Origin of the sequence: Micromonospora arida, from assembly GCF_003857035.1 — a bacterium.
Classification (GTDB): Bacteria; Actinomycetota; Actinomycetes; order Mycobacteriales; family Micromonosporaceae; genus Micromonospora; species Micromonospora arida.
Genome location: NZ_QGSY01000170.1, coordinates 1 through 41,011 on the forward strand (window position 1 = coordinate 1; position 41,011 = coordinate 41,011).

40 protein-coding genes and 2 tRNA genes are annotated in these 41,011 nt (G+C 71.1%); 31 read left to right on the plus strand and 11 right to left on the minus strand.

Annotated elements, in window-relative coordinates; all coding sequences use genetic code 11:
* A partial coding sequence (locus tag DLJ58_RS14470; RefSeq protein WP_148097989.1) for an Lrp/AsnC family transcriptional regulator occupies positions 1-405 on the minus strand: 405 nt, incomplete at its 3' end.
* Positions 406-553: 148 nt separating this feature from the next.
* Here DLJ58_RS14470 and DLJ58_RS14475 point away from each other — a divergent pair.
* The 14 genes from DLJ58_RS14475 to DLJ58_RS14540 all read left to right on the plus strand — a co-directional run bounded on the left by DLJ58_RS14475 (position 554) and on the right by DLJ58_RS14540 (position 13,707).
* On the plus strand, positions 554-1,456 hold the full coding sequence (locus DLJ58_RS14475; protein ID WP_124856721.1) for a tryptophan 2,3-dioxygenase: 903 nt from the start codon (positions 554-556) through the stop codon (positions 1,454-1,456).
* A gap of 19 nt (positions 1,457-1,475) precedes the next feature.
* Positions 1,476-2,813: a kynureninase gene (gene kynU, locus DLJ58_RS14480; protein WP_244218938.1), complete on the plus strand. Its 1,338-nt coding sequence runs from the start codon at positions 1,476-1,478 to the stop codon at positions 2,811-2,813.
* Between the two features lie 58 nt (positions 2,814-2,871).
* Positions 2,872-4,209: an FAD-dependent oxidoreductase gene (locus DLJ58_RS14485; protein WP_124856668.1), complete on the plus strand. Its 1,338-nt coding sequence runs from the start codon at positions 2,872-2,874 to the stop codon at positions 4,207-4,209.
* Positions 4,210-4,232: 23 nt separating this feature from the next.
* Positions 4,233-5,714, plus strand: coding sequence for a 2-hydroxymuconic semialdehyde dehydrogenase (locus DLJ58_RS14490; RefSeq protein WP_112737661.1), 1,482 nt, complete (start codon positions 4,233-4,235; stop codon positions 5,712-5,714).
* Positions 5,715-5,734: 20 nt separating this feature from the next.
* Positions 5,735-6,532, plus strand: a complete 798-nt coding sequence (locus DLJ58_RS14495) for a 2-keto-4-pentenoate hydratase (RefSeq protein ID WP_124856670.1) — start codon at positions 5,735-5,737, stop codon at positions 6,530-6,532.
* Positions 6,529-7,464 carry an acetaldehyde dehydrogenase (acetylating) gene (locus DLJ58_RS14500; RefSeq protein ID WP_112584141.1) on the plus strand — a complete coding sequence of 312 codons (936 nt, stop codon included), beginning with the start codon at positions 6,529-6,531 and terminating at the stop codon, positions 7,462-7,464. The genes DLJ58_RS14495 and DLJ58_RS14500 overlap by 4 nt, the downstream gene beginning before the upstream one ends.
* Positions 7,461-8,585, plus strand: a complete 1,125-nt coding sequence (gene dmpG, locus DLJ58_RS14505) for a 4-hydroxy-2-oxovalerate aldolase (RefSeq protein ID WP_167493703.1) — start codon at positions 7,461-7,463, stop codon at positions 8,583-8,585. The genes DLJ58_RS14500 and dmpG overlap by 4 nt, the downstream gene beginning before the upstream one ends.
* Positions 8,582-9,355, plus strand: coding sequence for a 2-keto-4-pentenoate hydratase (locus tag DLJ58_RS14510; protein WP_124856672.1), 774 nt, complete (start codon positions 8,582-8,584; stop codon positions 9,353-9,355). Before dmpG ends, DLJ58_RS14510 begins: the two co-directional genes overlap by 4 nt.
* A complete protein-coding gene (locus DLJ58_RS14515) occupies positions 9,346-9,774 on the plus strand; it encodes a RidA family protein (protein WP_208741095.1) in 429 nt (142 codons plus the stop codon). Before DLJ58_RS14510 ends, DLJ58_RS14515 begins: the two co-directional genes overlap by 10 nt.
* Entirely contained in the window at positions 9,771-10,295 is a 525-nt protein-coding gene (locus DLJ58_RS14520; RefSeq protein WP_124856674.1) for a 3-hydroxyanthranilate 3,4-dioxygenase, read from the plus strand. The genes DLJ58_RS14515 and DLJ58_RS14520 overlap by 4 nt, the downstream gene beginning before the upstream one ends.
* Complete coding sequence (locus DLJ58_RS14525) at positions 10,295-11,296, plus strand: amidohydrolase family protein (protein ID WP_124856676.1); 1,002 nt, start codon at positions 10,295-10,297, stop codon at positions 11,294-11,296. Before DLJ58_RS14520 ends, DLJ58_RS14525 begins: the two co-directional genes overlap by 1 nt.
* Positions 11,297-11,477: 181 nt before the next feature.
* Positions 11,478-12,941, plus strand: a complete 1,464-nt coding sequence (locus DLJ58_RS14530; RefSeq protein ID WP_124856678.1) for an amidase — start codon at positions 11,478-11,480, stop codon at positions 12,939-12,941.
* 57 nt (positions 12,942-12,998) lie between these two features.
* Complete coding sequence (gene ctaJ / locus DLJ58_RS14535; protein WP_428842198.1) at positions 12,999-13,313, plus strand: aa3-type cytochrome oxidase subunit CtaJ; 315 nt, start codon at positions 12,999-13,001, stop codon at positions 13,311-13,313.
* A complete protein-coding gene (locus tag DLJ58_RS14540) occupies positions 13,300-13,707 on the plus strand; it encodes a DUF5130 family protein (RefSeq protein WP_124856680.1) in 408 nt (135 codons plus the stop codon). Before ctaJ ends, DLJ58_RS14540 begins: the two co-directional genes overlap by 14 nt.
* A gap of 56 nt (positions 13,708-13,763) precedes the next feature.
* On the opposite strand, the gene DLJ58_RS14545 is transcribed toward DLJ58_RS14540, so the two are convergent.
* Both DLJ58_RS14545 and pepN read right to left on the minus strand, forming a co-directional pair.
* A complete protein-coding gene (locus DLJ58_RS14545) occupies positions 13,764-14,327 on the minus strand; it encodes a Uma2 family endonuclease (RefSeq protein WP_167493704.1) in 564 nt (187 codons plus the stop codon).
* 84 nt (positions 14,328-14,411) lie between these two features.
* Positions 14,412-16,961, minus strand: coding sequence for an aminopeptidase N (pepN, locus tag DLJ58_RS14550; RefSeq protein WP_124856684.1), 2,550 nt, complete (start codon positions 16,959-16,961; stop codon positions 14,412-14,414).
* Between the two features lie 220 nt (positions 16,962-17,181).
* Between pepN and DLJ58_RS14555 the strand changes: the two genes are divergently transcribed.
* The 4 genes from DLJ58_RS14555 (at position 17,182) to DLJ58_RS14570 (ending at position 20,348) form a co-directional block, all read left to right on the plus strand.
* On the plus strand, positions 17,182-17,808 hold the full coding sequence (locus DLJ58_RS14555; protein WP_091405414.1) for a mycothiol-dependent nitroreductase Rv2466c family protein: 627 nt from the start codon (positions 17,182-17,184) through the stop codon (positions 17,806-17,808).
* A gap of 179 nt (positions 17,809-17,987) precedes the next feature.
* The gene (locus tag DLJ58_RS14560) at positions 17,988-18,503 is read left to right on the plus strand and encodes a hypothetical protein (protein ID WP_124856686.1); all 516 of its coding nucleotides are present in this window, start codon (positions 17,988-17,990) and stop codon (positions 18,501-18,503) included.
* Between the two features lie 90 nt (positions 18,504-18,593).
* Entirely contained in the window at positions 18,594-19,793 is a 1,200-nt protein-coding gene (locus tag DLJ58_RS14565; protein WP_124856688.1) for a DUF1015 family protein, read from the plus strand.
* Positions 19,794-19,880: 87 nt separating this feature from the next.
* Positions 19,881-20,348, plus strand: coding sequence for a ribose-5-phosphate isomerase (locus tag DLJ58_RS14570; RefSeq protein ID WP_124772574.1), 468 nt, complete (start codon positions 19,881-19,883; stop codon positions 20,346-20,348).
* Between the two features lie 11 nt (positions 20,349-20,359).
* On the opposite strand, the gene DLJ58_RS14575 is transcribed toward DLJ58_RS14570, so the two are convergent.
* Positions 20,360-20,704: a hypothetical protein gene (locus DLJ58_RS14575; protein ID WP_124856690.1), complete on the minus strand. Its 345-nt coding sequence runs from the start codon at positions 20,702-20,704 to the stop codon at positions 20,360-20,362.
* Positions 20,705-20,844: 140 nt separating this feature from the next.
* Between DLJ58_RS14575 and DLJ58_RS14580 the strand changes: the two genes are divergently transcribed.
* Positions 20,845-21,390 (plus strand): hypothetical protein, encoded by a 546-nt coding sequence (locus DLJ58_RS14580; RefSeq protein WP_124856692.1) that lies wholly within the window; start codon positions 20,845-20,847, stop codon positions 21,388-21,390.
* 260 nt (positions 21,391-21,650) lie between these two features.
* Here the strand turns inward: DLJ58_RS14580 and DLJ58_RS14585 are convergent, their stop codons facing one another.
* The gene (locus DLJ58_RS14585) at positions 21,651-22,415 is read right to left on the minus strand and encodes a class I SAM-dependent methyltransferase (protein ID WP_124856694.1); all 765 of its coding nucleotides are present in this window, start codon (positions 22,413-22,415) and stop codon (positions 21,651-21,653) included.
* 70 nt (positions 22,416-22,485) lie between these two features.
* Between DLJ58_RS14585 and DLJ58_RS14590 the strand changes: the two genes are divergently transcribed.
* Genes DLJ58_RS14590 through fxsT form a run of 3 tightly spaced genes read left to right on the plus strand, consistent with a single transcriptional unit; the run spans position 22,486 to position 27,152 of the window.
* Positions 22,486-22,923 (plus strand): CU044_2847 family protein, encoded by a 438-nt coding sequence (locus tag DLJ58_RS14590; RefSeq protein WP_124856697.1) that lies wholly within the window; start codon positions 22,486-22,488, stop codon positions 22,921-22,923.
* Between the two features lie 57 nt (positions 22,924-22,980).
* Positions 22,981-23,955: a trypsin-like peptidase domain-containing protein gene (locus DLJ58_RS14595; protein ID WP_124856699.1), complete on the plus strand. Its 975-nt coding sequence runs from the start codon at positions 22,981-22,983 to the stop codon at positions 23,953-23,955.
* Positions 23,952-27,152, plus strand: coding sequence for an FxSxx-COOH system tetratricopeptide repeat protein (fxsT, locus tag DLJ58_RS14600; RefSeq protein ID WP_124856701.1), 3,201 nt, complete (start codon positions 23,952-23,954; stop codon positions 27,150-27,152). Before DLJ58_RS14595 ends, fxsT begins: the two co-directional genes overlap by 4 nt.
* Positions 27,153-27,192: 40 nt before the next feature.
* On the opposite strand, the gene DLJ58_RS14605 is transcribed toward fxsT, so the two are convergent.
* From DLJ58_RS14605 to DLJ58_RS14610, 3 genes are all read right to left on the minus strand, one after another.
* Positions 27,193-28,293, minus strand: a complete 1,101-nt coding sequence (locus tag DLJ58_RS14605) for an aKG-HExxH-type peptide beta-hydroxylase (RefSeq protein ID WP_244218939.1) — start codon at positions 28,291-28,293, stop codon at positions 27,193-27,195.
* Between the two features lie 86 nt (positions 28,294-28,379).
* A complete protein-coding gene (locus DLJ58_RS33840; protein WP_146765853.1) occupies positions 28,380-28,574 on the minus strand; it encodes a hypothetical protein in 195 nt (64 codons plus the stop codon).
* Between the two features lie 145 nt (positions 28,575-28,719).
* Positions 28,720-30,867, minus strand: coding sequence for a M14 family zinc carboxypeptidase (locus tag DLJ58_RS14610; protein WP_124856705.1), 2,148 nt, complete (start codon positions 30,865-30,867; stop codon positions 28,720-28,722).
* A gap of 322 nt (positions 30,868-31,189) precedes the next feature.
* On the opposite strand from DLJ58_RS14610, the gene DLJ58_RS14615 reads away from it, so the two are divergent.
* The 3 genes from DLJ58_RS14615 to DLJ58_RS14625 all read left to right on the plus strand — a co-directional run bounded on the left by DLJ58_RS14615 (position 31,190) and on the right by DLJ58_RS14625 (position 33,473).
* Positions 31,190-31,993 (plus strand): outer membrane protein assembly factor BamB family protein, encoded by an 804-nt coding sequence (locus DLJ58_RS14615; protein WP_158629590.1) that lies wholly within the window; start codon positions 31,190-31,192, stop codon positions 31,991-31,993.
* Positions 31,994-32,124: 131 nt separating this feature from the next.
* On the plus strand, positions 32,125-32,634 hold the full coding sequence (locus tag DLJ58_RS14620) for a SigE family RNA polymerase sigma factor (RefSeq protein WP_124856709.1): 510 nt from the start codon (positions 32,125-32,127) through the stop codon (positions 32,632-32,634).
* Positions 32,631-33,473, plus strand: coding sequence for a hypothetical protein (locus tag DLJ58_RS14625; RefSeq protein WP_124856711.1), 843 nt, complete (start codon positions 32,631-32,633; stop codon positions 33,471-33,473). The genes DLJ58_RS14620 and DLJ58_RS14625 overlap by 4 nt, the downstream gene beginning before the upstream one ends.
* Before the next feature lie 111 nt (positions 33,474-33,584).
* Here DLJ58_RS14625 and DLJ58_RS14630 read toward each other — a convergent pair whose 3' ends face one another.
* Together DLJ58_RS14630 and DLJ58_RS14635 are read right to left on the minus strand one after the other, a co-directional pair.
* Entirely contained in the window at positions 33,585-33,977 is a 393-nt protein-coding gene (locus tag DLJ58_RS14630) for a hypothetical protein (protein WP_124856713.1), read from the minus strand.
* A 229-nt stretch (positions 33,978-34,206) separates the two neighbouring features.
* A tRNA-Gly gene (locus DLJ58_RS14635) sits at positions 34,207-34,280 on the minus strand.
* Positions 34,281-34,599: 319 nt separating this feature from the next.
* On the opposite strand from DLJ58_RS14635, the gene DLJ58_RS14640 reads away from it, so the two are divergent.
* The 6 genes from DLJ58_RS14640 (at position 34,600) to DLJ58_RS14665 (ending at position 40,135) form a co-directional block, all read left to right on the plus strand.
* Positions 34,600-34,673, plus strand: a tRNA-Pro gene (locus tag DLJ58_RS14640).
* A gap of 138 nt (positions 34,674-34,811) precedes the next feature.
* The gene (gene tig / locus DLJ58_RS14645) at positions 34,812-36,158 is read left to right on the plus strand and encodes a trigger factor (protein WP_124856715.1); all 1,347 of its coding nucleotides are present in this window, start codon (positions 34,812-34,814) and stop codon (positions 36,156-36,158) included.
* A 221-nt stretch (positions 36,159-36,379) separates the two neighbouring features.
* Positions 36,380-37,021, plus strand: a complete 642-nt coding sequence (locus DLJ58_RS14650) for an ATP-dependent Clp protease proteolytic subunit (protein WP_007464111.1) — start codon at positions 36,380-36,382, stop codon at positions 37,019-37,021.
* A gap of 10 nt (positions 37,022-37,031) precedes the next feature.
* Complete coding sequence (locus DLJ58_RS14655; protein ID WP_030333536.1) at positions 37,032-37,694, plus strand: ATP-dependent Clp protease proteolytic subunit; 663 nt, start codon at positions 37,032-37,034, stop codon at positions 37,692-37,694.
* A 209-nt stretch (positions 37,695-37,903) separates the two neighbouring features.
* Positions 37,904-39,199, plus strand: coding sequence for an ATP-dependent Clp protease ATP-binding subunit ClpX (gene clpX / locus DLJ58_RS14660; RefSeq protein WP_030333537.1), 1,296 nt, complete (start codon positions 37,904-37,906; stop codon positions 39,197-39,199).
* A 138-nt stretch (positions 39,200-39,337) separates the two neighbouring features.
* On the plus strand, positions 39,338-40,135 hold the full coding sequence (locus tag DLJ58_RS14665; RefSeq protein WP_124856717.1) for a carbon-nitrogen hydrolase family protein: 798 nt from the start codon (positions 39,338-39,340) through the stop codon (positions 40,133-40,135).
* Positions 40,136-40,231: 96 nt separating this feature from the next.
* Here the strand turns inward: DLJ58_RS14665 and DLJ58_RS14670 are convergent, their stop codons facing one another.
* Positions 40,232-40,456 (minus strand): hypothetical protein, encoded by a 225-nt coding sequence (locus DLJ58_RS14670; protein WP_124856719.1) that lies wholly within the window; start codon positions 40,454-40,456, stop codon positions 40,232-40,234.
* Positions 40,457-41,011: the final 555 nt, after the last annotated feature.

Here is a 41,011-nt window from a genome sequence, read left to right on the forward strand (position 1 = left end):
AGATGTGTATAAGGGACACGTGCTCGACGGTTGGCCGTACGGGGCGAGACGGTCGATGACCCCCTCGAACGCGCCGATCGAGCCGGCCGCCACCTTCAGCACGCTGCACGCGTCCCCGGTGATCCGGTGGATCTCCAGGATCTCCGGCCAGTCGGCCACGGCCGGGTCGTGCAGGATGCACCGCGCGCCGTAGCAGGACATCCGGATCAGCGCGACCACGGTACGGCCGGCGCGGCTCAGGTCGACGTGGGCGTGGTAGCCGGTGATGATCCCGGCCTCCTCCAGCCGGCGGACCCGCTCCGCGACCGACGGTGGCGACAGGTGCACCCGCCGGGACAACTCGCTGAAGGAGAGCCGCGCGTCGGCCTGCAGCTCGCGCAGCAGCGCCCAGTCCATGTCATCCACGCTCAGACCTTACTTTCGTGAACCGACTTCGCCTAGTTGCCTTTGGTTTGCCAGGTGAAGGGGCCCAGAGCCGTTGATTCGGCATTCCGCAGGCCGATCCGACCGCGAGATCATGACGTCGGCCAGTCCGGGGGAGGGAGACGAGATGGTGGATCAGACGGAGCGGCGGGCGCCGAACCGCCGTGCCACGGTGCAACCGGTGACCCCCGGGCAGCGCGCCGCGCAGGCGGAGCGCACCGGCGGCGAGCCGACCCTGGAGTTCGCCGACATGGTGCCGTACGACGCGTACGTGCAGGCCAGCGCCCTGCACAAGATGCAGCACCCGCTCAGCAGCGACCCGGGCGAGATGTCCTTCCTGATGGTCAGCCAGATCATGGAGCTGTACTTCGGGCTGACCTGCCACGAACTGCGGGAGACCCAGCGGCTGATCCGCGCCGACCAGATCTGGGAGGCGTTGGCCCCGCTGGGCCGAGCCAAGCTGCACCTGGAGGGGCTCAACGCCGCCTGGCAGGGCCTGCGCTGGATGAGCCCGGCCGACTTCAACCGGTTCCGCAATCTGCTCGGTGAGGCCTCCGGCTTCCAGTCGGCGATGTACCGGCAGTTGGAGTTCCTGCTCGGGTTGCGCGACCCGACGCTGATCCGCCCGTTCCGCAGGCAGGCCGAGGTGCACGCCGAGTTGAGCGCCGCGTTGGCCACCCCGAGCCTCTGGGACGATGTGCTCGCGCTGCTCGCCCGGCGCGGCTTCGACCTCCCCGCCGACCTGCTCGACCGGGACGTGACCGTCGAACACGACCCGCACCCGTTGGTCGAGGCGGCCTGGGTAGGGATCTACGACGACGCCAGCCCGGACAATCACCTGCGGCTGCTCGGCGAGGCGCTGAGCGCGGTCGCCGAGGAATTCGGCGACTGGCGCTGGAACCACGTCAAGGCGGTGCAGCGGACGATGGGCGCCAAGGTCGGCAGCGGAGGCTCCGCCGGCCTGGCATGGTTGCAGCGCAGCATGGCCCGGGTGGTCTTCCCGGAGCTGTGGTCAGCCCGCACCGCGATGTGACCGGAGAGCGAGAAGAGCAATGACGACCCCTCAAGCCGAGCCGCTGGGCCTCGCCGCCGGCGAGGCCAAGTCGCACCGCCTCGCCGCTGGCGAAGCGGAAGCGCATCGCCGTGACGAGGCCGACCCCGGCCACCGGCACCTGTTCCACGTGCCGCCGGCCGACGGCGGCGACCACCCCGAGTCGGCGTACCTGGCCGGGAACTCGCTCGGCCTGCAACCTCGGGCCACCCGCGACGAACTCCTGGCCGACCTGGACGCGTGGGGGCGGCTCGGCGTGGAGGGGCACCTGGAGGCGGAGCGCCCCTGGCTGCCGTACCACGAGCTGTTGACCGGGCCGGCCGCGCGACTGGTCGGCGCCCGGCCCGCGGAGGCCGTGGTGATGAACTCGCTCACGGTCAACCTGCACCTGCTGATGGTGAGTTTCTACCGACCGGAAGGCGCGCGCACCCGCATCGTCATCGAGGACGCGGCGTTCCCCTCGGACAGCTACGCCGTGCGCAGCCAGGCCCGGTTCCACGGCCTGGACCCGGACGACACGGTGGTCCGGTTGCGTCCGCGCGCGGGTGAGGACGCCCTGCGCACCGAGGACGTGACCGACTACCTGGCCGCCGAGGGCGACCGGGTGGCGCTGCTGCTGCTCGGCGGGGTCAACTACCTCACCGGTGAGCTGCTGGACATCCCGGCGATCACGGCTGCCGGCCGGGCCGCCGGCGCGGTGGTCGGTTGGGACCTGGCCCACGCGGTCGGCAACGTGCCGCTGGCCCTGCACGACTGGGACGTCGACTTCGCCGCGTGGTGCTCCTACAAGTACCTGAACTCCGGCCCGGGTGCGCTGGCGGGCGTCTTCGTGCACGAGCGGCACCTCGGCGACGAGAACCTGCCCCGGTTCGAGGGGTGGTGGAGCACCACGGCGGCCACCCGGTTCGAGATGACGCCGGTGTCCCGGCCACCGGCCACTGTGGAGGCCTGGCAGATCTCCAACCCGCCGATCTTCGCGATGGGTCCGGTGCGTACCTCGCTGGAGCTGTTCGACGCGGTGGGGATGACCGCGCTGCGCGCGCGCAGCCAGCGCCTCACCGGCTGGCTGGAGTCACTGCTCGACGAGGTGACCGTCGGCCGGCCGCTGCGGGTGGTCACCCCGCGCGACCCGGCCCGCCGGGGCTGCCAGCTCTCCGTGCGCATCGGTGCCGGAAGCGCCAACGAGCTGACCAAACGCCTACGGTACGAACACGGGGTCATCGCCGACGCCCGCGAACCCGATGTCGTGCGGTTCGCCCCGGTGCCGCTGTACTCCACGTACCTCGACTGCTGGCGTGCCGCTGCGGCGCTCGCCGCGACGGTGGGGGCGACCCTGTGAGCGCGAGGAGTGAGCCGGGGTTGCGAGCCCCGCAGTCGCGAACGAAAGGCGGCTCAGCATGACCGCGCGGCGCGACGAGATCGCGATCATCGGTGCCGGGCTGGCCGGCTGTCTCGCGGCCTGCTTCCTGGCCCGGCGTGGCTACCCGGTGGCCCTCTACGAGCGCCGCTCCGACCCGCGCGCCGGCACCGCCGAACGCGGTCGCTCGATCAACCTGGCGCTCTCCGAGCGCGGCCTGGACGCGTTGCGCCGCATCGGGCTGGCCGAGCAGGTGATGGCCGACGCGCTGCCGATGCGCGGCCGGATGATCCACCCGGTCGAGGGCGAGCAGCAGTTCCAGTCGTACAGCGCGGCCGGCGACCGGGCGATCAACTCGATCAGCCGGGGTGCGCTGAACAACGCCCTGCTGGACGAGGCCGCCGCGCTGCCGGGCGTGCGGGTCGTCTTCGACCACCGGCTGGTAGGGCTCGACCCGACCGACGGCACCCTGAGCTTCGAGACCCCGCAGGGCCCGGTCGCGGCGAAGGCGTCGGTCGTGCTCGGTGCCGACGGCGCCGGCTCCGCGGTGCGCGGGCAACTGCTGGCGTACGGGCTGCTGGACGAGAGCGTGGACTTCCTCGACTACGGCTACAAGGAGCTGACCATTCCGCCGCTGGGCGGGGACTTCGCCCTGGACCCGGACGCGCTGCACATCTGGCCGCGCGGCACCTCGATGATGATCGCGCTGCCGAACCCGGACCGCTCCTTCACCTGCACGCTGTTCTGGCCCAACGACGGTGCCGGCAGCTTCGCCTCGCTGACCAGCCCGGCGGAGATCGAACGGCACTTCACCGAGCACTACCCGGACGTGGTCCCGCTGGCCCCGAACCTGGTCGACGACTACCAGCACAACCCGGTGGGCGTGCTCGGCACGGTGCGCTGCACCCCGTGGCAGGTCAACGGGAGGGTCGGCCTGCTCGGCGACGCGGCGCACGCCATCGTGCCGTTCTACGGTCAGGGCGCCAACTGCGCCTTCGAGGACGTGGTGGAGCTGGACCGCTGCCTGGACGAGTGCGCCGACGACTGGTTGGCGGCGCTGCCGCTGTTCCAGCGGCGCCGGCAGGAGAACGCCGAGGCCATCGCGACGATGGCGCTGACCAACTTCGTGGAGATGCGGGACAAGGTCGCCTCCCCGGTCTTCCAGACCCGGCGGCGGGTGGAGCACGCACTGGAACGGGCCCTGCCCGGCCGGTACGTTTCCCAGTACGAGCTGGTGTCGTTCTCCACCACCCCGTACGCGGAGGTTCGCCGCCGGGTGCGCCGACAGCACCGGGTGCTCGGGGCGGTCGTCGGCGGGGCCGCGCTGCTGCTGGTCGGCGCGATCGGTGCGGCACTGAGCCGAGGGAGGCGGGCATGACCGGCAACTGGGATCCGCGGCTGATGGCCGGCCATGCGCCGAGCGGTCCGCAGCGGTTGCGCAACTTCGTCGCCGGCGAGTTCGTCGACGGCGGTAGTACGTTCGCCAAGGCCAGCCCGGTCACCGGGGAGCAGGTCTTCGAGGTGGACGAGGCGTCGCAATCCACTGTGGACGACGCGGTTGCCGCCGCCCGGGCGGCACTGCGGGGGCCGTGGGGCCGGATGGGGGAGCGCGAACGCGCCGAGGTGCTGCGCCGCGTCGCCGACGAGCTGGAGCGCCGCTTCGACGACCTGGTCACCGCCGAGGTCGCCGACACCGGCAAGTCCATCGCCCAGGCCCGCACCCTGGACATTCCGCGCGGCGCGGCGAACTTCCGGGCGTTCGCGGAGATCGTGGCGACCGCCCCCACCGAGTCGTTCACGACGGTCACCCCGACCGGCGGCCGGGCACTCAACTACGCGCTGCGCAAGCCGGTCGGCGTGGTCGCGGTCATCGTGCCGTGGAACCTGCCGCTGCTGCTGCTCACCTGGAAGGTGGCTCCGGCGCTGGCCTGCGGCAACGCCGTCGTGGTCAAGCCCAGCGAGGAGACGCCCGCCTCGGCGACGGTGCTCGCCGAGGTGATGGCCGCCGCTGGCGTACCGGCCGGGGTGTTCAACCTGGTGCACGGCTTCGGGCCGGACTCGGCGGGCGAGTTCCTCACCCGTCACCCGGGCGTCGACGCGATCACCTTCACCGGCGAGTCGGCCACCGGCGGCGCGATCATGCGGGCCGCCGCCGACGGGGTGAAGGCGGTGAGCTTCGAACTCGGCGGCAAGAACGCCGGCCTGGTCTTCGCCGACGCCGACCTGGACGCCGCGGTGGCCGGCTCGGTCCGGTCCAGCTTCACCAACGGCGGGCAGGTGTGCCTCTGCACCGAGCGCATCTACGTGCAGCGCCCGGTCTTCGAGGAGTTCACCGCCCGGCTGGCGAAGCGGGCCGGCGAGTTGGCGTACGGCTGGCCGACCGACGAGGCCACCGCCACCATGCCGCTGATCTCCCACCAGCACCGGGCGAAGGTGCTCGGCGCGTACGAGCTGGCCCGCTCGGAGGGCGCCGAGGTGCTCACCGGTGGCGGCACGCCCACCTTCGGCGACACCCGCGACGGCGGGTCGTACGTGCAGCCGACGGTGCTCACCGGGCTCGGCCCGGACGCCCGCACCAACCGGGAGGAGATCTTCGGCCCGGTGGTGCACGTCGCGCCGTTCGACACCGAGGACGAGGCGTACGCCCTCGCCAACGGCACCGAGTACGGGCTGGCGGCGACCGTGTGGACCCGGGACGTGGGTGTCGCGCACCGGGCCGGCGCCCGGCTCGACGCCGGCATCGTCTGGGTGAACACGTGGTTCCTGCGTGACCTGCGTACCCCGTTCGGCGGGGTGAAGGCGTCCGGGATCGGTCGCGAGGGCGGCGTGCACTCGCTGAACTTCTACTCCGAACTCACGAACGTCTGCGTGGACCTGTCGTGAGCCGTAGCGAGGGAGCGGGCATGGAAGCTGACATCGAGGCCGCCAATCGGGAGCTGGCCGACGCCCGCAGCTCCGGCAAGCCGTGCGCTCCGCTTCGGGGCCGGCTGCTGCCGGAGGGCGACGTCGAGGCCGCGTACCGGGTGCAGCAGCTCCAGGCGCGGGCCTGGCAGGGCCGTGGCGAACGCCGGGTCGGCGCGAAGATCGGGTTGACCTCCCGGGCCGTGCAGGAGGCCTTCGGGGTGTTCCAGCCGGACTTCGGCATGCTGACCGACGCCATGGCGGTCGGCGACGGGGTCGAGGTGCCCATCGACCGGCTGCTCCAGCCCCGCGTGGAGGCGGAGATCGCCTTCGTGCTCGACAAGGATCTCCCGAACCCGCAGCTCACCACGGTCGACCTGATCCGTGCGGTCGACCACGTGCTGCCGGCGATCGAGATCGTCGACTCCCGGATCGCCGCCTGGGACATCTCCATCGTGGACACCGTCGCCGACAACGCCTCCAGTGGGCTCTTCGTGCTCGGCACCACGCCGCGCCGGCTCGCCGACGTGGACCTGCGACTGTGCGGAATGGTGCTGGAGCACGCCGGCGAACCGGTCTCGGTGGGCGCGGGCGCCGCCTGCCTGGGCAACCCGCTGCACGCCCTGCAGTGGTTGGCCGGCACCCTGGCCCGCGCCGGCGACCCGCTGCGCGCCGGGGACGTGGTGCTCTCCGGGGCGCTCGGTCCGATGGTGCCGGTCACCCCGGGTGCCGCGTACGAGGCCCGGATCTCCGGGCTGGGCTCGGTGCGCACATCCTTCAGCGACAGGGGCGGCCAGTGACCACTAACGTGGCGGTGCTGGGATCGGGAAACATCGGCACCGACCTGATGATCAAGGTTTTGCGGCTCAGTGAGAGCCTGCGCATGGTGGCGATGGCCGGCATCGACCCGGCCTCCGACGGCCTGGCGCGCGCTCGCCGGCTCGGCGTCGCCACCACCGCCGACGGCGTGGACGGGCTCGTGGCGATGCCCGAGTTCGCCGACGTCGAGCTGGTGTTCGACGCCACCTCGGCCGGTGCGCACCGACGCCACGACGAGGTGTTGCGCGCCCACGGCCGCACGGTGGTCGACCTGACCCCGGCCGCGCTCGGCCCGTACGTGGTGCCGCCGGTCAACCTCGACGAGCACCTGCACCAGCCCAACGTCAACATGGTGACCTGCGGCGGGCAGGCGACAGTGCCGATCGTCGCCGCGGTACGCCGCGTCACCCCGGTGGCGTACGGGGAGATCGTCGCGTCGATCGCGTCGAAGTCCGCCGGGCCCGGCACCCGGGCCAACATCGACGAGTTCACCGAGACCACGGCCCGGGCCATCGAGGTGGTGGGCGGGGCCGAGCGGGGCAAGGCGATCATCGTGCTGAACCCGGCGGACCCGCCGCTGCTGATGCGCGACACCGTCTACTGCCTCTGCCCGGACGCCGACGCCGACACCGACGCCATCGCCGCCTCCGTGGCCGAGATGGTGGCGGCCGTGCAGGAGTACGTCCCCGGCTACCGGCTCAAGCAGGACGTGCAGTTCGACCGGGTCGAGGCGTACCTGCCGACGCTCGGGCGGCGGCTCACCGCTCTTCAGGTGTCGGTCTTCCTGGAGGTCTCCGGCGCCGGGCACTACCTGCCCGCGTACGCCGGGAACCTGGACATCATGACCTCCGCCGCGCTGCGCACCGCGGAGCGGCTGGTCGCCCTGCGTTCTTCGGAGGTGGCCGCGCCATGACCGAGCTGTACATCCAGGACGTGACGCTGCGCGACGGCATGCACGCCATCGCCCACCAGTACACCGTCGACCACGTACGCACCATCGCCGCCGCGTTGGACGCCGCCGGGGTGGCCGCCATCGAGGTGGCGCACGGTGACGGTCTCGCCGGCTCCAGCGTCAACTACGGCCACGGCGCGGCCAGCGATGCCGAGTGGATCTCGGCGGCCGCCGAGGTGCTGACCACGGCGAAGCTGACCACGCTGCTGCTGCCCGGGATCGGCACCATCGCCGACCTGAAGGCGGCGAAGGCGCTCGGGGTGACCAGCGTGCGCATCGCCACGCACTGCACCGAGGCGGACATCAGCGCCCAGCACATCTCGTGGGCCCGGGAGAACGGCATGGACGTCGCCGGGTTCCTGATGATGTCGCACATGTTCGATCCGGCCGGGCTGGCCGGGCAGGCCAAGCTGATGGAGTCGTACGGGGCGCACTGCGTCTACGTCACCGACTCCGGCGGTCGGCTGCTGATGTCCGACGTGGCCCAGCGGGTCGACGCGTACCGGCAGGTCCTCGCCCCGGAGACGCAGATCGGCATCCACGCCCACCACAACCTGTCGCTCGGGGTCGCCAACAGCGTGCTCGCCGTCGAGCACGGCCGGGTCACCGGGTCCGCGCCGGTCGGCCCCGACGCGGTGCACGGCCGGACCGTCCGCGTCGACGCCTCCCTCGCGGGCATGGGCGCCGGCGCCGGCAACGCCCCGCTGGAGGTCTTCGTCGCAGTGGCCGAGCTGCACGGCTGGAAGCACGGCTGCGACGTGTTCGCGCTGATGGACGCCGCCGACGACATCGTCCGTCCGCTGCAGGACCGGCCGGTCCAGGTGGACCGGGAGACGCTCTCCCTGGGGTACGCCGGGGTCTACTCCAGCTTCCTGCGGCACGCCGAGCGGGCGTCGGCGAAGTACGGCGTGGACGTCCGGTCGATCCTGGTCGAGCTGGGCCGCCGCCGGATGGTGGGCGGCCAGGAGGACATGATCGTGGACGTGGCACTCGACCTCGCCGACAAGGAGCAGGCTGTGAGCGCGAGGAGTGAGCCGGGTTTGCGAGCCCCGCAGTCGCGAACGGAAGGTGGCGCAGCATGATCGGACCGGACGTCGCGGGGATCGCCGAGAAGTTGGGCGCGGCGGCCGACACGGCCACCGCGATCCCGCAGCTCGCCGCCGAGACCGGCCTCGACGTGGACACCGCGTACGCCGTGCAGGCCGCGCTGCTGCAACGCCGGCTGAACGCCGGTGAGCGGCTCGTCGGGCTGAAGATGGGGCTGACCAGCAGGGCGAAGATGGCCCAGGTCGGCGTGGACGAGGTGATCTGGGGGCGGCTCACCAACGCGATGCGGGTGCCCGACGGCGGCGCCGTCGACCCGGCCGCGTACATCCACCCCCGGGTCGAGCCGGAGGTGGCGTTCCTGCTGGACCGGCTGCCCGAGCCGGGGGAACCGGTCGGCGACTTCGCCACGGCGGTCCGCGCGGTCGCCCCGGCCATCGAATTGATCGACTCCCGGTACGCGGACTTCCGTTTCTCGCTGCCGGACGTGGTCGCGGACAACACCTCGGCCGCCGCCTTCGTGATCGGGCCGTGGTCGCCGGTGCCGGCGGGGCTGGACAACCTGGGCGTGCTGCTGGAGGTCGACGGGCGGGTGGCGCAGGTCGGCTCGACGGCGGCGATCCTCGGTGATCCGCGCCGGGCGCTCGACGAGGGGATCCGGCTGGCGGGCCGGCACGGGGTGCGGCTGGAGTCCGGCTGGGTCTTCCTGGCCGGTGCCGCCACCGCCGCTGTTCCGCTGCGTCCCGGCGCCCACGTCCGCGCCGTCGTGGAGAAGCTCGGCACGGCCTCGCTGCGGGCATCGTCGTGACCGCCCGGGTGGTGGCCGGGAAGGCCGTCCCGCGGGGAGCCTTTCCGCACGTCAAGGTCGCCGGCGGGTTCGTCTTCGTCTCCGGTACGTCGTCGCGGCGCCCGGACAACACCTTCGCCGGTGTCGAGGTGGACGGGTTCGGCACCACCAACCTCGACATCCGTGTGCAGACACGGGCTGTCATCGAGAACGTGCGGGATCTGCTGCGTTCGGTCGGCGCGGACCTCACCGACCTGGTCCAGGTGACGACGTATCTGGTCAACATGAACGACTTCGGTGGTTACAACGAGGTGTGGGCCGAGTTCTTCGACGCCTCCGGCCCGACCCGTACGACGGTGGCGGTGCACCAGCTGCCGCACCCGCACCTGCTGATCGAAATCCAGGCCGTGGCCCTTCTTCCCTCGGGAGGTCAGTCGTGAGTGAGATCGCCGAGCCGTTCAGCTTTCCGGGCTGGATCGCCGACAACCAGCACCTGTTGAAGCCCCCGGTGGGCAACAAGGAGATGTTCCCCGGCGGGGACGACTTCATCGTGATGGTGGTGGGCGGGCCCAACCAGCGCACCGACTTCCACGTGGACCCGTACGAGGAGTTCTTCTACCAGGTCAAGGGCAACATGCACATCAACCTGGTCACCCCGGAGGGGCCGCGTACGGTGCACGTGCGCGAGGGGCAGATGTGGATGTTGCCGCGCAACACCCCGCACTCGCCGCAGCGGCCGGAGCCCGGCTCGATCGGCGTGGTCGTCGAGCGGGTCCGCGAGGAGGGCACGCTGGAGACGTTCCAGTGGTACTGCCCGGAGTGCGGCAGCAAGGTGCACGAGGTCGAGTTGCAGGTCCGCGACATCGCCGCCGATCTGCCCCCGGTGTTCCAGGCGTTCTACGCCGACGAGGCGGCCCGCACCTGCGCCAACTGCGGCACCCTGCACCCGGGCAAGGGCTGATGCCCGCAGGCGTGGTCGACGTGCACACGCACGTCGTACCGAAGGGTTGGCCGGACCTCGGCGCGGCGTGCGGCGGGTCCGGCTGGCCGTGGTTGCGGGTCGACTCGGAGCGCGCCGCCATGATCATGGTGGGGGAGACGGAGTTCCGTCCGGTCGGGGCCGAGTGCTGGGACGCGTCGCGCCGACTGGCCGACATGGACGCCGACGGCGTGGCCGTGCAGGTGGTCTCGCCCACCCCGGTCTTCTTCAGCTACGACCGCCCGGCCGACCAGGCGGTGAAGGTCGCCCGGATCTTCAACGACCTGACCCTGGAGGTCACCGCGGCCGGAGGTGACCGACTGGTGCCGTTCTGCCAGGTGCCGCTCCAGGACCCGGACGCCGCCTGTGCCGAGTTGGACCGCAGCCTCGCCGCCGGGCACGTGGGCGTGGAGATCGGCAACCACGTCGGCGACCGGGACCTGGACGACGCCGGCGTGGTCACCTTCCTCCAGCACTGTGCCGAGGTGGGCGCACCCGTCTTCGTCCACCCGTGGGACATGCCCGGCGGGCCGCGACTGGACCGCTGGATGGCCCGTTGGCTCACCGGAATGCCCGCCGAGACGCACCTGTCGGTGCTGGCGATGATCCTCGGCGGTGTCTTCGACCGGGTGCCCGAGGCGCTGCGGATCTGTTTCGCGCACGGCGGCGGCAGTTTCCCGTTCTGGCTCGGCCGCGCCGACAACGCCTGGCACCGCCGTGGCGACCTGGTCCGGGGCGCGTCCGCCGGCCCGCCCAGCAGCTACCTCGACCGGTTCAGCGTCGACTCGGTGGTCTTCGCGCCGCCCGCCCTGCGGCTGTTGGTCGACACCCTCGGGGAGGACCGGGTGCTGGTCGGCAGCGATTACCCGTACCCGCTGGGCGAACGGCCGGCCGGCGCGGTGGTTCACGCGGCCGACTTCCTCAGCGACGGGCAACGCGACAAGCTCCTGTCCACCAACGCCCTCCGTTTCCTGCACGGCTGAGCGCGGGCTTAACGCCGCCGGCATGCGCAGATCTTGGACAGTTTCCGTTCGAGCGTGACGGAAACTGTCCAAAATCTGCGGCTCGATACGCCAAACGTGCGGTGTGACATCCGATTGGTCCGTTTCCGGTCGCCGGCGCGTGTCGGCTGCGCGAAGGGCCGACTGCCGGCAGGATGACGGCATGGCCGAGCCGCACGACCTGACCGCGTTGGAGCAGGCCGCCGCGATGACCCGCGGCGAGCTGTCCAGCGTCGACCTGGTCGAGCATTCCCTGCGCCGGGTGGCGGCGCTCGGCGACACCGTGGGCGCGTTCGTCACCGTCACACCGGACCTCGCCCGGCAGGCCGCGCGCGCCGCCGACGCGGTGCCGATCGAGGAGCGCGGCCCGCTGCACGGCGTGCCAACCGCGATCAAGGACCTGACGCTCACCGCCGGGGTCCGCACCACCTTCGGTTCGGCCGCCTTTTTCGACTTCGTCCCGCCGGTCGACGCCGACGTGGTCCGCTTCATCAAGGCCGCCGGTCTGGTCAGCCTGGGCAAGACGACCACCTCCGAGCTGGGCTGTTCGCTCTACTCGGAGGGCCGGGTCGCGCCGCCGGCCCGCAACCCGTGGCAGTTGGCGTACACCGCGGGCGGGTCCAGCGGCGGCGCGGCGGCGGCGGTCGCGGCCGGGCTGGTCCCGGTCGCCCAGGGGTCCGACGGCGGTGGGTCGCTGCGCATCCCGGCGTCGCTCTGCGGCCTGGTCGGCTACAAGCCCAGTCGGGGCCTCGTCTCTGGCGGGCCGATCGGCTCCGGCGCGTTCGGCCTGCCCACCAGCGGCCCGCTCGGGCGGACGGTCACCGACGTCGCGGCACTGCTCGACGTCATGGCCGTCCCGGTCCCCGGCGAGCCCTACCTACCGCCGCCCGCGCCGTCCGGCGGCTACCTGGCCGTCGCGCGCCGGGCCGAGCCCGGCCCGCTACGGATCGGCCGGTTCACCACGCCGATGCTCGCCGACGAACCGGTGCATCCCGACTGCGTGGCCGCCGTGGACCGGGCCGCCGCGCTGCTCACGGCGGCCGGCCACGAGGTGGTCGAGGTGCCGCCGCCGCTCGGCCCGGCGGCGTGGCCGCTGTTCGAGATCCTCTGGTACGTCCTGGCGCTCGCCCCGGTGCCACCGCAGCGGGAGCCGGAGCTGCTGCCGTTGACCCGGCTGCTCCGGGCCCGGGGCGCCGAACTCTCCGCCGGCACCCTGTCCGCCACCCTCGGGGAGTTGCAGGCGCAGGTGCGCCTCGGTGCTCGCCGCACCGCCGGCTGTGATCTGCTCCTCTGTCCCACCCTGGCCACCCCGCAGGCGCCCGTCGGCTGGTTCACCGCCGACGCGGACCCGGCCGCCGACTTCGACCGGCAACGCCGGTTCTCGCCCTACTGCGCCATCTTCAACGTCACCGGCGATCCTTCCGTCTCCCTGCCACTGGGTACCACGACCGACGGCCTGCCCGTCGGGGTGCTGCTCACCGGTCGGTACGGCGACGACGCGCGGCTTATCGCTACCGCTGCGCAACTGGAGAACTCCAGTGACGGATGGGATCGGCACCCCGCAATCTGGCGGGCCGCAGACTCCGCTAACGTGAATGGCGACGGAGTCGGGCGGTCGGCAGCGTGATCGTCCATCCGACCCGGTTGTTCAAGGTCGTCCTTCTTCCGCCTGGGGGCGTTGGGATTGTCTGTTACCGAGACGTTGCTGGTCTTCGTCGGCATCCCGTTGGCCGCGGTGCTGGTCATCGCCGGCCTGTCGTACGCCGGTAGCCGTGGGGGTGCCACCGGCGGTGGCGGTGGCGCCAAGCGCTACCGCCCGGGCCGGCCCTTCGACTTCACTCCGGTCTGGTTCTTGGGCCGCCCGGAGCAGCTGGCCGACTCGGCCGGCACCGCGCTGACGGCGGGGGCGCAGGCGCCCGCGCTGACCAGCCACAAGCTTGAGCAGGCCAGCGTCGAGGCGCCGGCCGGTGGAACCGGAGGCGCAAGTGACCGTTGGTGAGAAGCAGGCCGGGTCGGAAAATCCGCCAGAGGTGCTCGACGGGCCGTTCTCGACCCGCCAGCTGCTGCGCATCGACGAGGCCCTGCGCCTGGCCGACAAGGGCACGGGTCTGGTCTTCTCGGTCTTCGTCGGTGGTCTCGACGAGCCGATCCGTGAGCACGCCCAGCGGCTGCACCGTCAGCTCGCCGAGCCCGACAAGTCGGTGCTGATCGCCGTGTCGCCCAACCAGCGGCAGCTGGAGATCATCACCGGGCGGTACGCCCGCAAGCGCATCCCCGACACGTACGCCAAGCTGGCCGCGCTCTCGATGGTCGGCGCGTTCAGCGGCGGTGACCTGGCCGGCGGCATCATCAACGGCCTCGACCAGCTCGCCAGCCACGCCGGCAAGGGCTGAACCCCTACTCGTACGACGAAGCCCGGCCCGCTGGAGAGCGGGCCGGGCTTTCGCGTTCAGCGGGGCCAGGCGGACGGATCGAGGCGCATCGGCCACGGCTCGTCGATCTGCACAGGGTCGTCCGGGCCGACCGTGCCGAGCAGGTTGTAGTGAACGCCCTTCACCAACTCGTAGCGGTATACGACGGGGCCGAAGTCGCCGCGCTCGACCCGCCAGTAGGCGGGGATGCCGGCCTCAGCGTATAGCGACGGTTTGGTGAATCGGTCATGCCGACGGCTGCTCGGTGACTCCACCTCGACAACAAGTGCCACGTCCGCTGCTTCAACCCAGGTGCCGTCCCTCGGGGCTGTCGGCTTCAGCACCGTGACATCAGGGATGAGGTTGCCCTCGACCGCTCGGAGCCCCGCTTCCCGGATGACCCGCCACCCGGCCGGCGCCGCCGAACGAAGGGCCGCCCGTATCTCATCCGCCAGTTCCTGATGCCCATAACCCGGGGGTGGCGTCACGTGCAGGCTCCCGTCGATGATCTCGTAGCGGTTCCCGTCCTCAGGCAGGTCGTACAGGTCCTGCTCGCGCCAGCCCCGCTCCGGGGGTTGCCACTGGTAGGTCGGCTGTGCCATCACGTCCACCTCCTTCCGCAACCATAACGGCCCGGGTCGGCGTGAGCTCTCAGCCCACACCGGCCCGGGCCGTGTACTCGCTGGTCAGCTCTGCTGCGCGTCCTTCGCGCGGGCCTTCAGCGCCCGCACCACACCGTCGCGGCCCTCGGCCACCAGCCGACGCAGCGGGGCGGGGTGCCCGTCCCCGGCCAGCCACGCGTCGGTGGCCGCGACCGTGTCGTCCTCCACCAGGTAGGTCGGGTACGCCAGCTGGGCGAACTCCTGCGCCGGCTCGCTGTCCCGGGTGGCCCACACCTGCCCGACCGCCGCGAAGTACCGCTCCCGGTACGGGGCGATCAGCTCCACCTGAGCCGGGTGGGCGAAGCCCTGCAACAGCGCCCGGTGCCGCCAGTTGGGCAGCGCGTCCGGGCCGGTGAGCAGGGCCCACACGGCGGCCTTGTTCTCGGCCGTCGGCGTCAACGCGTGCGCGTACGCCGCTTCCCGCTCACCGCTGGCCGTGCGGTCGCTGCTCAGCTCGGCCTCGATCTCGGCGGTCCCGGCGGCACCGTTGGCCACCAGCGCGGCGAGGACCGACCAGCGCAGCTCGGTGTCGACGGTCAGCCCGGCCGGCATGCCGGTGCCGTCCAGCCAACCGCGCAGCGTGGCCAGGTCTTCGTCGGAGCGGACCGCCGAGGTGAACGCGCGGGCCCAGGCCAACTGGAACCCGCTGCCGGGCTCGGCGGCGGCGAGTGCGTCGCGGGCGGTACGGGCCAGGTCGGCCCAGCCGGTCGGCGCCCAGGCCGGGTCGGCGTACAGGGTGAGCGCGGTGGTCGCCTGCCGAAGGGTGGCGGTGACCAGGTTGATGTCGGTCTCCGCGGGCAACCCGCTCAGCGTCAGCGCCACGTAGTCGCGGGCGGACAGCTCGGCGTCGCGGATCATGTCCCATGCGGCGGTCCAGCAGAGCGCGCGGGCCAGCGACGAGTCGAAGCCACCGATGTGCTGCACCACTGTCGCCATCGAGCGCTCGTCGAGGCGCAGCTTGGTGTAGCTGAGGTCGTCGTCGTTGAGCAGCAACACGTCGGCCGCCCGGACGCCACGCAGCGGGGCGAGATCCGTGTGCTCGCCGGTCACGTCCACCTCGTACCGCTCCCGACGGACCAGCCGCCCGTCGGTCAGGTCGTACAGGCCCACGCCGATGCGGTGGGTCCGCAGCGTCGGGTACGCCGCCGGGGCCTCCTGCCGCACCAGCACCTGCTCGTACGTGCCGTCGGCCCCGATGGTCACCTCCGGCCGCAACGTGTTGACCTGCGCGGTCTCCAACCACTGCGCGGCGAACTTGCGCAGCTCCCGCCCGGAAGCGGCCTCCAGCTCGGTGAGCAGGTCGTCGAAGGTGGCGTTGCCCCAGGCGTGCTTGCCGAAGTAGGCACGCAGCCCGGCCAGGAACGGCTCCTCACCCACGTAGGCGACGAGCTGCTTGAGCACGCTCGCGCCCTTGGCGTAGGTGATGCCGTCGAAGTTGACCTCCACGGCCTCCATGTCCGGCATCTCGGTGTAGACCGGGTGGGTGGAGGAGAGCTGGTCCTGCCGGTAGCCCCAGTTCTTCCGGATGGACAGGAAGGTCGTCCACGCCTCGGTGAACCGGGTCGCGTTGGTGTTGCACCAGTGGCTGGCCCACTCGGCGAACGACTCGTTCAGCCACAGGTCGTTCCACCAGCGCATGGTGACCAGGTCACCGAACCACATGTGAGCCAGTTCGTGCAGGATCGTGTTGGCCCGCTGCTCGTACTCGAAGTCGGTGACCTGCGAGCGGAACAGGTAGTGCGACTCGGCGTGCGTCACGCAGCCGAAGTTCTCCATCGCACCGGCGTTGAAGTCGGGTACCCACAGCTGGTCGTACTTCGGCAGCGGGTAGCGCACGCCGAACTTCTCGTGGAAGAAGTCGAAGCCCTGCTTGGTGATCAGGAACAGGTCGTCGGAGTCCAAATACTGTGCCATCGACGCCCGGCAGAACACCCCCAGGTCGATGCCGTCGTGCGCGTCGCGCACCTCGTGGTACGGCCCGGCGCACATCGCGGTGATGTAGGTGCTCATTCGGGGCGACTCGGTGAAGTGCAGCGTCTTGAGCGCCTCACCCGCCGACTCCTCCCGCTGCACCGGCATGTTGGAGACCGCCCGCCAGTGCGCCGGCACTGTGACGTGCCAGGTGTAGACGCTCTTCAGGTCGGGCTGGTCGAAGCAGGCGAACACCCGCTGCGCGTCGGCCGTCTCGAACTGGCTGTAGAGGTACGTCTCGCCGTCCACCGGGTCGACCGTCCGGTGCAGACCCTGACCGCTGTTGGAGTAACCGAAGTCGGCGTCGACCACCAGGACGTTGTCGCTGTCCAACCCGGACAGGGTCAGGCCCTTCTCGGCGGACCAGTCGGAGAGGTCGACGGGCGTGCCGTTCAGCGTCGCGGACCGCACCGACTCGGCGGCCAGCTCGATGAAGGTGCTCGCACCCGGTTCGGAGCAGCGGAACCGGACCTCGGTCGTCGACCTGAACGTGCGGCCGTCGGCCGCCAGCACGGCGCTGGACAGGTCCAGACTGATGTCATACCCCGTCACGTTGAGCAGGCGTGCCCGCTCGGTCGCCTCGACCTGCGTCAGGTTGCGCACTCCCGGCACTGTTCGTCTCCATCCCACATGTCGCCGTACGCCCGGCGGCGCCCGTTCGCCTACCGCTCGTGACGGCTGGCCCGATTCGAGTCTTCCATGTACGGGCAGCCCGCGGTGGCCGAGGTCACGCTCTCATTCGGGTGCCGGTCGCCGCGCTGCGGGGTGAAGATTCTCTGAGACGCCGACCTGTCGGCGCCACCCGTCGCGAAGGGATCTCACCGTGACCGAACGTGTCACCGCCGACATGTGGTTCGACCCGGCCTGCCCGTGGGCGTGGATCACCTCCCGCTGGTTGCTTGAGGTCGAGCAGATCCGGGATGTGGACATCCGCTTCCACGTGATGAGCCTGGCCGTGCTCAACGACGGCCGGGACGAGCTGCCCGAGGAATACAAGGAGTTCCTGAAGACGGCGTGGGGCCCGGTGCGGGTCTGCATCGCCGCCGAGCAGCTGCACGGCAATGACGTGCTGCGCCCGCTCTACACCGCGCTCGGCACCCGGATCCATCTGCAGAAGCAGGAGCGGGGTCCGGAGCTGTACGTGGCCGCGCTCACCGAGGCCGGCCTCGACCCGGCACTGGCCGCGGCCGCCGACAGCACCGACTACGACGAGGCACTGCGGGCCAGTCACGAGGCGGGCATGCGCCCGGTCGGGCAGGACGTGGGCACTCCGGTCGTGCACGCGCCCGGCCCGGACGGCACCCCGGTCGCGTTCTTCGGTCCGGTGATCACTCCGGCTCCGAAGGGGGAGGCCGCCGGCCGGCTCTGGGACGGCGTGCTGCTGGTCGCCGGCACCCCTGGCTTCTACGAGCTCAAGCGCACCCGCGAGCAGAGCCCGATCTTCGACTGAGCGGCGACCACCGCGCTCCCGTCCGTGCATCGTCAGTCGCGCGGACGGGGGCGTTTCTCGTCGGGCGTCGAGGTCGGCGGAGTCGTGGCGTCACCGGGAGGCGGGCGGCGTCGTTTCCCTCGGTGTCCGCCGCAGCGACCCGCAGGGCCGCGCGCCGCAGTTCGTGGAGGCAAATCCCGATGGCCAAGCACCGTGCGTCCGGTGACGATCAGTTGACCCGGCAGGGGGTGATCGAGACTCCCGGCACGGACTACTGGTCCGTTGACGACTCCCGCTGGCCGACGGTCCGCCCGGACCTGCCCGCCCATCTGGTGGATCTACTCGCGCCGCCCATCGTGGTGGGCGTGGCCCGGGTCCCGGTGACCTCCCGGATCACCCCGCCCAGGGCGGTCGACCCACTGCCGTCGTCCGTCGACGCGGTGCCGGCCGACGCGCCGGCGCTGGTGCCGTCGGGGGCGGCACCGGCCGAACCGGCGCCCCCGCCGCCGGCGCCAGCTCCTCCGCGCCCGGTGCCGACGCCGCCGTTGAGCCCGCGGCCCGTTCCCACGCCTCCTCCCGACCGTCCCGTGCCGGGACCGCCCGCGTCGCCCCGCCGCGCCCTGAACACCGGGCCGATCGGGACCGGCCGGCGTGGCAACGGTGGGCCGGTGAGCGCGGGTAAGCACCGCCGGGGCACCTCCGACCGGGCCGGCTGACCACCCCGGGCCCCACCGGGCGCTTTCATCTGGTGGACGCCCCGCGGGTCCCCGTCGGCGGCTACACCGTCGCCGGTAGCGTCAGTGGGTATGACGGTCGTGCATCCGATCACCCGGGCCTGGGTCACCACTGGCGGCACCGGCGCGCAAAACTACGACGAGTTCGCCGACGACGCGGAGATCACCGCGATCATCGAGTCGAACCCGCACAGCGCTCTCGGCATCGAGATGCCGCACCGCGCCCCGCAGAGCCTGGGCAAGTCGTTCCTCGACGCGCTGCCGGACGCGGTGGCCCGCCTCGCCGAGGCCAAGGCCGACGGCAGTTACACCCCCGCCGAGCAGGTGGTGGTGCTCTACCGGATCAGCGCGCCCGCTGAGGAGCCGGCGTACGGGCTGTTCGCGATGGTGGACACCGACCAGATCTCCACCCGGGCAGACGAGCCGGGCCTGGTCATCCGCAACGAGGACGTCTTCATCGCCAAGGTGCGCGAGCGGGTGGCGCTGGCCGACGCGCTGGGTCACCTGCTCTCACCCGTACTCCTGCTTCAGACCGGGCGTGGCGACGAGCTGCACGCCGCGCTCGCGGCGGCGACCGACACGGCCGGCGCGCCCGCCGCGACGGACACCGACCAGGCGGGGCGCACGCATGCCATCTGGCTGCTCGGCCCCGGCCCGGAGCAGGCAACGCTGACCGCTCTCGCCGGTGGCGGGGACCTGGTCGTCGCGGACGGCAACCACCGCAGCCTGGCCGCCCAGACCGGAGGGCTGCCGCGCTTCCTCGCCGTGGTCACCACCCCCGCGTCGGTGGCCATCCAGCCGTACAACCGGCTGGTCAGCGAGCTGACCACCACTCCGGCCGAGCTGCTCGACCGGCTGCGGGCCGCGGGCGCCGAGGTCGAGCCGATCGACGGCCCGGTCGAGGTCCCGGCTGCCGGCGGCACCGTGCACCTCCGCCTCGACGGCCAGGGGTACGCGGTGCGCCTGCCCGCCACCGCCTCCGCCCGCCTGGAAAACCTGGACCACGCCCTGGTCGAGCGGCTGGTGCTGCGCGACGCGCTCGGTCTGGACCCGGGTGACAAGCGGATCACCTACGTCGGCGGTGACTACCCGGCGAGCTGGCTCACCGGTGAGGTCGACGCCGGCCGGGCCGAGTTGGCCATCCTGATCGCGCCGGTGACCGTGGCGGATTTCGTCGCGGTCAACCTGGCCAGGGAGAAGATGCCCCGCAAGAGCACCTGGTTCACCCCGAAGGCGCGCGGCGGTCTGGTCGTCGCCGAGCTGCCGCGTTGAGTGCCATCCCCACGACCGTGTGACGAACCCGGCTCGGGGACGCCGCCCCTGTGACGTCCCCGAGCGCGGCCTGACAGACTGCCCGGTATGCGCGTCTACCTGGGATCCGATCACGCCGGTTTCGAGTTGAAGGTGCACCTCGCCAACCACCTGGCCATGCAGGGCTACGACGTGGTCGACGTCGGCCCGCACAGCTACGACCCGGACGACGACTACCCCACGTTCTGCCTGCACACAGGCGACCAGGTGGTGGCCGACGAGACGGGCCTCGGAGTGGTCATCGGTGGCTCCGGCAACGGTGAGCAGATCGCCGCGAACAAGGTCGCCGGCGTCCGTGCCGCGCTGGCCTGGAGCGTCGAGACCGCTCAGCTGGCCCGCCAGCACAACGACGCGAACGTCGTCGCCATCGGTGCCCGCCAGCACACGCTGGACGAGGCGACCGCCATCGTCGAGGCGTTCCTGAACACGCCGTTCTCCGGCAACGAGCGGCACGCTCGTCGGATCGCCCAGGTGGCCGAGTACGAGCGGACCCGGAAGCTGCCCGACCTGCCCTGACCGTGCGGCGCTCAGCGCGGCGAGCGGGGCAGCTCCTCGCGGGGCACCCAGTTTCGCCGGACGACCACCACCCGGGCTTCCGCCTCGGCCAGGTCGTCGTCGGTGGGGCGGGCCGCGTCCCGGGCCCGTAGCGCGGCGCTCAGCCCCACCTGGGACGAGCCGGAACCGACCAACCCGCGCAGCCCTCGCTCGCCGTCGCGCTCGTCGCCGCCGCCCGTGCTCCTGCGTCGCGGCGGCGGCTCGTCACCGTCGTGCACGCCCGATGTGCTGACCGTCGGGCCGTCCGCACCCGGTCTGGCCGTCTCGGTGTCGGCGTGGTGGCGCAGCCGTCGCCGTCGTCGGTCGGGGTCACCCATCAGCCGACCGTACCCTGGCCGGGTTCGATCCGGCACCGTCGCGGGGGCCGCGCGTCCCGGCCGGGGTCGGCGACCGATTTGCCGGCTGGCTACCCTCGAATCAAGGCGGTGCTGTTGCCGTCGGTCAGGGGGAGGACGAGATGGCAGACCAGACGCAGCCGTGGGCGGAGCGGACCGTGGAGGTGCCACCGCAGGCCGGCGTCGGGGTGCCGCCGCAGCGTGACGGGTTCCGCCGGGGGGTCGCTCCGGTGGGTGAGCCGCGCACCCCGCGGACGGAGCCGTTCCCGGTGGTCGAGCAGGGGCCGACCGGCACCGGCTGGCCCGGCGAACCGGTGCCCCGTCGTTCGCTGAGCTCCCGGATGGCGCAGCTGCGGCGCGGCGGTGAATGGAGCGCGGCGGCAGGCCTCTTCGCGTTCGTGTGTTGGGGGATCTGGGCGCTGTCCGGTCAGGGTGACCTGAGCGGCCCGCTGCTGGTGCTGGTGCTCAGCCTGCTGGTGGCGGTCGGCCTGTTCGCCCTGTTCCGGCTGGTCGGCCGGGTCGTGCTGGAGCGGCAGCTGGGCCGGGTCCGGCGCAGCGCCCGAGGTGCCCACCTGGCGACTGCGGTGTTCCTCGTCGGCCTCGGCGTGGCGTGGCTCCAGCAGACCGAGTGGGTCGTCTCGGCCTGGAACTGGATTTCCTCGAACTGACCGGGCGTGCACGGGCGGGCCGGTCCGAGACCGCCCACCCGTGCACCCGGTCGTCTCCCCACCAGGCAAGGTCGCTGCTTACCCGGCCGGCCGCGGTTCATCCGTGGCCGGCCGCTCCGACCGGTACCTCCTTCGTGGGCTTGCGTGTTTGCGATGGTGCGGCGGTCAGTGGGTGGTGTTCGTGTCCATGGACAGGCCGTACCCACCAGGTACCTGCTGGGTACGGGTGATATCCGGCCAGCGGCGCGGGCCCGTCCGCGTCAGTGCTCGGGCTTGTGCGCCCGGACCAGGATGCGCTGGGCGTGGGCCACGAACGGACCGTGGCGACGGATGTGGTCGTGCAGATCGGCGAGGCGGGCCCGGTAGCGGTCCACGCTGAAGTCCGGCACCGTCCAGATGACTTTGCGGAGGAAGTGCACCACCGCTGCCACGTCGTTGAAGGTGGTCGGCAGCACTTCGTGCCGCAGCTCGTCGATGACCAGGCCGGCGGCTCGCGCATCGGCGGCGGCGCGGGCCGGGCTGCGTTCGTCGCTGATCTCGCGGGGACCGGTGAGGAACTGGGCCAGCTCCCGGTTCGAGCCGGGGCCGATCTGCTGGGCGAGGTACCGCCCGCCGGGAGTGAGCACCCGTGCGATCTCGTCCCAGAGCACGACGTTGGGGTGCCGGCTCACCACCAGGTCGAACGTCTCGTCGGGGAACGGGAACGGAGTGTCCTCGGCAACGTCGACCACCCGCACGCCGCGCGGCTCGAGCGCGCGCCGGGCAAGCTGGAGGTTGGGTGGCCAGTGTTCGGTGGCCACGGTCACCGGTGGGAATGCTGGCACCTCGGAGAGCACCTCGCCGCCGCCGGTCTGGATGTCCAGTGCGGCGCGGGCCACCCTCATCTGGGCTGCCATGAGTTTCAGATATCCCCAGGACGGCCGCTGTTCTGTCGCGCGGCCGTCGAACCAGGAGAAGTCCCAACCGTCCACTGGTGCGTCGGCGCCTTCGCGGAGCAGATCCTGGAAGGTCGCCGTGTCCTGCATTGCGTCAGGCTGACAGGCCGCAGTGGTGATGGCAAGCGAATGTGGCCAGTGTCGGCGCAGGGTGCATGCAATGACTCCTGTCAGTGATCTGACACCTATTCCGAACGATCTTTCGGCGAGAATTTGTCACGTGGCGGATCTCCTTCGTTTCGAGACTGATCAGGGCGTCCTCCTCGTCGAGGAACACGCTGGCACCGATCTGGAACGGGTCGGTCTGCTCGACCGGATCCGCCCCGCCCGGCAGACGCTGGAAATGGCACTGGCCCACATCAAGCCCGCGCTCGACGCGGCGCTGGGCGTGGTCCGGGGTGTGGCGGTGCGCCCCGATCAGGTGGAGGTCGAGATCGGCGTCACCCTCACCGCGGAGGCTGGCGCCGTCGTCGCCCGTACCAGCGCGCAGGGCCACCTCAAGGTCAAGTTGATCTGGACCTCGCCCGTCCCCGCACTGCCGTCGCCGGCTGAGGACGTGGCCGGCGCCGGCGCGCAGGAGAACGCCGCGCATGACTGACCGCAGCGCCGGCCGTCGGCCGCCGGCCGTCCTGGTCGAGTGGTCGGCGGAGCACCGATGACCGGCACCCGGTCGCTCGCCGGCCGGGTGCGGATACTCGGTGGGCCCTCCTCGTCGGTCGTGGGCGCGGGCATCCAGTTGACCGGTGACCTGGTGCTGACGTGCTGGCATGTCGTCGATGACGGCACCGGGGCGGACCAGCCCCGGATGCTCGTCGACACACCGAGCCACCCCGGCACCCGGGTCGCCGCCGAGGTGACCTGGTCCCGGGGTGTCGGCCCGGCGGGCGACGGCGACCTGGCGGTCCTGCGCTGCGCCACACCGCTGCCGTCCGCCCCCGCCACCCTGGCCGATCGTGGCGACGACGAGTTCGACGTGCGGATCGTGGGTTTTCCGGCCAACACCCCCGCGTCCGTCATGGTGCTGGCGCGGGCCGTCGGTCCGGTCGACGCGGGCACCGGATGGCGTCAACTCGACCGGATCTCCCCTGCCACGGCCGGAATCGACAGGGGGTTCAGTGGTTCCGGGGTGTACGCCCCGGACGGCGCCGTGGTGGGCATGGTGCTGGCCCGCGCGAGCGTCGGCCAGCAGTTGGTCGGCTGGATGTTGCCGGTGGGGCAGTGGCGTGCCCTGCTGCCGGCCGGCCTGTTGCCACCTGCCCTGCTGCCGTCCGGCCCGTCGGCGGCCGTCGCCCGGGCGACGCACCGGCCGGCATCCGCGCCACTCTCATTCGCGCAAAAGATGGCGCTGGCTCGACTGCTGGAGGAAATCCCGGTACTCCGGCACCCCGACAGCCGTCAATTGGTCATTCAGTCGCTGCCATCGCACATCAGTCGGATGGTGAACCCATTCGGGCCATTGGGTCTCGACATGTTCGGCCTGATTCGGACGGGCTTAGAGTACGAGGATGGGATCGCAGCTCTCTATCGCGTCCTGCTGTTGACGGAAGGGCCGGCGAGCAGGCCACTGCGGGCCTTCCGTGACCTTGCCGAGAGCCTCGGTCTGCTGACGGGTACGGAGGACAATCGGTGACGACGCCCCGGATGCCCAGCGCCAAGGTGCAAGCCATCTGCGACGCGCTGCTGTCGATGAGTTCGATCAACGACGGGAACACCCGTTCGCTCTACCTCAACGAGGTCGAGGGGGAGCTGCGCAAGCGGCTGTCGGTGCCCCGGCACTCCGAGGTCCGGTACGACGTCTACCTCATCGTGCGCGCCTGCGCGCAGGAGCCCGGCGGCCTGTCGATGCTGTTGCAGGTCATCGCCAACTTCCACCCGGGCGCCGCCGCTGTCACCTCCGCCCAGCAGATCTACCTCTCCTGGCTCCTCGCGCAGTTGCTCACGGACGTCCCGGCCGAGGTGCTGACCGGCGCCGTCGCGGCAGTCGCGGATCGCTCGTTGTCACCAGAGGACCTGCCCGGCCTGGTGGACGCCGTGGGCTGGCAGTCGGTGGGTGACTGGCGGGTCCCGGCCGCCGTGGCGCTGGCGGGCCTGGTCCTCGCCGGTCTCGAGTCGGACAGCAAGCCGTTGGAGCAGTGGTTGCGAGATGCGGCGGCGGCCCTGCTGCTCACCACCGCCGACCTCGACGATGTGCGCGTGGCTGCGAAGGCGCACTGGACGTCGCTACGATCCCCGCACCAGGCGGCGCCGGCCGAGGCCGGTGGAGAGGACCCTGAATCCGACATGCGCAGGACGATCATCATCGAGGAGACGACGCCCCAGCGATCCCGAACGCTCATCCGGGGCGGCGTCCCACCGCGCAACCTGTACTTCACCGGCCGGGAGCGGCAGCTCGTCGAGCTCGACGAGCTGCTGTCGTCACAGCACCGGGCCTCGGTGCTGCCGGAAGCGGCGCTGCGCGGTGTCGGTGGTGTCGGCAAGACCCAGCTCGCGGTCGAGTTCGCCTACCGGTACGCGGACCGTTACCAGCTGATCTGGTGGATGGCCGCCGAGGATCTCAGCGCGCTGCGTACCTCGATCGCCGCCCTCGGCGAGCGGCTCGGCCTGGCGGCGAGCGCCAGCCTGGAGCAGACGGTACGGACGGTGCTCGACTCACTGTCGACGAGTTCGCTGAGTTGGCTGCTGGTCTACGACAACGCCGACGACCCGCACGAGCTGGCTCCGCTCATGCCCTCGTCCAACCTCGTCGGCGAACGCGGCCACGTCCTCGTCACGTCGCGGAACATGGCCTGGTCGGCGAGCGCCCTGACCCTGGACGTCGACGTGTTCACCCGAGCCGAGAGCGTGGAACTGCTGCTCAAGCGGCGTCCCGCGACCAGCCCTGAGGACGCCCGCCGGCTCGCCGCGGAGCTTGGCGACCTGCCACTCGCCCTGGAACAAGCCGTCAGTTGGCTGCTCACCATGCTGTCGTCGGTCGACGAATACCTCGTCGACCTCAAGGAACACGCCCGGGAGCTGCTGGGTGAGGGGCAGCCCCGGCAGTACCGGGGCACCGTGTTGACCGTGGTGTCGATGGCCCTCGCCGCAGTACGCGAGCAGAATCCCGCCGCCGCGCAGCTGATCCAGCTACTCGCCTTCCTCAGCCCCGATCCGGTCCCGATGCGCCTGCTCTGGGAGGGGCGCCGCGCCGGGTTGGACGAACCGCTGCGCACCAGCCTTCAGGAGCGCAACGACATAGCCCGGGCCATCCGGCAACTGGCGTCGCTCGGGCTCGCGAAGGCGGACAATGCCAGCCGGCACGTACAGGTGCACCGACTGGTGCAGGCGGTCATCCGGGAAGGGCTCGCCGAGCAGGGCGACGACAGCCCGCTGACGAACGCCCGCCGGTTGCTGGCCGCCGCCAACCCGGGCTTCCCCGACGACCGGAGCACCTGGCCCCGCCATGCCGACATCGCGCCACACGTCCGCGTCGCCGGCCTGATCCACGGTGACCTCGACGCCCGCCGGACGGCGATGGACCAGCTGCGCTACATCTACAACCTGGGTGACTTCGAAGGCTGTCGGGACTTCGCGGAGGAGATCCTGGCCGCCTGGGACCAGCCCGGTCCGAACGGCGAGCGCAGTGACGATCCGCTGACCCTGCTGGCGATGCGACGGTACGCGGACGCCCTGCGGCTGCTCGCCGACCCGCGCGCGGCCGCGTTCGGCCTCGAAGCGCTGGAGCGGATGCGGACGAGCCTCGGTGAGGAACACGAGTACACCCTGGGTGCGGCGAACAGCGTCGGCGCGGACCTGCGGCGCATCGGCGACTTCGCTGCCGCCGCCGACCTGGACCGGCGCAACCTCGACGTGCACCGCCGGGTGCTCGGCGACGGGCATCCGAGCACGCTGCGGGTGATGAACTCGATGGCGATCAACCTCCGCCTGATCGGTGACTTCGAAGGGGCGTACGAACTCAACCTCGAAGGGGCGCGGCACGCCGGTGCGGCAGCGGAGGACGGCACCTATGCACTGGTGCTGGCCCAGGAGGCCCAGGCGCGCGACCTCTACCTCCTGGGCCGGTACGCCGATGCGCTGGAACTGCTGGACAGCTCCCTGCCGGTGCAGCGGTCGCTGCTGGGCGCGGAGCACCTCACCGTGCTGCGCGCCACCTGCATCCACATCGCCTGCCTGCGCAAGACGGGGCGGCTCGACGCCGCCGTGACCGAGGGCGCGGCCAACTACCGGCTGGTGACCCGCCGCTTCGGGACCGATCATGTGCTGGCCGCGGAGGCGGGCATGACCTGCGCCAACGCCATGCGCGCGGCGGGCGATGCGACCCAGGCGTACGCCCTGGCCGCCCAGGGGCACGCCACCTTCCGAGCCGTCTTCGGGGAGCGCCATCCGGTCACGCTCTGCGCTGCGGTCAATCTCGGGGTGATCCTGCGGGCTCGCAACTTCGACCGTGAGGCGCGGGAGTTGGGTGCGGCCACCCTGCAGGCGATGGGCGAGGCGTTGCCGCCCACCCATCCGTACCTGCTGAGCGCGCGCACCGCGCAGGCGATCAACCTGGTCCGGTCGCACCGGCTGGAGCAGGCGCAGGTGCTCTCCGAGGCGATCCTCGAGGACTCGCGTCGCCTGCGTGGGCCGGGGCACCCGTACACGCTCTACTGCGCGGTCAACGCGTCGGTCGATCTGATCGAGGTCGGCGAGGAGGATCGGGGCCGCGAGCTGCTCGACGAGGCTGCCGCGGCGCTGGAGGCGTTGTTCGGGCCGGATCATCCGGAGGTGGACGCCGCGCGGGGTCAGCGGCGCATCGAGTGCGACATCGAAACCGTCGGGCTGACCTGATGCGTCGCCCACCCGGCGGTGGCCGTACCGAGCTGTGGGTTCATCCGGTGGTGATCGTCGGTCGGCGTGCGCGCTCGGCCTCCGCCACCTCCCGCCGCCCGGCTGCGTCGGCGGATGCCGGGACCGGCACGGTGGCCAGTTGGCCGATTCGTTCGGCCAGGCGATCTGCCCAGAGCCGCCCGGCCGAGGTGAGACTTCCAGCCCGGCGGAGCTCGACCAGGGCGCGCTCCAACTGCGCCCGTACCACCGCGAACCGCGCGGTGGCCTGGGCCGCCAGGTCCGGATGGGCGCGCAGCGCGGCCCACACCTCGGCGACGGCCGTGAACGCGTAGGTGCCGTGCAGCAGCCCGCCGATCGGACGCGGGTCAGGACGCCAGGGCGCGAAGTAGTGTGCCGGGTCGGTGGGTTCGTGAAGCTGGACCAGGCCGAGGACAGCGTTGAGTTTGCTGTGTTGCAGCTCGTGCACCATCGTCACGGCCAGGTCCACCGGGTCGAGGTTGGCGTCGGCGGCCAACGCCCCGAAGGCGTCGGCGTGCGTGACACTGTGCCCGCGCTCGGTGCCGTCGGCCAACGGTACGAAGGTGCTGATCCCGGCGGCCACCTCGGCGGCGTGCGTCGGGGCGTACCCGACGAGCAGGTGCCAGGCGTGCGCGACGGACCGTTCCAGCTCCGCGGCCTCCGGTGCGGAGAGCCGGGCGGCGACCGGTAGCCCAAAGCAGTCGCGGTAGGGGTCCAGGTCGTCGACGCGGAGGTCGAGGGTGACCGACTGGTCGGTGAAGCGCCACCAGCGGGTGGGCGTCCATCGGCGCCCGGTCAGGTCGGCCGGCGTCACCGTTGTGCTGCCGCCGCGTCGGCGCAGCACCCCGAGGCCCGGCACGGGCACCAGGCCCGCGCGCGGCGTGACCGGCACCGCCGCGTCCGACCGCCCGCTGAGAGCGGCCGCCGCGAGCGCTGCGAACGGAAGGTAGTCGGGTCGGCCGGTGGCACCGTGCCGGACCCGATCGATCGCCCAGACCGCCAGCCACGGATGATCGAGCAGCACGTCCGCGGCGGCCGGGTCGAGGCGATGGGCCTGGCCGAGCAGGTGCGCCGACGCCGCCAGGGCGTCGTCGGTGTCGGCGAGGCTCTTGAGGACGAGCATCGTCCGGTTGCGTTGCGCGCGCCGCAGAGCGCGGATGGCAGCCGGGCCAGCCCGGCCGTCGGCCAGGCGGGTGAACTCCGAGCGGGTCAGCTGGAGTCGGCGCCGGGGTCGAGGAAGCTGTTCCAGCCGGCTAGCGTCGTCTGCCGGGGACTCTTCAGTGTCGCGACCAGTTCCTCGATCCATCGGGCCAGTTCCGGATCCTCGTCGCGTAGCAGGTGGCTCAGACCCTGCGTCAACACGTCGACCACAACGAGGTGATCAGGTGCGGGTTGCTCAGTCATCGATGTCCCGGGTTGGCGCAGGCGTGCTGACATGAAAACACGTCAACGTCTGTGATCACCATCGGCTTACCGTCCGTCACCGGGGGTTGCCCGTCCCGGGCCGTACCGTCGCCGGCCGGGACCGGCGGCGGTACGGGACCCGCGGTCAGCCGGCGGCCGCCTCGGCGGCGGCGTAGTCGCGGGCCACCCGGACCATCTCCACCAGCCCGCCGGCGTACTCCTGGGATTCGCCGTGCGCCTCGTCGAACGGCGGCTGGAAGCCGACGCCCTCCCACTGGTTGGTCGCCGGGTTCCACCGGTCGTTGCCGACCTCGAAGTCCCAGGCGAAGATGCCCAGCTCGTAGTAGAGCTGGTCGGCCGAGTTGCCGGCGGCGGAGTAGAGCACGTCGGCGACCGGTCCGGTCTGCGACGGCCAGGTGACGGTGCCGCGCTCCTGGGCGATGGCGCCGACGATCCGCCGGGCGCTGTTGAGGAACAGCGTCGACTCGTCGATCGACGGTCGCGGCAGGGTGACCCTGCCGTCGGCCCGGTACGCCCCCGGCGGCCACATGAAGTACCCGCCGTAGGAGTGCACGTTCATCGCGAATTTGATGTTCGGGTGGTCCTGAGCGAGCGCGATCACGTTGCCGCTCTCCGCCTCGGACAGCTCGGCGGTGCCCGCATAGTTACCGGACAGGCAGTTGGCGCTGGCGCCCACGTAGCCGTCGAAGTACGACCCGACCGTGTAGTTGCGGTTGATGTCGACGCCCCACGAGGTGCGGTTCTTCGGGTCGCGGGCCGCACCGGTGCAGTGGTTGACGAGATTCTTGCGCTGGAAGTTGAAGTCGTTGAACGAGTAGTTCGCGCCGTCCGGGTTGACCGTCGGGATGACGAAGATGTCGACCTGCTCCAGCAGCTCACGGGTGGCCGGGTCGGTCCGGGCGTTGGCCAGCATCCGCTCGGCGAACTCCAGCGTCACCAGCGGGGTGGCCCACTCCCGGGCGTGTTCCTGGGAGTACGCGAGAACCCCGACTCGGGAACCGTCCCGGTGTACGCCGAGGCGCAGCGCCTGCACCGTCCACGGCCGTGCCGGCACCTCGGTGCCCTGGAGGCCGTCGTCGAGTCGGGTGGGGCCGGCGACGGGCATCGGCAGCCCGGCCGAGCCGTCCTCGACGATGGCCCGGAACCGGTCCGGCTGACGGGCGTTGATCGCCGCCGCGACCTCGTCGGTGGTGCTCACCGTCTTGCCCGCGGTGTCAGTGGCCAGTGACACGGTGAGGACGCGGTCGCGGTAGCCGACGGTCAGTGGCCGGTTCGCCCGCCCCGGGTCGACCGTCCGCACCTGTACGCCGTTCATGTTCTGGTCGCCGAAGCGGACCGACTCGACCACCAGGGCGGCCACCGCCGGGTCGCCGAGGTAGCCGGCGGCGTTGCGTCGGTATCCCTGGGTCTTGTTCGGCAGGTCGATCACGTCCACCAGGTCCCGGTACTGCCGGGCCAGCCGCTTGATCCGCGCCTGGATGTCCACCGGCGTCAGGTACGCGTCGATGAAGTCCTTCTGGTAACCGGCCGGCAGCGGCGGCGGGAAGGCGTTCGGCCAGAGCGCCGGCGTGACCGCGCGGCTGACCCCGCCGAGGCTGGAGGTGGCGCTCAGCTGAACCGGCCGGTTCGGCACCGGCTGGGGAAGGTTGTAGTGGTACTGGTACTCGCCGGAGTCCTCGAACCGGTACAGCGGGAACGAGCCGGTGGCGCCGTCCGCCGTGCGCCAACTGACGGTGATCTCCACGTCCGGGTCGTCGGTGGCGGTGGTGGCCACCTGGGCCTGAAGGAACGTCTGTCCACCCGTGGTCCACCAGTACGCCTGCTGCACCTGAAGGGTGTCCACGGCGGTGGCGGCGGTGGTCCGTTGGCCGGCGGCCGGAGCGCGCAGCCCGGCGGCGGTACGGGCCTGAGCCGCGCGGACGCTGTCCGCGTGGTTCCGGGTTCCGTCGCCGGCGCGCTGCACGATCTGCACGGCGGTCGCGCCCTGCGCGGTCAGTTCGGCGAGCTGCGAACCGTTGAGCACCAGGTCGGCGAGGATCCGCCCGTCGCGGGCGCGGGGTCGGTTGGCCAGGTCCGCGCCAGTGGCGACGAGCCGGTCCAGTTGGGCCTGATCGCGGAGCTGGACTCGGACCACTGCGGTTTCGGTGGCGCTCAGAGCGATCGGGGCGGCCGGGTCGGCGGGTGCGGCCGCTCCGGAAGCCGGATGGGACAACACTGCGCTGAACAGGATCACTGTGGTGGCGGCAGCTGTCCACCGTCGTCGGACGATCATGTGCCCTCCTGTGACGGACGTCGATGTGCTTGGTCCTTACACCAGTGCACAGATCGACACCTGTCAAGGTGGGCAGGCGTCCTGCACGCCTTTCCGGCGCAGCCGACCCGGGTTAGGCTGACTGATCTTCACAATCCTCTGGCGTCGCGGGCTGCATCAGCTGGCCACCCCGACCGCGATAGCGAGCACACCCGACGCCCTCCTGGTGCACGAGCGCTCGACCCGTCTGGCGTGTCTCGATCCGGCCGACGGCGTGGCCCGGTGGGACGTACGGATCGGCACCTAGCCCCGCGCGGTCGTGGTCGACGGGTCGCAGTGCTGGGTGATCAGCCAGGATCGCGACGAACTGCGCTGCCTCGACGTGCTCAGCGGCGAGGTCCGCTGGAGCGCCGAGGTGCCCCGCTTGACGGGCCACATCGTGGTGACCGGTGATCGGGTGCTGGTGGGCGGCTGGCGGGGTTACACGGGGCTGCGGGCGTTCGACAGGTGGACCGGCGCCCTGCTCTGGTCCGACCGCCAGCGGACGGCGACCGTACTGCCGGCCGCTGTGGGCGAGCGGGTGCTCGTCGGGGAGCCAGGCGGCACGTCGGTGCGGCTGTTGGACGCTCACGACGGCAACGAGGTGCACCGCTGGAGCCTGCCGGAACCCCTGGTGGGCCCCGACGGACAGTGGCCCGCGTTCGTGGCGGCCGGTGCGGACCGGTTCCTGGCGCGCTGCGGGGCGCGGACGCTGTGGCAGATCCGTCCGGCATCGGGGACAGCGGGCGAGCTCTTCCGGCACGATCGCGACCTGGCAGATGCGGGGGTCAGCACCGTCGGCTCGGTGGTGTGGGCGCGCGAGCGCCGGGCCGGTGCCGTCGCGCTGGACCTGACCACCGGCGCAGCCCTCTGGCGGGTAACCGCCGGACCGGACTCGGTGGGCCAGGTGGTCCCGGCCGCCGCCGGTCACGTGCTGGCCACCCGGCGACCCGGCATGCTGCTGCTCGTCGACGACACCGGCCGCCCCCGCGAACGCCAGCTGGTCGAGCAGCAGATCAGCGGAGTACGCGTGTTGACGCCGGGTGTCCTGCTCGTGGTCGCCAAGGGCGCACTACTCGCGGTGGACGGCGGCGCGCCGACGGCGTGAGTGCCGCCGGTCGTCCGTTGTAGCCGTCGGACGCCGTTCGGCGTTGATCCCGTGACATGTCCGCGAGTTCCGGAGCAACCTCCTGGGCCAGACCCCGCGTGACTAACTCGAAACAGGGATCGGAGGCCTGAATGAGCGATCGCGACGAGGCGTTCGCCGAGTACTTCGCGGCACGCTCCGGTGCCATGCGCGGCACCGCGTACCTGCTGTGCGGCGACTGGCACCGTGCCGAAGACCTGGTCCAGACCACGTTCGTCAAGCTCTACCGGGTCTGGAACCGGATCTCCCGGCACGAGGTGCTCGACAGCTACGTGCGCCAGATCCTGATCCGGACCTTCCTCGACGAGCGCCGCCGCGGCTGGTGGCGGCGTGAACGGGTGGGTGGCGAGGACGCCGAGCAGGTGGCCCCGCCCGACTCGCCGGAGAGCCGACTGGTGCTGCTCCAGGCGCTGGCCCGGGTGGCACCGCGTCAGCGGGCCGTGCTGGTTCTGCGCTACTGGGAGGACCTGTCTGTCGAGGACGTCGCGGCGCTGCTGGAGTGTTCTCCAGGGACGGTGAAGAGCCAGGCGGCACGCGGGCTCGACACGTTGCGCGGCCTCCTGACACCCACCTACAGCGGGATCGAGATGGGGGAGCGATGAACGAGGAAGAGTTGCGCGAGGGGCTGCGCAGCGAGATGGCGGGCATCACCCCGCCACCACCATTGAGTACGACAGCCGCGCTCGGCGCGGCACGGCGGACGCACTTTCGCCGACGCGCGCTGTGGGCGTCCCTCGGATCCGCGGCTGTCGTGCTGGCGGTCACCGGCTTCGCGGCCGTCGCCACCCCGGACGGTCACGTCTACCAGCCGGCGGGTCAGGGGCCGCTGACTCCTCCGGACGCGTCGGGGGACACCAAGGAGCCGTGGCCGAACGGGCCGGACGGGCAACCGCAGGAGGACCGGACCGCGCGGGCCGGGTCCAAGTACGACCAGGGAGTTCACCTGCTCACCGAAGCTGTCTCGGTCGTACCTCCCGGTTACACCACGCCGGAGGACCCGCCGGGCCGGTCCGCCGAGGAGCGGATGCTGCGGACCCATCAGGCGCAGTTCGAGGCCAAGGTGGACGGCGTCGACGTGTGGAGTTACTCGTCCTCGGTGGCCGTGGCCCAGGGTGAGGGCACCGGTCGCGTGATCGTCGAGGTGCACGACGCCGGCAACCAGCTGCCGACCGAGCCGTGCGACCTGGCCCAGGAATTCTGGGGCATGCGGGGCGCGTGCCAGGTCGAGACCGTCGGAGCCGTGCGGGTCGGCGTGGTGGTCCGACCGGGCGACGACGATCGGCTCGACCAGTGGTCGGCGTACCGGCACCCGGACGGCGTGGTGGTCTTCGTGGCGCAGGGCGTGCGGCTGGACGAGAGCCGGCCGGCGTTGACGAAGCTGCCGTTCTCCGTGCCGCAGTTGGCGGCCCTCGCGGTCGACGAACGGTTCCACCTGAAGTGACACCGCGACTCGGCCTCGCCGAGTGGGTCCAGGTGCCGCCACCGGCGGTTCACCTGGGCCTTGCTGTGTGTCACAACCGCCGCGACCCGTACGAGCTGCGGCGCGTCTCTCTCAACGGCGCGCAGTGAGGGGCACGAGGACGAGGAGGGCAATTCCGAGCGCGGCGGCGCCGACCGCCCACCACCAGAAGAACCCGGCGAACACGGAGGCGACCAGGAGGCCTACGCCGAGGCCAGCCAGCAGGCCGAGTGCGAACAGGGCCCGCGGGGGGAGGGCGAGGTACGGCAGGCGTCGTACCACCAGCACCTCCAGCCAGGTGCCGCCCAGTGCCAGCAGCCCTGCGCCGATCCCGTCGACGGCGGACAGCCCGTGACCCTCGCTGATGGGCACGAGAACCCTGCCCTCGTCGCCCGCCGGGACGAAGAGGACGAGCACTCCGGCGACGATGAGCAGAGCGGCAGTGTGGACCTGCCTGCGCGGGGCGCCCTCACCATCGGGTGACATCGCTACAGTCTCGGCCGCCCGTCATCGTTTGCACAGGAGCCGTATCGGCGAACTCCGAACTTCTGACGCCCCGGCTGGTCGGCTGTCAGCCCGCTCGGCGGGTTGGGAGGCGCGCCAGTCAGCTCTCGGTTGCGGCGCGGGTAGCGGCGCGCAAGATCCAGATCCAGGATGGGGGAGAGGGGAAAGGCCCAGGTGCCGCGATCATGCGGTCTGCCTGGGCCTTCGTGCGTGGAGCGGGCGACGAGAATCGAACTCGCGTAGTCAGTTTGGAAGACTGAAGCTCTACCATTGAGCTACGCCCGCGTGCATCCGCCGAAGCAGGACGCGCCCCTAGCGTACCCAATGTCGACGCCCGACGCGTAACCGCGTGGCCGCCTCGCGGTGCCGCGTCGTCCGCGACCCGGCGGCACCGCGACCCAAGATCCGCACAGCATTCGGAATGTAGTGGCCTCGCCGTGCCAGGAGACCACTACATCCGTGAAGTTGTGCGGATCTTCGACTGGTCTGGGGACCTTGGCGGCGCGTGGGTGGAGCGGAATGGTAATTTTCGGGTGATGTGTCCGGGTGGTGGATGCCCCGGCACCGACTGAGGCGTGGCGACGGCATAGACTGCACGTCGCCACGGGGTGTGGCGCAGCTTGGTAGCGCACTCGCTTTGGGAGCGAGGGGCCGTGGGTTCAAATCCCGCCACCCCGACTGTCGTCCGCGGCCGGGCCGCCCCGGGTGCCGCCCAGTGCGGTCCCCGGGCGATGCCGGAGCGTCAGGCCGGCTCGCCTACACTCGATGGGCTGAATCACGCCCAGACTCAACTGAGATCCGTCAAGGAGTACGCCTGTGAAGAGCACCGTCGAGACTCTGAGCCCGACGCGCGTGCGGCTCGCCATCGAGGTGCCGTTCGTCGAGCTCGAGCCGAGCCTCAAGAAGGCGTACCGGGAGATCGGTTCGCAGGTCCAGGTTCCGGGCTTCCGCCGGGGCAAGGTGCCGACCGCGGTGATCGACCAGCGGGTGGGCCGGGGCACCGTCCTCAACGAGGCGGTCCAGGAGGCCATCCCGGAGAACATCCTCGCCGCGGTGCGCGAGCACGACCTGAAGACGCTGGGGCGCCCGGAGGTCGAGATCACCGAGTTCAACGACGGTGACTCGCTGAACTTCACGGCCGAGGTCGACGTCCGCCCGGAGATCACCATCCCGGACGCGAGCACCCTCGAGGTGACCGTCGACGAGCTGCAGATCGACGAGAGCGAGATCGACGAGCAGGTGAAAAACCTGCGCGAGCGTTTCGCGACCCTCAAGACCGTCGAGCGGGCCGCCGCCGAGGGCGACTACGTCCAGATCGACCTGAACGCCACCGTCGACGGCGAGGACGTGCCCGGCGGCCAGGCGAGCAACATCTCCCACGAGGTGGGCAGCAAGCAGCTCCTGCCGGGCCTGGACGAGGCCGTGGTCGGCCTCGCCGCCGGTGACGACACCACCTTCACCACCCAGCTGGTCGGCGGCGACTTCGCCGGCCGGGACGCCGACGTGGCGGTGACCGTGCGCACGGTCAAGGAGAAGGAGCTGCCGGAGCTGAACGACGAGTTCGCCCAGATGGCGAGCGAGTTCGACACGATCGAGGAGCTGCGCGGCGACCTGCGGAACCGGGTCACCCAGGGCAAGCAGGTCGAGCAGATCTACGCCGCTCGGGACAAGGCCCTGGCCCAGCTCGTCGAGGCCGCCGAGATCCCGGCCCCGGAGGGTGTCGTCCGCGAGGAGGTCGAGAGCCGCAAGCAGGCGATGGTCGACCAGCTGGAGCGGATCGGCGCCTCGATGGAGGAGTACCTCGCGGCCGAGGACAAGACCGAGGAGCAGATCGACGCCGAGCTGACCGAGGCGGCGACCGAGGGCGTCAAGGTCCAGCTCCTGCTGGACACGCTCGCCGACGCGGAGGACGTGCAGGTCTCCGACGACGAGTTCGGGCACGAGATCGTGCACCGGGCGCAGCGTGCCGGGATGGCCCCGCAGCAGTACTACGACCAGCTGGTGCGCTCCGGCGCGGCCGCGGCGGTCTTCGGCGACGTGCGGCGGGGCAAGGCCCTCGCGGCCGTCATGGAGAAGATCACGATCAAGGACTCGGCCGGCAACGGGATCACCCTCGACGCCCTGCGCGCCGCCAACGAGGCGGAGCACAACCACGACCACTGATCGTCGGGTGCGGCCGCCGTCCGTCGCTGAGCGGCGGACGGCGGCCGTTTCCCTTTCCGGGTACGTCCGGGCAGCAAGCACTGCCGGGTACGCCCGGAAGCCCGCGCCGCGGGTACGCCCGACACAGCTGCGCTGAGAGCGAACACTGCCCCGACCGGGACTCTGCCGCCCGGCACAGCGGTTAGTGTCGGGAAAGACGGTACGGAGAGCGAAGGGCTGCCATGACCGACATGCACATCCCCAAGAAGTCGCTCCGGGCGATTGACGCGCGCGGTGGCGACTCCATTGGCAACCTCGACGACTCGGTCTACAACCGGTTGCTCAAGGAACGCATCATCTTCCTGGGCAGTGAGGTGACCGACCAGGTCGCCAACCGCATCTGCGCGCAGCTGCTGCTGCTCGCCGCGGAGGACCCGGACCGCGACATCAACCTGTGGATCAACTCGCCGGGTGGCTCGGTCTACTCCGGCATGGCGATCTACGACACCATGCAGTTCATCGACAACGACGTGTCGACCGTGGCGATGGGCATGGCTGCCTCGATGGGTCAGCTGCTGCTCTGCGCGGGCACCAAGGGCAAGCGGTACGCCCTGCCCCACGCACGGATCATGATGCACCAGCCGTCCGGTGGTCTGGGCGGCACGGCGTCCGACATCGCCATCCAGGCGGAGCAGATGCTCTACACGAAGCGGATGTTCCAGGAGCGGGTCGCGCACCACACCGGCCAGAGCCAGTCGCAGATCGAGGCCGACTCGGACCGGGACCGTTGGTTCACCGCCCAGGAGGCCATGGACTACGGCTTCATCGACAAGGTGATCATCGGAGCCGCACAGGTTCCGGATGGCGCCGGGACCCTGAGCTGAGGAGCTGACGATGACCGATCTGAGCCTGCCGCCCCAGTTCGCGGCCGTGCACAACCGCTACGTGCTGCCGTCGTTCGTCGAGCGCACGTCGTACGGGGTCAAGGAGTCGAACCCGTACAACAAGCTCTTCGAGGACCGGATCATCTTCCTCGGCGTCCAGGTGGACGACGCGTCGGCCAACGACGTGATGGCCCAGCTGCTGACGCTCGAGGGCACCGACCCGGACCGCGACATCATCATGTACATCAACTCGCCGGGTGGTTCGTTCACCGCCATGACGGCGATCTACGACACCATGCAGTACGTCCGTCCGGACATCTCGACGGTCTGCCTCGGGCAGGCGGCGAGCGCGGCGGCGGTGCTGCTCTCGGCGGGCACTCCGGGTAAGCGGATGGCTCTGCCGAACTCGCGGATCATCATCCACCAGCCGGCCACCGAGGGCGGCTACGGGCAGGGCTCGGACATCGAGATCCAGGCCCGGGAGATCCTGCGGATGCGTACGCAGCTGGAGGACATGCTGTCCCGCCACTGCAACCGCCCGATCGAGCAGGTTCGCAAGGACATCGACCGTGACAAGATCATGACGGCTGAGGAGTCCAAGGAGTACGGGCTGGTCGACACGATCCTGACCAGTCGCAAGAAGGGTCTGCTGGCGGCCAACGCCGCCCGCTGAGCTGTATCGGGTCAGAGGTTGGCCGGGGCTCCGTTCCCGGCCGACCTCTGACACACCCGTTTTGGGGGTCGGAGAATGCCCCGCCAGCGGGTAACGTCGGGTCCGTACCGCTTCGCCGGTTGGGCCGGCGGCGCGAACTAAGCCGGGCGGCGCGCAACGTCCGCAGGTCAGGGCCGGGTCTCCGGCCGATGAGTGCAGGGAGAACGTAGGTGGCACGGATCGGTGACGGCGGCGACCTACTGAAATGCTCCTTCTGCGGCAAGTCGCAGAAGCAGGTCAAGAAGCTCATCGCGGGCCCAGGGGTCTACATCTGCGACGAGTGCATCGATCTCTGCAACGAGATCATCGAAGAGGAGCTGGCCGAGTCCGGCGAGGTGAAGTGGGAAGAGCTTCCCAAGCCGATGGAGATCTGCCAGTTCCTCGACACCTACGTGGTGGGTCAGGATCAGGCCAAGAAGGCGCTCGCCGTAGCGGTCTACAACCACTACAAGCGCATCCAGGCCGAGGCGGCTGGCGCGCCGGGCTCCGGCAGTGACGCCGTCGAGCTGGCCAAGTCCAACATCCTGCTGCTCGGCCCGACGGGGTGCGGCAAGACCCACCTGGCGCAGACCCTCGCCCGGATGTTGAACGTCCCGTTCGCCATCGCCGACGCCACCGCGCTGACCGAGGCGGGCTACGTGGGCGAGGACGTCGAGAACATCCTCCTCAAGCTGATCCAGGCCGCCGACTACGACATCAAGCGCGCCGAGACCGGCATCATCTACATCGACGAGGTCGACAAGATCGCCCGCAAGTCGGAGAATCCGTCGATCACCCGGGACGTCTCCGGTGAGGGCGTGCAGCAGGCCCTGCTCAAGATGCTCGAGGGCACGGTGGCCAACGTGCCGCCGCAGGGCGGCCGTAAGCACCCACACCAGGAGTTCATCCAGATCGACACCACGAACGTGCTGTTCATCTGTGGTGGCGCGTTCGCCGGCCTCGACCAGATCATCGAGTCCCGCACCGGGCAGGGCGGCACCGGCTTCGGTGCCCGACTCCGGTCGGTCTCCGAGCGGTCGACCGACGACATCTTCAGCCAGGTCATGCCCGAAGACATGCTCAAGTTCGGGCTGATCCCCGAGTTCGTCGGCCGGCTGCCGGTGATCACCAACGTTCGCAGCCTGGACCGCAGCGCCCTCGTTCGGATCCTCACCGAGCCGCGCAACGCCCTGGTCCGGCAATACCAGCGCCTGTTCGAGCTGGACGGTGTCGAGCTCGAGTTCGACGAGCCGGCGCTGGAAGCCATCGCCGATCAGGCGATGCTGCGGGGCACCGGTGCCCGTGGTCTGCGGGCCATCATCGAGGAGGTTCTGCTCTCCGCGATGTACGAGGTGCCGAGCAACCCCGACGCCGCCCGCGTGCTGATCACCCGCGAGGTTGTCCTGGAGAACGTCAACCCGACGATCGTGCCGCGTGAGTTCACCGGGCGTCGGGCTCGGCGCGACCGCGAAGAAAAGTCCGCCTGATCCTTCCCGCGTCACGCCGGCCGTTCGATCCCGAGCGGCCGGCGTGATCGTGTTCGACGCCGGTTGCCCGTGACCACCACCCGTGCCGGCCAGACTGTGACGCTGTCCGTCAGAGCCCTCCACCCGTACCCTTTGCTCATGCGTGTCGCCGTCTGCCAGCTGAACGCCCGGGACGACCGTAAGGCCAACCTGGCGGCCGCGGAGGCCCTACTGGAGCGCGCCGCCGCCAGCGGCGCGGATCTCGCCGTCCTCCCGGAGTACGTCGACTACCTGGGTCCTGCCGCTGGGCTGCCCGAACCGGAGCCGGTCGACGGCGAGGTGGGCAGTTTCTTCGCCGGGGTCGCCCGGCGGCTCGGGATCTGGTTGGTGGCCGGTTCGTTCCACGAGGCCGGCCCGGACCCGGACCACACCTGGAACACGTCGCTGGTCTTCGACCGTTCCGGCAGCCTGGCCGCGAGCTATCGCAAGATCCACCTGTACGACGTGGAGATCCCCGGACGGGTCTCCTACCGGGAGTCGGCGAGTGTCGCGCCCGGGGTCCAACCGGTGGTGGTCGACGTCGAAGGGCTGCGGGTCGGCCTGTCGATCTGCTACGACCTGCGCTTCCCGGAGCTGTACCGGCTGCTCGCCTCCGACGGCGGCGCGCAGCTGCTGGTGGTTCCGGCCGCGTTCATGATGCACACCGGCCGGGACCACTGGGAGGTCCTGCTGCGAGCCAGAGCTATCGAGAACCAGTGTTTCGTGGCGGCGGCCGGTCAGACCGGCGACCACGAGCCAGGTCGCACCTGCTTCGGCCGCAGCATGGTGGTCGACCCGTGGGGGACAGTCATCGGCCAGGTGCCGGACGGCCCCGGGGTCTCCGTCGTCGACCTGGACCTGGACCGGCTCGACACGATCCGCGCCGAGCTGCCCAGCCTGGCCAACCGCCGGCTCTGAGCTGCCCGGCCTGGCCGGCCGCCGGCTCTGAGCTGTCCGGCCTGGCCGGCCGCCGGCTCTGAGCTGTCCGGCCTGGCCGGCCGCCGGCTCTGAACCTCAACCCTCCAGCAGGACGCCGATCACCGCGAACCCAGCGATGGCCGCGGCGGTGACCAGCAGCGCCGTGGTCATCCGGGACCTGCCCCGTCGGGCCAGTCGTCCCACCGAGAGCACAAGTACGACCAGCACGACCGTGCCGATCACCACCTGCCAGAACGGCCCGATGAGGCCGAGCAGCGCCTCCTCGGCGAACACCCTGGCGCCGTGCCCGGACTCATCCATGACTGACACTCTGGCACGTCGAGGTGGCCCGCGTCCTCGGCTGCGCCGGGGAGACGAGGTGCCCGCGTCCTCGGGCTGCGCCGGGGCCGGCGGACGCCCTTCGCCCGAACCAGTGATGAACCCTGATTTGCCTTCTCCGGGCCGTCCGCGTAACTTTCTCTCTGCACGGGGGAGGCCGGACAAACCGGCCGAGAACGGGCGCCAGGCTCGTGGCGGGAACGCCGAGCGAGACTGAGGATCGGGCGGTGCGGGACACTCCGGCAACGGGGTTGCGAACGCGGAGCCGACCGGGTAGAGTTTCGAAGCCGGCAGGAGCCGGGCGGAGAGCCGCGAAGCGGCGATCGGCCGGTCTGCGGCTTCCCACGACAGAAACGAACGTCGGCAACGACGCGCGTCATCGTGGACTCGAGCAAGCAAGACTATCCGCATTATCGGGTTGAAGCATGACGAACCGCGAAATATCGGTTTGACAGGGCGGAAACGAGCGGGTAACGTAGTAAAAGTGCCTGGCGCTGATAGCGCTGGACATGGTACGGAAAAGCCCCGGTTGGGGTT

What these genes read in the sequence shown, in the direction of transcription:
- DLJ58_RS14525 (WP_124856676.1), top strand. Translation starts at nt 10,295, where the DNA reads ATGCCCGCAGGCGTGGTCGACGTGCACACGCACGTCGTACCGAAGGGT.
- DLJ58_RS14595 (WP_124856699.1), top strand. Translation starts at nt 22,981, where the DNA reads ATGACCGGCACCCGGTCGCTCGCCGGCCGGGTGCGGATACTCGGTGGG.
- dmpG (WP_167493703.1), top strand. Translation starts at nt 7,461, where the DNA reads ATGACCGAGCTGTACATCCAGGACGTGACGCTGCGCGACGGCATGCAC.
- DLJ58_RS14650 (WP_007464111.1), top strand. Translation starts at nt 36,380, where the DNA reads ATGACCGACATGCACATCCCCAAGAAGTCGCTCCGGGCGATTGACGCG.
- DLJ58_RS14620 (WP_124856709.1), top strand. Translation starts at nt 32,125, where the DNA reads ATGAGCGATCGCGACGAGGCGTTCGCCGAGTACTTCGCGGCACGCTCC.
- DLJ58_RS14580 (WP_124856692.1), top strand. Translation starts at nt 20,845, where the DNA reads ATGGCAGACCAGACGCAGCCGTGGGCGGAGCGGACCGTGGAGGTGCCA.
- DLJ58_RS14605 (WP_244218939.1), bottom strand. Translation starts at nt 28,293, where the DNA reads ATGCTCGTCCTCAAGAGCCTCGCCGACACCGACGACGCCCTGGCGGCG.
- DLJ58_RS14585 (WP_124856694.1), bottom strand. Translation starts at nt 22,415, where the DNA reads ATGCAGGACACGGCGACCTTCCAGGATCTGCTCCGCGAAGGCGCCGAC.
- DLJ58_RS14570 (WP_124772574.1), top strand. Translation starts at nt 19,881, where the DNA reads ATGCGCGTCTACCTGGGATCCGATCACGCCGGTTTCGAGTTGAAGGTG.
- DLJ58_RS14490 (WP_112737661.1), top strand. Translation starts at nt 4,233, where the DNA reads ATGGCCGGCCATGCGCCGAGCGGTCCGCAGCGGTTGCGCAACTTCGTC.
- DLJ58_RS14655 (WP_030333536.1), top strand. Translation starts at nt 37,032, where the DNA reads ATGACCGATCTGAGCCTGCCGCCCCAGTTCGCGGCCGTGCACAACCGC.
- DLJ58_RS14560 (WP_124856686.1), top strand. Translation starts at nt 17,988, where the DNA reads ATGGCCAAGCACCGTGCGTCCGGTGACGATCAGTTGACCCGGCAGGGG.
- DLJ58_RS33840 (WP_146765853.1), bottom strand. Translation starts at nt 28,574, where the DNA reads ATGACTGAGCAACCCGCACCTGATCACCTCGTTGTGGTCGACGTGTTG.
- DLJ58_RS14565 (WP_124856688.1), top strand. Translation starts at nt 18,594, where the DNA reads ATGACGGTCGTGCATCCGATCACCCGGGCCTGGGTCACCACTGGCGGC.
- DLJ58_RS14670 (WP_124856719.1), bottom strand. Translation starts at nt 40,456, where the DNA reads ATGGATGAGTCCGGGCACGGCGCCAGGGTGTTCGCCGAGGAGGCGCTG.
- DLJ58_RS14665 (WP_124856717.1), top strand. Translation starts at nt 39,338, where the DNA reads ATGCGTGTCGCCGTCTGCCAGCTGAACGCCCGGGACGACCGTAAGGCC.
- DLJ58_RS14485 (WP_124856668.1), top strand. Translation starts at nt 2,872, where the DNA reads ATGACCGCGCGGCGCGACGAGATCGCGATCATCGGTGCCGGGCTGGCC.
- kynU (WP_244218938.1), top strand. Translation starts at nt 1,476, where the DNA reads ATGACGACCCCTCAAGCCGAGCCGCTGGGCCTCGCCGCCGGCGAGGCC.
- DLJ58_RS14630 (WP_124856713.1), bottom strand. Translation starts at nt 33,977, where the DNA reads ATGTCACCCGATGGTGAGGGCGCCCCGCGCAGGCAGGTCCACACTGCC.
- DLJ58_RS14575 (WP_124856690.1), bottom strand. Translation starts at nt 20,704, where the DNA reads ATGGGTGACCCCGACCGACGACGGCGACGGCTGCGCCACCACGCCGAC.
- DLJ58_RS14590 (WP_124856697.1), top strand. Translation starts at nt 22,486, where the DNA reads ATGACTCCTGTCAGTGATCTGACACCTATTCCGAACGATCTTTCGGCG.
- DLJ58_RS14625 (WP_124856711.1), top strand. Translation starts at nt 32,631, where the DNA reads ATGAACGAGGAAGAGTTGCGCGAGGGGCTGCGCAGCGAGATGGCGGGC.
- DLJ58_RS14545 (WP_167493704.1), bottom strand. Translation starts at nt 14,327, where the DNA reads ATGGCACAGCCGACCTACCAGTGGCAACCCCCGGAGCGGGGCTGGCGC.
- DLJ58_RS14510 (WP_124856672.1), top strand. Translation starts at nt 8,582, where the DNA reads ATGATCGGACCGGACGTCGCGGGGATCGCCGAGAAGTTGGGCGCGGCG.
- DLJ58_RS14530 (WP_124856678.1), top strand. Translation starts at nt 11,478, where the DNA reads ATGGCCGAGCCGCACGACCTGACCGCGTTGGAGCAGGCCGCCGCGATG.
- DLJ58_RS14495 (WP_124856670.1), top strand. Translation starts at nt 5,735, where the DNA reads ATGGAAGCTGACATCGAGGCCGCCAATCGGGAGCTGGCCGACGCCCGC.
- DLJ58_RS14610 (WP_124856705.1), bottom strand. Translation starts at nt 30,867, where the DNA reads ATGATCGTCCGACGACGGTGGACAGCTGCCGCCACCACAGTGATCCTG.